The sequence below is a fragment of the Priestia sp. YIM B13551 genome, from assembly GCF_042787905.1.
Classification (GTDB): domain Bacteria; phylum Bacillota; class Bacilli; order Bacillales; family Bacillaceae_H; genus Priestia.
In genome coordinates this window covers 616,751-673,467 of record NZ_JBHZOX010000002.1, presented here as the reverse complement: position 1 = coordinate 673,467, position 56,717 = coordinate 616,751, and the positions used below count along the sequence as shown (strand labels likewise).

General features: G+C 35.5%; 66 protein-coding genes and 1 pseudogene (1 of these 67 cut by a window edge). 52 read left to right on the top strand and 15 right to left on the bottom strand.

The features are described 5' to 3' along the window. Positions 1–136 precede the first annotated feature (136 nt). Positions 137–1,060: an AraC family transcriptional regulator gene (locus ACFX4N_RS12900; RefSeq protein ID WP_116299170.1), complete on the bottom strand. Its 924-nt coding sequence runs from the start codon at positions 1,058–1,060 to the stop codon at positions 137–139. A gap of 204 nt (positions 1,061–1,264) precedes the next feature. On the opposite strand from ACFX4N_RS12900, the gene ACFX4N_RS12895 reads away from it, so the two are divergent. The 8 genes from ACFX4N_RS12895 (at position 1,265) to ACFX4N_RS12860 (ending at position 8,998) form a co-directional block, all read left to right on the top strand. Beyond that, the gene (locus ACFX4N_RS12895; protein WP_116299169.1) at positions 1,265–2,248 is read left to right on the top strand and encodes an aldo/keto reductase; all 984 of its coding nucleotides are present in this window, start codon (positions 1,265–1,267) and stop codon (positions 2,246–2,248) included. 45 nt (positions 2,249–2,293) lie between these two features. Continuing rightward, on the top strand, positions 2,294–3,145 hold the full coding sequence (locus ACFX4N_RS12890; RefSeq protein ID WP_274589082.1) for an aldo/keto reductase: 852 nt from the start codon (positions 2,294–2,296) through the stop codon (positions 3,143–3,145). Between the two features lie 610 nt (positions 3,146–3,755). Then, entirely contained in the window at positions 3,756–4,154 is a 399-nt protein-coding gene (locus tag ACFX4N_RS12885; protein WP_013058359.1) for a DoxX family protein, read from the top strand. Positions 4,155–4,296: 142 nt separating this feature from the next. Continuing rightward, a complete protein-coding gene (locus ACFX4N_RS12880; RefSeq protein WP_013058358.1) occupies positions 4,297–5,235 on the top strand; it encodes a ring-cleaving dioxygenase in 939 nt (312 codons plus the stop codon). A 155-nt stretch (positions 5,236–5,390) separates the two neighbouring features. Beyond that, the gene (locus tag ACFX4N_RS12875) at positions 5,391–5,957 is read left to right on the top strand and encodes an NADPH-dependent FMN reductase (protein WP_029323469.1); all 567 of its coding nucleotides are present in this window, start codon (positions 5,391–5,393) and stop codon (positions 5,955–5,957) included. Between the two features lie 174 nt (positions 5,958–6,131). Beyond that, complete coding sequence (ycaC, locus tag ACFX4N_RS12870) at positions 6,132–6,776, top strand: isochorismate family cysteine hydrolase YcaC (protein WP_057234398.1); 645 nt, start codon at positions 6,132–6,134, stop codon at positions 6,774–6,776. 257 nt (positions 6,777–7,033) lie between these two features. Beyond that, positions 7,034–8,125: a low temperature requirement protein A gene (locus ACFX4N_RS12865; RefSeq protein ID WP_274589084.1), complete on the top strand. Its 1,092-nt coding sequence runs from the start codon at positions 7,034–7,036 to the stop codon at positions 8,123–8,125. Positions 8,126–8,161: 36 nt separating this feature from the next. Continuing rightward, a complete protein-coding gene (locus ACFX4N_RS12860; RefSeq protein ID WP_013058354.1) occupies positions 8,162–8,998 on the top strand; it encodes an alpha/beta fold hydrolase in 837 nt (278 codons plus the stop codon). A gap of 201 nt (positions 8,999–9,199) precedes the next feature. On the opposite strand, the gene ACFX4N_RS12855 is transcribed toward ACFX4N_RS12860, so the two are convergent. Both ACFX4N_RS12855 and ACFX4N_RS12850 read right to left on the bottom strand, forming a co-directional pair. Beyond that, the gene (locus ACFX4N_RS12855) at positions 9,200–10,099 is read right to left on the bottom strand and encodes an alpha/beta hydrolase family protein (RefSeq protein ID WP_140456995.1); all 900 of its coding nucleotides are present in this window, start codon (positions 10,097–10,099) and stop codon (positions 9,200–9,202) included. 150 nt (positions 10,100–10,249) lie between these two features. After that, positions 10,250–10,693, bottom strand: a complete 444-nt coding sequence (locus tag ACFX4N_RS12850; RefSeq protein ID WP_029323463.1) for an Lrp/AsnC family transcriptional regulator — start codon at positions 10,691–10,693, stop codon at positions 10,250–10,252. Between the two features lie 137 nt (positions 10,694–10,830). On the opposite strand from ACFX4N_RS12850, the gene ACFX4N_RS12845 reads away from it, so the two are divergent. After that, positions 10,831–11,415 carry a DJ-1/PfpI family protein gene (locus tag ACFX4N_RS12845; RefSeq protein WP_377261536.1) on the top strand — a complete coding sequence of 195 codons (585 nt, stop codon included), beginning with the start codon at positions 10,831–10,833 and terminating at the stop codon, positions 11,413–11,415. A gap of 144 nt (positions 11,416–11,559) precedes the next feature. Here ACFX4N_RS12845 and ACFX4N_RS12840 read toward each other — a convergent pair whose 3' ends face one another. Then, positions 11,560–12,435, bottom strand: a complete 876-nt coding sequence (locus tag ACFX4N_RS12840; RefSeq protein WP_377261533.1) for a LysR family transcriptional regulator — start codon at positions 12,433–12,435, stop codon at positions 11,560–11,562. A gap of 106 nt (positions 12,436–12,541) precedes the next feature. On the opposite strand from ACFX4N_RS12840, the gene ACFX4N_RS12835 reads away from it, so the two are divergent. The 4 genes from ACFX4N_RS12835 (at position 12,542) to ACFX4N_RS12820 (ending at position 15,077) form a co-directional block, all read left to right on the top strand. Continuing rightward, entirely contained in the window at positions 12,542–12,952 is a 411-nt protein-coding gene (locus ACFX4N_RS12835) for a tautomerase family protein (protein ID WP_013058349.1), read from the top strand. A 1-nt stretch (position 12,953) separates the two neighbouring features. Beyond that, positions 12,954–13,265, top strand: a complete 312-nt coding sequence (locus ACFX4N_RS12830; RefSeq protein ID WP_013058348.1) for a carboxymuconolactone decarboxylase family protein — start codon at positions 12,954–12,956, stop codon at positions 13,263–13,265. Between the two features lie 1,190 nt (positions 13,266–14,455). Further along, positions 14,456–14,668 carry a hypothetical protein gene (locus ACFX4N_RS12825; RefSeq protein WP_013058347.1) on the top strand — a complete coding sequence of 71 codons (213 nt, stop codon included), beginning with the start codon at positions 14,456–14,458 and terminating at the stop codon, positions 14,666–14,668. Positions 14,669–14,948: 280 nt separating this feature from the next. Beyond that, positions 14,949–15,077 (top strand): hypothetical protein, encoded by a 129-nt coding sequence (locus tag ACFX4N_RS12820; RefSeq protein WP_255255965.1) that lies wholly within the window; start codon positions 14,949–14,951, stop codon positions 15,075–15,077. 55 nt (positions 15,078–15,132) lie between these two features. Here ACFX4N_RS12820 and ACFX4N_RS12815 read toward each other — a convergent pair whose 3' ends face one another. Next, positions 15,133–15,768: a class I SAM-dependent methyltransferase gene (locus ACFX4N_RS12815; protein WP_318615075.1), complete on the bottom strand. Its 636-nt coding sequence runs from the start codon at positions 15,766–15,768 to the stop codon at positions 15,133–15,135. A 108-nt stretch (positions 15,769–15,876) separates the two neighbouring features. Here ACFX4N_RS12815 and yeiL point away from each other — a divergent pair, with 108 nt between their 5' ends. After that, a complete protein-coding gene (yeiL, locus tag ACFX4N_RS12810) occupies positions 15,877–16,539 on the top strand; it encodes a transcriptional regulator YeiL (protein ID WP_377261529.1) in 663 nt (220 codons plus the stop codon). A 145-nt stretch (positions 16,540–16,684) separates the two neighbouring features. On the opposite strand, the gene ACFX4N_RS12805 is transcribed toward yeiL, so the two are convergent. After that, positions 16,685–17,269: an NAD(P)H-dependent oxidoreductase gene (locus ACFX4N_RS12805; RefSeq protein ID WP_013058344.1), complete on the bottom strand. Its 585-nt coding sequence runs from the start codon at positions 17,267–17,269 to the stop codon at positions 16,685–16,687. A 146-nt stretch (positions 17,270–17,415) separates the two neighbouring features. Between ACFX4N_RS12805 and ACFX4N_RS12800 the strand changes: the two genes are divergently transcribed. The 13 genes from ACFX4N_RS12800 to ACFX4N_RS12740 all read left to right on the top strand — a co-directional run bounded on the left by ACFX4N_RS12800 (position 17,416) and on the right by ACFX4N_RS12740 (position 27,538). After that, positions 17,416–17,760: a winged helix-turn-helix transcriptional regulator gene (locus ACFX4N_RS12800; RefSeq protein WP_013058343.1), complete on the top strand. Its 345-nt coding sequence runs from the start codon at positions 17,416–17,418 to the stop codon at positions 17,758–17,760. A 555-nt stretch (positions 17,761–18,315) separates the two neighbouring features. Further along, entirely contained in the window at positions 18,316–18,891 is a 576-nt protein-coding gene (locus ACFX4N_RS12795) for a TetR/AcrR family transcriptional regulator (RefSeq protein ID WP_013058342.1), read from the top strand. Positions 18,892–19,001: 110 nt separating this feature from the next. Next, positions 19,002–19,850, top strand: a complete 849-nt coding sequence (locus tag ACFX4N_RS12790) for an alpha/beta fold hydrolase (protein ID WP_098196813.1) — start codon at positions 19,002–19,004, stop codon at positions 19,848–19,850. 27 nt (positions 19,851–19,877) lie between these two features. Further along, positions 19,878–20,216, top strand: coding sequence for a TetR family transcriptional regulator C-terminal domain-containing protein (locus tag ACFX4N_RS12785; protein WP_244659675.1), 339 nt, complete (start codon positions 19,878–19,880; stop codon positions 20,214–20,216). 68 nt (positions 20,217–20,284) lie between these two features. Continuing rightward, positions 20,285–21,034: an SDR family NAD(P)-dependent oxidoreductase gene (locus ACFX4N_RS12780; RefSeq protein ID WP_013058339.1), complete on the top strand. Its 750-nt coding sequence runs from the start codon at positions 20,285–20,287 to the stop codon at positions 21,032–21,034. Positions 21,035–21,383: 349 nt separating this feature from the next. Next, positions 21,384–22,397, top strand: a complete 1,014-nt coding sequence (locus ACFX4N_RS12775; protein ID WP_013058338.1) for an NADP-dependent oxidoreductase — start codon at positions 21,384–21,386, stop codon at positions 22,395–22,397. 27 nt (positions 22,398–22,424) lie between these two features. Next, entirely contained in the window at positions 22,425–23,213 is a 789-nt protein-coding gene (locus tag ACFX4N_RS12770; RefSeq protein ID WP_377261525.1) for an SDR family oxidoreductase, read from the top strand. 761 nt (positions 23,214–23,974) lie between these two features. Beyond that, entirely contained in the window at positions 23,975–24,295 is a 321-nt protein-coding gene (locus tag ACFX4N_RS12765; protein WP_028414817.1) for a PadR family transcriptional regulator, read from the top strand. Positions 24,296–24,365: 70 nt separating this feature from the next. Beyond that, complete coding sequence (locus tag ACFX4N_RS12760; RefSeq protein ID WP_013058327.1) at positions 24,366–24,719, top strand: DUF1048 domain-containing protein; 354 nt, start codon at positions 24,366–24,368, stop codon at positions 24,717–24,719. A 204-nt stretch (positions 24,720–24,923) separates the two neighbouring features. Further along, positions 24,924–25,685: an ABC transporter ATP-binding protein gene (locus ACFX4N_RS12755; RefSeq protein ID WP_057273732.1), complete on the top strand. Its 762-nt coding sequence runs from the start codon at positions 24,924–24,926 to the stop codon at positions 25,683–25,685. After that, on the top strand, positions 25,686–26,435 hold the full coding sequence (locus tag ACFX4N_RS12750) for an ABC transporter permease (protein ID WP_013058325.1): 750 nt from the start codon (positions 25,686–25,688) through the stop codon (positions 26,433–26,435). 334 nt (positions 26,436–26,769) lie between these two features. Continuing rightward, the gene (locus tag ACFX4N_RS12745; protein ID WP_377261522.1) at positions 26,770–27,318 is read left to right on the top strand and encodes a L,D-transpeptidase; all 549 of its coding nucleotides are present in this window, start codon (positions 26,770–26,772) and stop codon (positions 27,316–27,318) included. Positions 27,319–27,355: 37 nt separating this feature from the next. Then, positions 27,356–27,538: a hypothetical protein gene (locus tag ACFX4N_RS12740; protein ID WP_055992726.1), complete on the top strand. Its 183-nt coding sequence runs from the start codon at positions 27,356–27,358 to the stop codon at positions 27,536–27,538. A gap of 21 nt (positions 27,539–27,559) precedes the next feature. Here ACFX4N_RS12740 and ACFX4N_RS12735 read toward each other — a convergent pair whose 3' ends face one another. The 3 genes from ACFX4N_RS12735 to ACFX4N_RS12725 all read right to left on the bottom strand — a co-directional run bounded on the left by ACFX4N_RS12735 (position 27,560) and on the right by ACFX4N_RS12725 (position 30,621). Continuing rightward, the gene (locus ACFX4N_RS12735; RefSeq protein ID WP_013058315.1) at positions 27,560–28,048 is read right to left on the bottom strand and encodes a CBO0543 family protein; all 489 of its coding nucleotides are present in this window, start codon (positions 28,046–28,048) and stop codon (positions 27,560–27,562) included. Between the two features lie 555 nt (positions 28,049–28,603). Beyond that, positions 28,604–29,404 (bottom strand): glutamate racemase, encoded by an 801-nt coding sequence (gene murI / locus ACFX4N_RS12730; protein WP_377261519.1) that lies wholly within the window; start codon positions 29,402–29,404, stop codon positions 28,604–28,606. Positions 29,405–29,535: 131 nt separating this feature from the next. Then, positions 29,536–30,621, bottom strand: a complete 1,086-nt coding sequence (locus ACFX4N_RS12725) for an NAD(P)H-dependent flavin oxidoreductase (RefSeq protein ID WP_097812755.1) — start codon at positions 30,619–30,621, stop codon at positions 29,536–29,538. A gap of 251 nt (positions 30,622–30,872) precedes the next feature. On the opposite strand from ACFX4N_RS12725, the gene ACFX4N_RS12720 reads away from it, so the two are divergent. The 9 genes from ACFX4N_RS12720 to ACFX4N_RS12680 all read left to right on the top strand — a co-directional run bounded on the left by ACFX4N_RS12720 (position 30,873) and on the right by ACFX4N_RS12680 (position 38,652). Continuing rightward, positions 30,873–31,751 carry a LysR family transcriptional regulator gene (locus ACFX4N_RS12720; protein ID WP_013058312.1) on the top strand — a complete coding sequence of 293 codons (879 nt, stop codon included), beginning with the start codon at positions 30,873–30,875 and terminating at the stop codon, positions 31,749–31,751. A gap of 390 nt (positions 31,752–32,141) precedes the next feature. Continuing rightward, positions 32,142–33,335 (top strand): YbfB/YjiJ family MFS transporter, encoded by a 1,194-nt coding sequence (locus ACFX4N_RS12715; RefSeq protein ID WP_029323416.1) that lies wholly within the window; start codon positions 32,142–32,144, stop codon positions 33,333–33,335. Between the two features lie 440 nt (positions 33,336–33,775). Beyond that, positions 33,776–34,630 carry an alpha/beta fold hydrolase gene (locus ACFX4N_RS12710; RefSeq protein ID WP_192100167.1) on the top strand — a complete coding sequence of 285 codons (855 nt, stop codon included), beginning with the start codon at positions 33,776–33,778 and terminating at the stop codon, positions 34,628–34,630. 129 nt (positions 34,631–34,759) lie between these two features. Beyond that, the gene (locus ACFX4N_RS12705; protein WP_029323412.1) at positions 34,760–35,137 is read left to right on the top strand and encodes a RidA family protein; all 378 of its coding nucleotides are present in this window, start codon (positions 34,760–34,762) and stop codon (positions 35,135–35,137) included. Between the two features lie 100 nt (positions 35,138–35,237). Next, the gene (locus tag ACFX4N_RS12700; protein WP_029323410.1) at positions 35,238–35,864 is read left to right on the top strand and encodes an MOSC domain-containing protein; all 627 of its coding nucleotides are present in this window, start codon (positions 35,238–35,240) and stop codon (positions 35,862–35,864) included. Between the two features lie 39 nt (positions 35,865–35,903). Continuing rightward, on the top strand, positions 35,904–36,407 hold the full coding sequence (locus ACFX4N_RS12695) for a DinB family protein (RefSeq protein WP_013058307.1): 504 nt from the start codon (positions 35,904–35,906) through the stop codon (positions 36,405–36,407). 591 nt (positions 36,408–36,998) lie between these two features. After that, positions 36,999–37,133, top strand: coding sequence for a hypothetical protein (locus tag ACFX4N_RS12690; RefSeq protein WP_318256962.1), 135 nt, complete (start codon positions 36,999–37,001; stop codon positions 37,131–37,133). Between the two features lie 278 nt (positions 37,134–37,411). Beyond that, the gene (locus ACFX4N_RS12685; protein ID WP_377261515.1) at positions 37,412–38,233 is read left to right on the top strand and encodes a class I SAM-dependent methyltransferase; all 822 of its coding nucleotides are present in this window, start codon (positions 37,412–37,414) and stop codon (positions 38,231–38,233) included. Then, complete coding sequence (locus tag ACFX4N_RS12680) at positions 38,233–38,652, top strand: NUDIX hydrolase (RefSeq protein ID WP_377261512.1); 420 nt, start codon at positions 38,233–38,235, stop codon at positions 38,650–38,652. The genes ACFX4N_RS12685 and ACFX4N_RS12680 overlap by 1 nt, the downstream gene beginning before the upstream one ends. An 814-nt stretch (positions 38,653–39,466) precedes the next feature. Here ACFX4N_RS12680 and ACFX4N_RS12675 read toward each other — a convergent pair. After that, the gene (locus tag ACFX4N_RS12675) at positions 39,467–40,300 is read right to left on the bottom strand and encodes a helix-turn-helix transcriptional regulator (RefSeq protein WP_057273723.1); all 834 of its coding nucleotides are present in this window, start codon (positions 40,298–40,300) and stop codon (positions 39,467–39,469) included. A 104-nt stretch (positions 40,301–40,404) separates the two neighbouring features. Between ACFX4N_RS12675 and ACFX4N_RS12670 the strand changes: the two are divergent. From ACFX4N_RS12670 to ACFX4N_RS12660, 3 genes and pseudogenes are all read left to right on the top strand, one after another. Continuing rightward, a pseudogene (locus tag ACFX4N_RS12670) lies at positions 40,405–41,630 on the top strand (MFS transporter). Next, positions 41,630–42,037: a carboxymuconolactone decarboxylase family protein gene (locus ACFX4N_RS12665; RefSeq protein WP_013058301.1), complete on the top strand. Its 408-nt coding sequence runs from the start codon at positions 41,630–41,632 to the stop codon at positions 42,035–42,037. Before ACFX4N_RS12670 ends, ACFX4N_RS12665 begins: the two are co-directional and overlap by 1 nt. Continuing rightward, a complete protein-coding gene (locus tag ACFX4N_RS12660; protein ID WP_274589089.1) occupies positions 42,027–42,818 on the top strand; it encodes an amidohydrolase family protein in 792 nt (263 codons plus the stop codon). Before ACFX4N_RS12665 ends, ACFX4N_RS12660 begins: the two co-directional genes overlap by 11 nt. 256 nt (positions 42,819–43,074) lie before the next feature. Here the strand turns inward: ACFX4N_RS12660 and ACFX4N_RS12655 are convergent, their stop codons facing one another. Further along, a complete protein-coding gene (locus ACFX4N_RS12655) occupies positions 43,075–43,983 on the bottom strand; it encodes a DMT family transporter (RefSeq protein WP_274589090.1) in 909 nt (302 codons plus the stop codon). Positions 43,984–44,466: 483 nt separating this feature from the next. On the opposite strand from ACFX4N_RS12655, the gene ACFX4N_RS12650 reads away from it, so the two are divergent. From ACFX4N_RS12650 to ACFX4N_RS12615, 8 genes are all read left to right on the top strand, one after another. After that, positions 44,467–44,772 (top strand): hypothetical protein, encoded by a 306-nt coding sequence (locus tag ACFX4N_RS12650; protein ID WP_064471965.1) that lies wholly within the window; start codon positions 44,467–44,469, stop codon positions 44,770–44,772. Between the two features lie 183 nt (positions 44,773–44,955). After that, positions 44,956–45,417, top strand: coding sequence for a hypothetical protein (locus ACFX4N_RS12645; RefSeq protein WP_057273718.1), 462 nt, complete (start codon positions 44,956–44,958; stop codon positions 45,415–45,417). Between the two features lie 199 nt (positions 45,418–45,616). After that, positions 45,617–46,111 carry a MepB family protein gene (locus ACFX4N_RS12640; protein WP_192100171.1) on the top strand — a complete coding sequence of 165 codons (495 nt, stop codon included), beginning with the start codon at positions 45,617–45,619 and terminating at the stop codon, positions 46,109–46,111. Positions 46,112–46,462: 351 nt separating this feature from the next. Next, positions 46,463–47,056 (top strand): YdeI/OmpD-associated family protein, encoded by a 594-nt coding sequence (locus tag ACFX4N_RS12635; protein ID WP_274589091.1) that lies wholly within the window; start codon positions 46,463–46,465, stop codon positions 47,054–47,056. 141 nt (positions 47,057–47,197) lie between these two features. After that, positions 47,198–47,569: an iron chaperone gene (locus ACFX4N_RS12630; RefSeq protein WP_029323400.1), complete on the top strand. Its 372-nt coding sequence runs from the start codon at positions 47,198–47,200 to the stop codon at positions 47,567–47,569. Positions 47,570–47,609: 40 nt separating this feature from the next. Next, positions 47,610–48,317 carry a DNA alkylation repair protein gene (locus ACFX4N_RS12625; RefSeq protein ID WP_055992720.1) on the top strand — a complete coding sequence of 236 codons (708 nt, stop codon included), beginning with the start codon at positions 47,610–47,612 and terminating at the stop codon, positions 48,315–48,317. 163 nt (positions 48,318–48,480) lie between these two features. Next, positions 48,481–48,774, top strand: coding sequence for an RNA polymerase alpha subunit C-terminal domain-containing protein (locus ACFX4N_RS12620; protein WP_041816598.1), 294 nt, complete (start codon positions 48,481–48,483; stop codon positions 48,772–48,774). 123 nt (positions 48,775–48,897) lie between these two features. After that, the gene (locus tag ACFX4N_RS12615) at positions 48,898–49,383 is read left to right on the top strand and encodes a tetratricopeptide repeat protein (protein WP_061859389.1); all 486 of its coding nucleotides are present in this window, start codon (positions 48,898–48,900) and stop codon (positions 49,381–49,383) included. A 265-nt stretch (positions 49,384–49,648) separates the two neighbouring features. Here the strand turns inward: ACFX4N_RS12615 and ACFX4N_RS12610 are convergent, their stop codons facing one another. After that, on the bottom strand, positions 49,649–49,837 hold the full coding sequence (locus tag ACFX4N_RS12610) for a hypothetical protein (protein WP_013058291.1): 189 nt from the start codon (positions 49,835–49,837) through the stop codon (positions 49,649–49,651). 511 nt (positions 49,838–50,348) lie between these two features. Between ACFX4N_RS12610 and ACFX4N_RS12605 the strand changes: the two genes are divergently transcribed. Both ACFX4N_RS12605 and ACFX4N_RS12600 read left to right on the top strand, forming a co-directional pair. Then, positions 50,349–50,576 (top strand): hypothetical protein, encoded by a 228-nt coding sequence (locus ACFX4N_RS12605; protein WP_013058290.1) that lies wholly within the window; start codon positions 50,349–50,351, stop codon positions 50,574–50,576. A gap of 236 nt (positions 50,577–50,812) precedes the next feature. Then, entirely contained in the window at positions 50,813–51,661 is an 849-nt protein-coding gene (locus ACFX4N_RS12600; protein ID WP_013058289.1) for a sialate O-acetylesterase, read from the top strand. Positions 51,662–52,028: 367 nt separating this feature from the next. Here the strand turns inward: ACFX4N_RS12600 and ACFX4N_RS12595 are convergent, their stop codons facing one another. Then, positions 52,029–52,412 (bottom strand): MerR family transcriptional regulator, encoded by a 384-nt coding sequence (locus ACFX4N_RS12595; RefSeq protein ID WP_053487584.1) that lies wholly within the window; start codon positions 52,410–52,412, stop codon positions 52,029–52,031. Between the two features lie 108 nt (positions 52,413–52,520). Here ACFX4N_RS12595 and ACFX4N_RS12590 point away from each other — a divergent pair, with 108 nt between their 5' ends. Continuing rightward, positions 52,521–52,910 carry a carboxymuconolactone decarboxylase family protein gene (locus ACFX4N_RS12590; protein ID WP_063672336.1) on the top strand — a complete coding sequence of 130 codons (390 nt, stop codon included), beginning with the start codon at positions 52,521–52,523 and terminating at the stop codon, positions 52,908–52,910. A 265-nt stretch (positions 52,911–53,175) separates the two neighbouring features. Here the strand turns inward: ACFX4N_RS12590 and ACFX4N_RS12585 are convergent, their stop codons facing one another. After that, positions 53,176–53,835 carry a Crp/Fnr family transcriptional regulator gene (locus tag ACFX4N_RS12585; RefSeq protein WP_029323387.1) on the bottom strand — a complete coding sequence of 220 codons (660 nt, stop codon included), beginning with the start codon at positions 53,833–53,835 and terminating at the stop codon, positions 53,176–53,178. Between the two features lie 93 nt (positions 53,836–53,928). After that, entirely contained in the window at positions 53,929–54,561 is a 633-nt protein-coding gene (locus ACFX4N_RS12580) for a Crp/Fnr family transcriptional regulator (RefSeq protein ID WP_013058284.1), read from the bottom strand. A gap of 375 nt (positions 54,562–54,936) precedes the next feature. On the opposite strand from ACFX4N_RS12580, the gene ACFX4N_RS12575 reads away from it, so the two are divergent. Continuing rightward, on the top strand, positions 54,937–56,415 hold the full coding sequence (locus tag ACFX4N_RS12575; protein WP_063672332.1) for a 4-hydroxyphenylacetate 3-hydroxylase family protein: 1,479 nt from the start codon (positions 54,937–54,939) through the stop codon (positions 56,413–56,415). 87 nt (positions 56,416–56,502) lie between these two features. Then, positions 56,503–56,717, top strand: the beginning of a protein-coding gene (locus tag ACFX4N_RS12570; protein ID WP_013058282.1) for an FAD synthetase family protein. It continues 331 nt past the right edge of the window; the window shows 215 of its 546 coding nt (coding positions 1–215); it begins with the start codon at positions 56,503–56,505; the stop codon falls past the right edge of the window.

Here is a 56,717-nt window from a genome sequence, read left to right as displayed (position 1 = left end):
ACTGTGTATACACAACCTTTAGGCAAACTTATGTTTAAGAATATAAAGTCATCATATTCCGGGTTCAAAAAAAGAGCTTTACTATTCAATAATGTGTAGTAAGGCTCTTTTTTCCTTTTTCTGAACTCGAAGAATGTTAAAAGTATGCATTTATTCGTTCTCTTTCATTCTCCCTTAATTGCTTTATGTCTTCCCTAGGTGGCAGTCCAAACATGCGAGAATATTCACGACTGAATTGCGATGGACTTTCATATCCTACTCGAAATGCTACATCAGCTGCATCTGCTGATTCCGATAGTAATAGGTTCCGGGCTTTTTGTAGTCTTATTTGCTTTTGAAACTGAATAGGGCTCATTGCAGTTACCTCTTTAAAATGTCGATGAAACGAAGAAACGCTCATGTTCGCTATTTCCGCAAGGTCTTCAATACGAAATGACGAATCATAGTTCTTCATAATATGTTCGACAACATCACCTATTTGTGAAGAAGAACTTCCCTCAATTGTCATTTGTTTTAAGGCTGCCCCGTGCGGACCTTGTAAAACTCTATAAAGAATTTCCTTCTTAAATAGTGGCGCAAGGACAGGAATATCTTTAGGGTTATCTAACAAGCGAACGAGCCTAATCACTGCGTCTAACATGAATGAGTCTATTGGGCTGACGTACATACCTCTCTTTGCCTTTTCCTTCTGATCAACTTCAAGTTGAGAATGACGTAAAACCTCTAAGATTTCACTAGGCTTAAATTCAAGTTTAAAAGCCAAATAGGGATGAGTAGGAGAAGCTTCCACGACTTGGGCGGTAACCGGTAAGTTAACAGATGCAATAAGATAATCAGCAGGGCTATATGTAAAGCGTTCCTTCCCCAACAATACCTCTTTTGCGCCCTGAACGATAATGCATAAAGAAGGATTGTAAACGCCATGTTTTGGTCCGACGGCATTAGAGAGACGAGTGAAAAATAAAGCTGGAATAGCAGTTGAGTGATTACCGTCTTGCCCTGAATAACGTTCAATAAGTTTAGCAAGCTCATCCTGCCGTTTATAAAGTTGTTCAGACATAGGGTATGATTCTCCTTTTTCTTTTCTTCGTGATAGCGCCATTATAATACATGTTTCTTCATTGCGTAAGTGGAGTTGAGAGAATTAGGCAATCATTTGAGAGGAATGGGATACCAGATGGTTTCTCAGCTGGTGCATAATAGGGGGGAGTTAAATAATATACACATTTAAAACGACAATCATGCAAAGAAGGGAAGATCAATCATGCAAAAACGTTCATTAGGCAAAAGTGGATTAGAAGTTTCCTCTATAGGGCTTGGTTGTATGGGAATGAGTCATGGGTACGGTCCGGCACCAGACAGAAAAGAGATGATTTCTCTGATTCATGCAGCGGTTGACCGAGGTGTAAATTTCTTTGATACTGCGGAAGTTTATGGTCCATATGTGAATGAAGAGCTGGTAGGAGAAGCGCTGGCTCCGTTCAAGGAAGAGGTTATGATTGCTACTAAATTTGGTATTAAAGTCGTGGATGGTAAACAGGTGGTTGAAAGCAGGCCGGAGCAGATTAGGCAATCAGTCGAAGGATCGCTTAAACGTCTTAACGTCGAAGCTATTGATCTATATTATCAGCATCGAGTTGATCCCGATGTACCAATTGAGGAGGTAGCTGGAACAGTAAAAGATCTGATCCAAGAGGGGAAAGTGAAACATTGGGGGCTTTCTGAGGCAGGTGTGAAGACAATTCGTCGCGCACACGCAGTGCACCCACTTGCAGCTATCCAAAGTGAATACTCAATGATGTGGAGAAGTCCTGAGGAAGAATTACTTCCTGCACTTGAGGAGCTTGGAATTGGCTTCGTAACGTTCAGCCCCTTAGGAAAAGGCTTCCTTACCGGAACGATTGATAAAAATGCAACATTCGGTAAAGCTGACTTCCGTAGTATGGTTCCCCGCTTCACACCTGAGAATCTTGAAGCAAATCAAACTTTAATTGATCTGCTAAATAAGATTGCAGCAGGAAAGAACGCAACACCAGCTCAAATATCACTTGCATGGGTACTTGCCCAAAAGTCATGGATTGTTCCGATTCCAGGCACACGTAAATTAAATCGTCTGGAAGAAAACCTTGGTGCAGCTGACGTTGAGCTGACGACACGAGAACTAAGTGATTTGAAAGAAGCACTCTCTAAAATTGAGGTTTCCGGAGAACGCTATCCGGAAGAATATGCAAACAGAGTAGGAAAATAACAGATGAGAGGTTAACGATTGAGAGAAAAGAAAGGGGATTTTTATATGCAAAAAGTAATATTAAACAATGGCATTGAGATGCCTATATTAGGCTTTGGTGTATTTCAGATGAATGATGAAAATGAATGTGAGCAAGCTGTTTATGACGCCCTTATGGCAGGCTATCGTTTGATTGATACGGCTGCGTCTTATCAAAATGAGAAGGAAGTCGGCCGAGCAATCAAACGAAGCGGCGTGCCAAGAGAAGACCTATTTATTACGACCAAACTCTGGGTTCAAGATACTGGTTATGAGAAGACAAAGAGCGCATTTACAAAGTCGCTGGAAAGACTGCAACTGGACTATATTGATTTGTATTTAATTCATCAGCCATTCGGTGATATATATGGCTCTTGGCGTGCGATGGAAGAATTGTATCGTGAGGGTAAGATCAAAGCAATCGGAGTTAGTAACTTCTATCCGGACCGTTTGGTTGATTTGATTACTCATAATGAAATAGTGCCTGCTGTAAACCAAGTTGAAACACATCCTTTCTGCCAGCAAGTAGAAAGTGCGCAGCTTATGAAGGAAAACAACGTTCAGATTGAATCTTGGGCACCTTTTGCAGAAGGGAAAAATGACATTTTTCAAAATGAATTATTACTGTCAATTGCTGAGAAATATAATAAATCTGTCGCTCAAGTGATTTTACGCTGGCTGACACAAAGAGGAGTCGTTGTGATTCCGAAATCTGTTCGCAAAGAAAGAATCGTCGAGAACTTTAATATCTTTGACTTTGAGTTAAGCACAGAGGATATGGAGAAGATTGCGAAGTTGGATACGAAAGAGAGCTTATTCTTTTCGCATAGAGATCCTGAAATGGTAAAGTGGCTTTCTAACCGTAAACTTGATATTTAATATTCTCATTTAACATAATGAGATGAAGTGAGAATGAGAGCGTAAGCATTACTGATTTTTTAGAAGGATTAAACTGAATGAAAATATTGAAATAGAAAAGAGAACATGATTCAGCTTCTTTTATAAGCTGCCTCCCCTGACTATCCGGAGGCAGCTTTTTTACTTAACATAAAACAAACAAATTTTTATCTTATTTTTATGTTTTTTCTAATTTATTTTCGTCAGAAGTTGACGGGGAATAAGCTTACAGACAGCGAAATATTAGAATTCAGTATGCTGTTTTTAGCTGCTGGTAACGAAACGACTACAAATTTTAAAATTTGGGGCATAACCCTCTACAAGGCTGCTGCCACTGATTCTCATGACTTTATATCCTTATTTCCTCTTTTAATATGATTAATAACGTTTAGCTTATATATTTCTTCTCCCATGCTCATATCCGCTCAAAATCATGAATATGTTTTTAATACGTCGTTAAGCGTTTCAACTAGCTACGAAAAAATATAAAAATTTATATTGACAGTGGAATCATAAGGTTTTATAATTATCCTTAATTCAAGATATTTTAATTCAAGATTTTAAAGTGATGAAAAAATAGGAGGAATAAAAAATGGTGAGCATTGGTTTATTGTTAATACGTTTAGTCATTGGATTATCTTTTATGGCACATGGAACTCAGAAATTATTTGGATGGTTTGGCGGCCACGGGCTAAAAGGAACAGGAGGCTGGTTTGAATCCATCGGAATGAAGCCGGGTGTTAGAATGGCGTTAATGGCTGGATTATCAGAGCTAGTAGGCGGGGCTTTATTTGCTGCAGGACTTCTTACGCCGCTTGGAGCGCTTTTAATTGCAGGAACAATGGTCATGGCGATTGTAAAAGTACACGGTCCAAATGGATACTGGGCAACACAAAACGGATATGAATATAATCTTACGCTGCTAGTTGTAGCAGTCGGTGTAGCAATTGCAGGACCAGGTTATTATGCACTAGATACTTTTATTTTCTAAAAGAGAAAATGGGTTGGAATAAGAAAGATGCTTTTATTTTTTGATTAATATCTCGAATTCGAGATATTCACGATAAATAGTTGTAATTTTAAGAGGGATAACGAAACATATGGCGAAAAATGTATCGAAGGAGATGGTAGTAATGAGTAAAAAAACAGCGGGTATTCATCATATCACGGCGATTGTAGGTCATCCTCAAGAAAATGTTGACTTTTATGCAGGTGTGTTAGGATTACGTTTGGTCAAACAAACGGTGAACTTTGATGATCCAGGAACGTATCATCTTTACTTTGGAAATGAAGGCGGAAAACCTGGAACGATTATCACATTCTTTCCGTGGGCAAATGCACGACAAGGAAAAATAGGTGACGGGCAAGTTGGGGTAACTTCCTATGTGGTTCCAAAAGGTGCGATGGACTTTTGGGAACAACGATTAGCTAAGTTTGGGATTCCAGCTGCAAAGATGGAGCGATTTGGAGAGCAGTATTTAGAGTTTGATGATCCTCATGGTTTACATCTAGAAATTGTTGAAAGAGAAGAAGGAGAAAAAAATACGTGGCAAGCTGGTGAAATTAAACCTGATGTTGCTATTAAAGGATTCGGAGGCGCTACGTTATTATCCGTTCGACCTGATGAAACAGCTCAATTATTAGAAAACGTAATGGGTCTACAAAAAGTAGGGCAAGAAGGAGATTTTATACGTTTTCAATCATCAGCTGACATTGGAAATGTCATCGATTTAAAATTAACAACCATTGGACGCGGGCAAATGGGTGTTGGAACAGTTCACCATATTGCATGGCGAGCAAAAGATGATGAAGATCAGTTGGAATGGCAGAAATACGTAGCCGATAGCGGATACGGAGTGACGGCTGTTCGAGATCGGAATTACTTTAATGCGATTTACTTTAAAGAACACGGAGAAATTCTATTTGAAATTGCAACAGACCCTCCAGGCTTTGCACATGATGAATCACATGAAACAATGGGAGAAAAGCTCATGCTGCCTGAACAGTACGAAACCCATCGAGATCAAATTGAAAGAGCTTTGATTCCTTTTGAAGTGAGAGAATTAGACTGAATTTCACTGAAAAAATTCTTTTAGTAATAGTAAAACGCTAGTTCAACCCTACATTAGGTACAAAGAAGGAATTAATTTATCTATATATAAAACTAATATCTATATTTGAAACACCGTGGTAATATGAAATTAATTCCAAGTAAGGAGGTGAATAGATGACAAAAACTATTGGTCTTATTTGTGGAAGTTTACGAAAGAATTCGTATAACCGAATGATCGCTGAGTCATTGACTACATTAGATGACTCAGCTCAATATCGCTGGATTGAAATAAGCAGCCTGCCTTTTTTTAATGAAGACTTAGAAGCTGACGGATCACCAGAATCTGTCGCATCTTTTAGAGCTGCGATTCAAGATGTTGACGGTGTTATCATTGTAAGTCCAGAGTACAACTCCGGAATTCCAGGAGTGTTAAAAAATGCCTTAGACTGGGCATCAAGACCTCGGACTTCTTCTGTTTTAAACAGAAAACCGGTTGGTCTCATTGGAGCAACTCCAGGAGGCTTCGGTACGGCTTTTGCTCAAATGCAAACGAGAGAAGTACTGGAAGCTATGCAAGTCAACGTTTTACCATTTCAAAAAATGCTGATTTCGCAAGTTCATGAAAAAATTGATGCTCAACAAAAAGTACTAACCGATGAATCAACAAAACGTTATCTTCAGCGCTACCTACAGCAGTTCATTCATTGGATTGATCAAGCACCTGTTCCTGTTCTAGATTAAGAGAGAGAACACACCTCACGAACCTTCACCTCAGAAATAGTTTTTCTTTCTATACATGTTTTACCTCACAGATCATAAATGAAATCCAAAAAACCGTTCAAATTATAGACCGCTTGTAAGGAATGGAAAAGGTACATGTATCCTTACTTGCCTTAATTTAAGGAGGATTATAAAATGTCTGATCTTTACTCTCGCCTTTCAAAAGATGATGCTGCCGTGCTTTTAGTTGACCACCAAACGGGGCTTATTTCCGGTCTTGTACGTGACTATGGTGTTGATGAATTTAAAAACAACGTATTAGCTCTTGGTGATACGGCTAAATTCTTTGATTTACCGGTTATTTTAACAACAAGCTTTGAAAATGGACCCAACGGTCCGCTCATGCAAGAACTCGTTGATTTGTTTCCTGATGCGCCAAAAATAGCTCGTCCTGGACAAATTAACGCGTGGGACAACGAAGACTTTGTTAAAGCCATTAAAGCAACTGGAAAAAAACAGCTGATCATCGCAGGTGTAGTGACAGATGTCTGCGTTGCTTTTCCTGCACTTTCGGCCATTAAAGCAGGCTACGAAGTGTTTGTTGTGACAGATGCTTCAGGGACGTTCAATAAGCAAGTAGCGGATGCAGCATTAACGCGTATGGCTCACGGGGGCGCACAGCTTATGAACTGGTTTAGCGTAGCGTGCGAGCTTCAGCGTGACTGGCGCAACGACGTTGAAGGTTTTGGTAATTTAATTTCTAGTCATCTTCCTGGTTATCAAAACTTAATGGGCAGCTATAGAGGAGCTCAGCGCGATTTCAGCAAGCAGAGTGTCTAATGTAGCAGAGACTACATTTTGCTAAAGGTCGTTCTCTTTACATATAAGACATGAAAGTAGAATGGCATCTGTGGATCATTTATGTGACGGAGAAAACGTAACGACATAAGAGAAATTGTTAGATAGGTGAGCCGACTGATGAACAGCTGGCTCACCTATCTTTTACTACGCTACCTGTCATGAAGTATGCATCTCTTGTATATAAAACAAAGTACATTAACGACAGCCTGATAAATGATAGGAAGGGATGCGGAGTAGTGGAAGAAAAAAAAGTTACGTGGCTGGAGCTTTTTTATGATTTGTTATTTGTGGCAGCCGTTGCGACTGCTACGCATGTTTTGCTTCACGTTGAACAAGGGTATATTCATGGAGAGTACTTGTTAAAGTTTGTACTGATCTTTATTCCGATATGGTGGGCGTGGACGGGACAAACAATGTTTATCAATCGGTTTGGACAGGATTTTTTGCATCAGCGCATCTTTATGATTCTTCAAATGCTGTTTGTTCTTATCATGATCTCAAGCTTGTCCGTAGATTTTGATCAATATTACGTCTCTTTTCTGATTGGCTATATTGGACTAAGAGCGTTAACCTCGATTCAATATCTTATTGTTCAAAAATTTGAACAGAGTGAGAGAAAAAAAGTTGCTGTGTTTTTAGGCGTATGCTTTGGAATTGGCATTTTCATCTCGCTTCTTTCGCTCTTTTTTGATTCATGGGTCCGCTACGCCGTGTTATATACAGGAATTGCAGTGGATATGATTTTACCTATTTTAGGACATAAACGGTTAGCGAAATTACCGACCAACACCGCTCATTTGTTAGAACGCTTTGCGTTACTAACATTAATCCTGTTTGGAGAATCCGTTGTCAGCATTCTTGCTGTGATACAGCCACAAAAAGGGGACTGGAATACCATTTTATTTTCGGTTATTTCATTTGTCCTGATCATCGCCATGTGGTGGCAGTACTTTGAGAACGTAGAAAAGAAAGTGAACAAGTCTATCCAAAGAGCGGGACAAACGATTATTTACGGACACTTACTTATTCTCATGTCTCTAAGCATGATTGCAGCATCGATTAAGCTCATGTTTTTACACGAAGTTCAGTACACATTCAGCTTATATTTTGTATTCGGCTCCGTGCTGCTCTACTTCATGGCAACCACTCTTGTTTTTCACCAGTATAGATTTGAAGAACATCGTTTGAAAGTGTATCATTTAGGCTTGTTTTTAGGAATTTTAGCTGTGTTTTTTATTATTAACTTACTTTTAGTCGTCCCGAGCACCCTCATCATAGGAGAGTTAGCCGTCTTTTTTATTATCTACGCTAGGTTTACGACCACTTAACCAAATAAAGAACGACTATATAATGGAGGTAGCAAAATGGCAAAAATTAATGTAGGAACAGAAAATGAAGCACCTATTGAACTATACTATGAGGACCATGGGACAGGAAAGCCGGTTGTCTTAATTCACGGCTGGCCACTAAGCGGACGGTCTTGGGAATATCAGGTTCCAGCTCTTGTTGAGGCTGGATACAGAGTCATAACGTATGACCGCCGAGGATTCGGAAAGTCTTCTCAGCCATGGGACGGCTACGATTATGAAACATTCGCTGCTGATTTACATCAGTTGCTAGAACATTTGGATTTAACAAATGTGACACTAGTCGGGTTTTCAATGGGCGGCGGAGAAGTAGCTCGTTATGTAGGAACTTACGGAACAGATAGAGTAGAAAAAGCCGTATTTGCAGGAGCTGTACCACCATTTCTTTATAAGTCAGAGGATCATCCTGAAGGAGCATTAGATGATGCAGGAATCCAAGAATTTGAAAACGGCGTAAAAAATGATCGTTTAGCTTTTCTTGATAATTTTACAAAAACATTTTTTGGGATGGAAGACGGAAATGACTTAGTCAGCGAACCATTTCGACTTTACAACCGGGATATTGCAGCAGCTGCATCACCTAAAGGGACACTAGACTGTATAGCTGCTTTCAGCAAAACGGACTTCAGAGACGATTTAGCCAAATTTACAATACCTGCTCTTATTATTCATGGTGATTCAGATGAGATTGTTCCATTTGAATATAGCGGAAAGCGAACGCATGAAGCCATTCCTGGTTCTAAGTTAGCCTTAATAAAAGGCGGTCCGCACGGCTTAAATGCAACGCATGCACACGAATTTAACGAAGCGCTGCTGTCATTTTTAAGAGACTGAATGTAAGTGATTATTTTGTAGGTGAAAATCTGACGTATGAATAGGAAAAAAAGAAGTTACCAATATGGTTACTTCTTTTTTGTTTTTACGTGGTTAGGTATAGTAAGTGAAATTACTTAACATCACTTTTTTTATTGATATAAGATTTAAAAATGCTTTTAGTAGCTTTAGAAGTCTCAAAAATATATAGAATACTAATAGTTAAAAAGAACGTAATAAAAAGTCCAATATAGTGTTTTGCAGGTCCTCATGAAACTCTTTGCGATTAAAGCCTTCCGGATCCTGAGAAGGGAGGAAGGTAGGAGATTTCATAAAGTCGGGAAATGGGCTGAGAAATGAAAAGTGCCCTCCATTTTTTGCAACTATATGCTGAACTTTTTCCGCATCAGAAACCCCATTTAATACAAATTCCCCGTGAAAAGAAGGAGTAATCGTATCCTTTTCGCCTGTAATCATTAAAATAGGTATATTCACGTCTTCAAGAGCTCCTCTTTCTCTGAACCATCCGGTGGCTGGCGCTAAAAGAATAAGTGATTGAACCCGCTTATCATGATCAACAGATAAACAATAAGGCTTTTGATCAGGAGATTCAGAAGGAAAAGAAGTGGGAACTCCACCTGCTACAGCAAGAGCCGTATATCCTCCCATTGAATGGCCAATAAGAGAAATATTATTTGATTTAATGGATGGAGAAAAGGAACTTTCTTTCAAAAACCAATCAATTACAGTACGTATATGGGTAGGCCGATTTTTTAGATTACCTATTGTTCCAGATAGCGTATTATTCTCTCGATTATTAAACGGATGCTGAGGTATTCCTACAATAAAACCATGACGTGCTAAAAACTGAGCAATTGTTCGATAAGCAAAAGGTGTGCTTCCATCTCCATGAGAAATAATGACCAAAGGAAATAATCCATCTGAAAGCGGAGCATCTTGCGCAACGCTTATCGTGTAAGGTCCGATCTTTTCAACTGTTTCTTCTTTATATGTAGGATACATAATAAGCAGAGGAAAGACGTGTTCATTTTCTTGATCTTCTATATCTACGAATTGACATCCGGCATAAAATGACTGTCTTTCATCTTTTTTTATTTGCACGTATATCCTCCTCCTTGCTTTTAAAAATCCCTATTACAGCAGGCTCATATATGAAATTTGATTCAGTTAGCTCTCTTGAAAAATCAATTTGGATACTGTTAACTGCTAAATATATGAACATTTTAAGCCGTAGAAATTACTGTTTAAAAGTTATCCACTGCTAGTATCTTGAGATAATTTAAGTTCCATATTCGTATGTGATGATAAAACGATGTTTGTTGAAGGTGTACCAAACTCCATAGCTTTATCAATAAATTCTTCTAAAGTATGTACGGACTCTGTACATACTTTTGCTATGTAACTTATTTTTCCTGCCACACGATAACATTCCATTACATCGGGATGAACGCTACAAAACGCGGCAAGATCCTTACATTTTGTCGTTTCAAATAAAACAAACGCAGTTATGTTTCTATTCAATTTTTCTGCATCAACAATTGTTTTATAGCCTTTTATAATCCCGTTTTCCTCTAACCTTCTCACTCGTTCAATGGTAGAAGGAGAAGATAAGTAAACTTTTTGAGCTAATTCTTTCATTGAAATCTTAGCATTTGCCTGCAGTTCATGAAGTATTTTTCTATCTATTACGTCCATTTTATCGTCAACCTTTTTTTATTAATTATTATCAAGTAATTACCTAATTTAGTAAAGCTATCTTTAGAAATAACCTAATTATTTGTATATAACATTGCATAAATATTTCATAAAATTTACTGAAAGGAGATGATTCTATGAAGAAAATATTATTACTTTTAGCAAATGGATTTGAAGCTGTAGAAGCAAGCGTTTTTACAGATGTGTTTGGGTGGAATAAATTTGAGGGAGACGGCACGACTGAACTAATAACAGCGGGCTTACATCCAAAACTAACATGTACATGGAACTTTACTGTAATCCCGGAAATGCTAGTATCAGATATTAATGTAAAAGAATTTGATGCGCTTGCTATACCCGGTGGTTTTGAAGAAGCAAATTTTTATGAAGATGCTTACGATGAAAGATTTTTGCAGGTTATTCGAGAATTTCACGAGGCAGGAAAACCTATTGCGAGTGTCTGTGTTGCCGCTCTTTCACTTGGAAAAAGTGGAATTCTTGAAGGTAAAAAAGCTACTACCTATAATCACCCTACAAGTATAAGAAGGGCACAGTTAAGAGAATTTGGTGTACTTGTTCAAGATGATTATATTGCTGTAGACCACAATATAATTACTTCCTCAAACCCTAGCACCGGGTTTGATGTGGCTTTTTTACTATTAGAGAAATTAACTTCTTTAGAAAATGTTCAACAGGTGAAAAACTTAATGGGATTTAACTAATCAACAAATATTGTTTTGATAGCGAATGAGTACTATATTAATCTGTAAAAGGGACAAAGATCTCTATAATTACAAAAAAATCCTTTGCCCTGGAAGCAAAGGATTTTTGTATAAATGAATTCATTACGTTAAATAAGTTTCCGTCTACGATAATGAAGATTTAATTACCTCTATAACATTCTTTTTTGTCTGGCTTAAATAAGTTCTTTTTTCAGTAGAAATTAATAAGCCTATAGGCATTTGAGGGTCAAAGCCCTTTACTTCAAACGAGATATTACTTGGTTTCACACTAGTTCCTCTAGGGATAATTCCTACTGCATGTCCAAACATCATTTCTAGAATGAGATGCAGGGCACTGCAGCTGTAAACGGTTTTAAAGGCTAAATCATTCTCTACTAAAAAGTGGTTAACGGATTGATAGTAATAACAGCTATTTTCTCCGATTAAAATGGGATAGTGGATAATATCGGCTATTTCAACTGTTTCCTGTTGCAGTAGTGGATGGTTAGACGTATTAACAATAAATTGAATTTGTTCTTTACCAAGCGGAGTAAAAGTCACGCCGGAAAGGTTCGTATTCTGTCCGCAAACAGCAAAGTCCAGTTTATCTTGACGTAATAGTTCTGATAAAAGTGCCGTGTTTCCAATAGTAAAATCGCAGTGTATGTAAGGTTTTTCCTCATTTAAATAGCTTAATATAGCTGGCATCAACCTTTGAGCAATCGATTCTGATAACCCTATTTTGATGGTTCCTTTTTCCTCTTTGCTTATACGCTGCGCTTGAGATATGGAATACTCCCAGTGCTTCAACAAGCTATCTACTTCTTCTACAAATAACGTACCTTCCTTTGTTAAGGTTGCTTCCCAGCCTCGTTCAAATAAGAGAAATCCAAGATCTTTTTCTAATTTTTTTATATGAGTGGTGACGGTAGACTGGGCATAGTTTAATTTTTTTGCTGCAAGTGAAAACGTTCCTTCTGCCACAATTGTTTTAAACGTCGTTAATTCTTTAATTTCCACTTTCTAACCTCATCTCTATCGGTTTTTTCGATAATTACTAGACTTATTTTCAATTATACAAATGAAGAGTATGAAAGTACACTAAATATAGAAAGGAAGATGATCGATGCCATTTGTGAACGTGTATTACCCAGAACATCAGTTAAACGATAAGGAACTAAAAGAAGTAAGCAGTCATATTCATCAGTCTTTAATCCAACACTTTTACATCCCAAAAGACGATTATTTTCAACTGTTTTTACCGTATCCATCTCAGCATTTTTTCTATGATTCACAGTATCTCTTAGAAAGGGGAGAAAAAAGAACAGATAACATGATTTATATCTCCATTACGTGCGGGCAAGGAAGAACGGTCGAGCAGAAAAAGAAGCTATACCAATCCATCGCAGAGGGACTTTCCACTCACTTGAATATTTCTACAAACAATATCTTTATTACATTAAACGAGACACCCCTTGAAAACTGGTCATTTGGGCAAGGAATCGCACAAATGATGAATCAAAAGGAGGAAAAATAGAATGAATAATCGCATTGAGTCTAAGCTGCTAGAAGAAATGAGAAATCTTGCTCCTGACTTTGTGAAATATGGAGAACATATCTTATTTGGGGAAGTGTGGAGAGATCCGACTTTAACACCAAAAGAAAGAAGTTTAAGTACACTTTCTGCTTTAATTAGTATTGGCAACACAGAACAAATGCCTTTTCATCTGCAGCTGGCAAAAAAGAATGGAGTGACTGAAAAAGAAATCATCGCATTAATAACCCATATGGCTTTTTACGTGGGATGGCCAAAAGCAGCTGCAGCACTGAATATTGTAGCGAAGCAATGACAAAAAAAGTGCAAGAATCATGTTTGAAAATAAGGTAGGGCGGTTAATTAGTGGCGGCACAGAAAGTGGAAAGACTACTTCCTATGATTCTTAGGTTTTTGTATTATTTAGGTTTTTATGTTAAGTTATGGACATCCTTCTGTTAGTTTAGAAAGGAGTGAATTCATATCTTAAAAATAGCAATCGCTTCAATCATTGCAGGTGTTTTATTTAGCTTTTGTGCAAAATTAGCAATGTATACAAGATGGTTAAAACGGCTTGCAAAGGCTAATGAAGATACTCATAGGCCCATTAACTTTGTTCTTCAGGGGGCTTTATTTACCATTATTATGTTCATCATGTTTTTAATTGTAAAACCTTTTACATAGGAATAATGCTATAGCTGGAGTGATCAATTATTAATCTTTCATATTTAGGAATAGGTTTTGTAGCTATTGTTCTATCTACATTTTTATAGTGAAAATAGATAAAATTTATTTTGTTTTTTAGCAATCTACAGTGGCTCGATTACAAAATGCAAACAAAGGGGGGAATAGAATTATTTAATGAGAATTTGCTGAAACGATTGGATGAATAAGGAAGATAGGTGGATCAAGCACTTACTACTTACTTCTTCTAGAAAAATTCATAGAAGGCCATATCAACAAAAATGGTGGGGATTCTCAAAATAAGAACATAAAAAAAGCTATTTCAATCGTATTGGCATCGGAGTGAAATAGCTTTTTCTACTTTACATTCAAGAGTTTGTTAGTTCATATGAACATCCTTACATGTGAAGTATATCACAAACTATTTTTGTTGTGAAGATGAAAATTAAAATTTGTATGACAAATTTTATTGCGTTGAGAGATTTTGAATGGGTTATTTAGCTTGACCCTTACGCAGAGGCTATTTTAGAACAGCTGAGCATCTCAATAAAAATCAATGTTACCTCTTAATACCTCAGAGAAACCTGCTTCTTTCAAAGGAGCCTTTTCAATTTCTATAGATAAAAAAATATTTTATCAGGTATATTGTTAGGAGGAGTTTTAAGTGGTAAGTTTGTGTTCACTGTATTTGATATAATAAGCATTTTTGGATGGCTACTCATGTACAGGGCAGGAAATATAGATAACAGTAGCTCTGCCGATAAACAACCTTTTTAAAGAAAGACATCTTACCGATAAAAATTATAAAAAGGAGAGACGTAAATGAAATTTGATGTATCTGAATTAGTTGAAGCAAAACGTCAAATTGATTCAACTTTACACAAACTCAGACAGACAGTAAAAACGTTTGAAGCTAAAGAAAATGCTGATAGATATAAATCTCAAATTACCTTAGCTAAAAGAAGAATACAAGCATTCGAAATTTCGGTAGCTCTTATTGAAAGAGAAATAAAGGACTTTAATAACAAAAGCTAGGTATCAGCTTTTAAAAAGTGCGTATTTGACGCTGCCATTTATTTTATGAATCACAAAACGTCGGAAAATGCTATATAGTAGTAAAAAACATGTTTTAATTCATCTTCAATATTCGCTCAGAGCGGGATACATATGAATGAACCTTATACAATAAGAAAAGAAACCTTGCCAATACTAAGGTTTCTTTTTAGTAAATATAAAATATGTTCTAGGAACTGTATGAACAAAGAATTTTCAGTGAATTACGATAAAATATGTAATGAGAAGGAGGCGATGAAGAATGGAACTAGCTTTTTCACTGACTAAGTTAGCTATGAGAGGACTGTTAAGTGTTATTTTTTACGTTCCAGAAGCTTTTTCTTTTGCAGCAAGAAAAATCTCGGGAAATTCAAAGAAGGTGCCATCTTAAACAATCGAAAAAACCCATCTCTTTTATCACAAGAGATGGATTTTTTTATCTATATTTATCTTATTTTACCTACATAAACTAAACCATTAGAACGATTACCATTCATAGTCGCATATTCTACTTTTCTGTATTCTACTTCTTCAAATTGATTCGTCCACTCTTTTATGCGCTCTTCACTATGATGACGCAAAATGGCTCCATCAGCTAATTCAAATACTCCATAGGTATGATATTTAGCAAAACCTTTTTCGTAACGGTCTTTGTTTCTCTTATCATGATTGAGTGAAAAATCATTAATGTATATGATTCCTCCTGGTTTCAGCACGCGTTTAATCTCGTTTAAAATAGCGTTCTGTTCCTCATCTTTATGCACACATGTTAAAACCGCAAAAAGTAAAACAGCATCTAAAGAATGATTAGGAAAAGGGAGCTTCCCACTTTGAATAACTTGAAAATCAATTTCCGAGTCGTTTGACTTAGCTCTCTTAATCATCTCTTCCGAAAAATCTACACCATGTAAATTTTTATAACCGTAACCTCTTAGTTCAGATAAGGTTCTCCCATAACCACAACCATAATCCAATATGACAGCATCACGGTCAACATGTGTGAGAAATAATTCAGGTTGAAAAGGCGTAGTAAATTCCTTTTTATTAGCTACTTCATTCCAATATTCGTCTTGTTTAATCATGTGTATGAGACAACTCCTTATTGATATATCAACTTTTATTGCATCATAGCATGTAAATGTATAAAATAATGTGAGATATCTCATATTTTTATAACAATAGGAGAAAAAATGAAATTTTTAAACGAGCCTATGCACAGTTACTATATCGAAAAGTATTCGATTCAATCACTTTTTTCCTTTCCGATTACTCCATTTATTCAAGTCTGCCAATTTGAACGTGGTGAGTTTATTTACAAGGAAGGTTCCTACCCTCAATATATTTATTATCTTGTTGAAGGTAAGGCAAAACTCTATGTTACACACGAAAATGGAAAAGTGTCTTTGATTAATTTTTTACAGGCTCCAACATTCATGGGGGAAGTAGAGCTATTAAATTCGCAACGATATTCTAAAGCTATCCAAACTGTCACAAAAACCATTTGTTTGGCTATTCCGATTAATGCCTGTAAAAATAAGCTCTTAACAGATGTTACATTTCTCAGGCATTTATGCAGTTTTTTAAGTGAGAAAGCAACTAGAACTTCAGCAAAGTATACCCAAAATCAGGCATATCCGCTTGAGAACCGCCTCGCTGCTTTTATAATGTTGTCGGCTGATGGTAACTTTTATAAAGAGAAACATACTGAAGTATGCGAGTACTTGGGCGTATCATATCGTCATCTGCTCCATGTACTAGCACAACTATGTAAAACAGATATTGTTGAAAAGCAGTCACCAGGCTATATCATTCGAGACAGAGAACGTCTTGAAAAACTAGCGAAATTAAATTAAAGATACTCATAATAACCTTACATTTTTAGTTGCCATAATGGATGTTCTAGGAACCTAAAGAGCTAAATATTACAATTTTTAAAGCCCATTAAATAAAAGAGTGCCATCAAAAAATACTGCCTAATTAGGCAGTATTTTTATCTTTTTATGAGAAATGACGATTAAAGGTATCTTCAACTTTATTTAACATACCTTTATATCCTTCTTCATCAAGGTATCCAATACTTCCAAACAGTAAGTGTTCTACAGTCTCAATTCCAGTGAAATCAAATATTCCAATGTCAGATGTTATTTTCAGACCAGCTGTCATTCCAATCTCATCGTAAACTTCATTAGGAGTACCATGAGTATTAATGATCAAGCCTTTTTTACCTTTCAAAAGCTTAATGATTCCTTCTTCACCAGGAGCATAAGCAAACCCGTATGCAAATACTCGATCTACATATCCTTTAAGAATGGCTGGAAGACCTGTCCACCAAATAGGATAAATAAATGTTATAGCGTCTGCTTCAGAGATAAATTCTTGTTCTGTTTTAATATCATTAGGAGTTTGTCCTGCTTTCATAGCTTCAGTATCTTCTGGTTTCAATACAGGTTGAAAATCCAATGCATATAAATCACGTACAACAACTTCGTGACCGTTTTTCTTTAATGTATTAACTGTTGTATCCAAGATTGCATGGTTTAAGCTTTCTGGATTTGGATGTGCATAAACAATAAGGTGTTTCATTTCAAATAACCTCCAAGTATTTATTTACTTTCATTTGATTATTAGGGGTAATCTAATATTATAGTCTTAGACGTTTTTTTAAAAGTAGTCATTTTTTTATAACATAGTCACAAAAATAGAACCATAAAGAAGGAGAGGTATTGATTATGGCACGAAGTTGGTTCACCCAACCTCCAGAAGAGCATAAAGAAGTTTGTCCAGTTACACAAACTCAAGACATAATTGCAGGAAAATGGAAAATCATCATTTTATGGCATTTAAGCACAAAAACCAGGAGATTTAATGAACTTCAAAGGCTGCTACCTAATATTTCAAAAGGAATCCTAACACGTCAGCTAAGAGAATTAGAAGAAGACCAAATGGTACACAGAGAAGTATATAAAGAAGTTCCTCCAAAAGTAGAATACTCTTTAACACCCTTAGGTAAAAGTTTCCTTCCTATCCTGCATAGTATGGGTGAATGGAGCAAAAAATATTTAAAGAGTAAATAAAATAATAATTACTTTAAAACATTGTCATAGATTTAAATATTTTATCCGTAAAAGTATACTTTTACGGACGATGTATTTGATTCTGTTTCAAAACGTTAAAGGAATAAAGTCAAGGGTTTCCTTTTAATTCTTCTTGTCTTAATTTTTCTCTTCTTCTTTCAGGTTCTTATACAACTAAAGGGGCAGTTTGATTGAGTAAGGGATCAGATGTTTTTTCTACTTGCTATTTCTTGTTTATTTGGTATGAGTGCATCTGTAGAAGAGTTTGATCCATTAATTGAAACAGTGGGAGAAGACAATCCTGAAGAAACTAAACGAATAGAAGAAATGTTTGGCGGTACCCCTAAGTGAAAGTTAATGGATAATATTGTGATATGTAGCAGATTTTTTAGAAATTATTGGTTAGTTATAATTCTTTACTAATCGTTCTAAATAAGGTATTATTTAATCATGGTTTGAAATTCATATGTTTATTTTAGAACGTTCATTCTATAATAGATTGTGACGTTTGTATTTGTTAGTATCAATTCATGGATTCTTTTAAGGAGAAATAAAATGGCTAGAAGTAAAGAGTTTGATGAAAAAGCAGTATTAAGAAAAGCAATGGAGCTTTTCTGGGAACAGGGTTATGAAAAAACATCCATGCAAGACTTGGTGGATCATATGGGAATACACCGCAGAAGTATATACGACACATTTGGTGACAAACGTTCATTGTTTTTAGCTTCCCTTAATCTCTATGAAGAGCTCATCGTCAATGAGATGGAAAGCATAATTATGAACACTTCATCTATTAAACAGACGATACGTGAGGTTTTTATTTTCATACTTAATGCCATTGAACAATACCCAAAAGGTTGCCTATCAGTAAATGCAGCCGTTGAATTATCTTTGTTGGACAAAGAAGTTGGATGCATAGTTACAAAAATGTTTAACCGTACTGAAGATATGTTTAATAACCTTATAAAACAGGGCCAAACTAGTGGAGAGCTATCAAAAGAAATCGATTCCCATAATACATCTCGTTTCTTACACAACAATTTGGTAGGGATAAGAGTACTAATAAAAACTAATTACAATAAAAAAGAATTAGAAGGCATCATTAATCTAGCACTTTCAGTGCTGGACTAGCTTTCTTTTTTTACCTTTTTTAGAACGGTCATTCTAAAATTATTATGAAACAAACCATCATAATGCATACTGATAAAATTTCTTTTTAATTTCTAAGGAGGAACACAAAAATGACAAACTTTAAAATACCAACAGAATCAGAATTTATTGAAGCAGATGGAATTCGTTACGCATATAGAAAATTTGGTACACAAGATGGTATACCAGTAGTATTTCTTGTTCATTTTAGAGGAACGATGGAAAACTGGGATCCAAACATGCTTGAACCTATTGCAAATACACGCCCGGTAATCTTATTTGACAATAAAGGGGTTGGTGAGACCGATGGGCAAACACCTACTACGATAGCTGAAATGGCACAGGATGCAGGAACATTTATTAAAGCACTAGGATTAACTCAAGTCGATATTCTTGGTTTTTCAATTGGCGGAATGGTTGCACAAGAATTAGCGTTACAGGAAGGCAATTTGGTTAGACGAATCATCATGGCAGGTACTTCACCTGAATCTGGCATTAATCCAAATCCAGAGATTTTTGAAAGAATGAATCGTCACGGCGGCACAGAAGAAGATGGAATAAATGATTTTATGTTCTTTTTCTACGAGCAAACCGAAACAAGTAAATCTGCAGGAATGGCTTCACTACAAAGAATTTTTAATCAGAAAAAAGTAAACAGTTCAGAACAAGTAAAAGAGGCACAATTACAAGCCATTGCAAAATGGGCTAAACAAAAATCTAATCATGATTATGAATGGTTACAAAATATCAAACACCCTGTACTTGTTACTAACGGGGTTAATGATGTGATGGTTCCGACTAAAAACAGTTATATCTTAGCAGAGAAATTACCCAAAGCACAGCTGATTATATATCCTGATTCTGGTCACGGCCATCTATTCCAATTTCCAGAACTATTTGCAGAAAACGTAAATTCATTTCTTGATTCTAACTCTTACTAAAAAGGAGTATTCAGATGAGCAGATTATTTGAAAAATCGTATACGAAAATTAGTTGGAATGGTTATTTATCCAAATGAGAAACAGCCAAAAGGATGTTTAATAGTAAACACAGCAGTTGAATTATCGTTGCTCAATCAAGAAGTAGATGAAAAAGTTACGGAGACTTTTATAAAGACCGAAACCTTATTATTTGATCTACTGAAACGTGGTCAAGAACAAGGAGAAATTCCTGAACACTATGATATCAAAGAACTTTCTAAATTTATTCATAATTCCCTAGTCGGAATACGAGTATTAGCAAAAACAACAGATGATAAGAAAGAATTAGAAACCATTATTGATTTGACTTTGTCAACATTGGACTAAGACATAACTTGTTATTTAAATAAACTAATTAACACCAATTTGAATATATTTTTAAGGAGAGAATGAATATGAAGTACACAGTTATTACAGGAGCAAGCTCAGGTATAGGATATGAAACTGCCCTGGAATTTGCTGCTCGTGGCAAAAACTTAATTATTGTAGCTAGAAGATTAGATAAATTAGAAGGGCTTAAATCAGCCATTCAGAATATAAATCCTGATTTGGATGTTATTATTCGTACAAGTGATTTATCTGTCAGAGATCAGGTATATACACTGTACAACAGTTTAAAGGAGTATCAAATTGAGACGTGGATTAATAATGCTGGGATTGGTGAATCCTCTTCTGTAACAGACCAGAATTTAGATAAGGTAGAAACCATGTTACATCTTAATATAGAGTCATTGACAATCCTTTCTACACTATTTGCGCGAGACTATTATCATATAGAGGGAACTCAATTAATTAACGTATCTTCAGCACTCGGATATGCAATTTATGTTGGTAGTATTACTTATTCTGCATCTAAATATTTTGTTAGTGCATTCACAGAAGGGCTTGCAAAAGAACTCGAACAGAAGGGTGCGAAAATGAAGGTGAAGATTTTAGCACCAGCAATGACAGAAACAGAATTCGCGAAATCTGCAAGCGATATGAAAGAATTTGATTATGAAGCAAATGTCCCTATGTATCACACAGCTAAGCAAATGGCTGGTTTTATGATGGAACTTTATAACAACGATAAAGTCGTAGGTATCGTAGATGAAAGCTACAATTTCAATTTAAGAGATCAAATCTATCCAATACTAGGCGTTTAATGCATCAACAAAGTTTAGATCTATATATAACTAAAAAATGAAAATAACCCGTTAAGGTTATAAACAGTTTCTTTACAGTATCGATTCAAAAAATTTAACCATTTAAGAATGAACGTTCTAAAAAACACAGTGCCAAATGGATAAAAAGATAATGTTGTAAGTATTTAAGGTTTAGGTGGTGGATTGATCCTAAAATAAGATTTCCTCCACCTAAACGATTGGAATAATATAAGATCTTTATAAAAAGAATTGTATTGAGGGCAAAAAAATGAAGTGGACAGTGAAAATAATAAAAATAAGGTAAAGAAACTTAATAAATGCAACTCAACGGAAGGGTGCTGATAAAAAGATGAAAACACTCATGAAAGCAGCTCAGATAACTAAGTACTCAAAAAATATCCATGCCCAAGTCAATGACATTCCAATCCCAGCAATCAATGACAATGAAGTCTTGGTAAAAGTCAAAGCTGCGGCGGTCAATCCGCTTGAAATGTTGATTATCACAGGTAGCGTAAAACTGATTCAGGATTATAAATTCCCATTAACGCTTGGTAATGAATTGACAGGAGTTATTGAAAAGGTTGGAAAAAACGTGACAGAATTTCAGGTAGGAGATGACATCTATACACGTCTCCCACTAGAAAAAATTGGTGCTTTTGCGGAATACGCCGCAATTGATGCTACCGCAATTGCACCCATGCCAAAAAACTTGTCCTATGTGGAAGCAGCAGCTGTACCATTGGCTGGACTCACAGCATATCAAGGTCTACATGAAGAACTTGAGGCACAGTTTGGTCAATCTGTTTTTATTCCAGGTGGATCGGGCAGCTTTGGTCAAATAGCTGTCCCAATAGCAAAGACAACAGGTCTAAATGTCATTGTTAGTGGAAACTCAGAAGCACGCAAACGCACGTTGGAAATGGGTGCAGACCAATATTTGGTTTATGCAACAGAAAACTATGTTGACTTGTTGTCGAATGTAGATTATGTAATTGATACACTGGGTCCTAAAGAATTTGACAATGAATTGAGTATCATCAAACCTGGCGGAAGATTGCTCTCTCTTCGTACAGGACCAAATAAACGTTTCGGAAAAGACAGAGATTTTCCATTTTGGAAACAAAAGCTGTTTTCCATTGCAGGCGCAAAGTATGACCACAAAGCCAAGAAACACGGCGTGGAATACCATTTTATCTTCGTTCGTTCTGACGGCGCACAACTCAAAGAGATTACCAAAATCATTGAAGAGAACAACATTGTTCCACCAATTCATCCAACACTATTTACCATAGACAATGTAAATGAAGCGCTAGAACTCGTCGCAAATGGACGGCCAAAAGGGAAAGTAATTATTAATTTTTAGGACTATACAGGAGGGGAAAACAACAATATGAAATTGGCAAATCGAACTATTTTAGTGACGGGCGGAACATCGGGTATAGGCTTGGCATTCGCGAAAAAGTTTCTTGAAATGGGGAACACGGTAATTGTCACTAGTCGATCCACGCAAAACATTGACCAAGCAATCAAAGAAAACCCTAATTTAATCGGCATTGCTGCGGATGTCAGTCAAGTGAAGTCGGTTGACCAGTTGGTGCATCAAATCAAACAACAGTATTCAAAACTAGACGTTCTGTTTAACTCAGCTGGTATTATGCGCTACTATGATTTATTTGCTGAAGAAGTCACAGGGGGACAACTAACCGCAGAAATTGAGACGAACTTAAACGGCACAATCTATGTGACAAAAGCATTCCTTCCTCTTCTTGCTAAACAAGAAGAAGCCATGATTGTGAATGTCAGCTCCGTACTAGCAAATATTTCGGTTGCAAGTAGTCCAATTTATTCTGCAACAAAAGCTGGAATACACATGTACACAGATGCGCTACGTGAACAAATTCGAGCCAAAAATGAGAGGATTCATGTCATGGAACTCTGCCCCCCACTCATTTCTGAAACGAATTTAGAGGATAAAATGTCACATGACAAGTCAACCAAATTCATTGATTTGCCATTGGGCAGGCTTGTTGATGCTGGTATCAAAGGCATGGAAAAAAATAAAATTCGCTTGAATCCAGGTTTCAGTAAAATCATGCGTTTTATGAGCAAGATTGCACCAGATTTTGTGACTCATCAATGGGGCAAAACAATGATGAAAAGAATGAATAACGAGAATTAGTGTGGATAACAATTGCAAATAATACCGCCGTGTTTATTTTATCCTATATCTTCTTCAATAGTAGACAAATCGTAATATCATCTGTTCAGGTATTTAGAATATAAAGGTTTATGATATGTGAAACGAAATTAAAAATTATTATGCGCTATTTGTTATTATAGCCAACCTATACGCTTTTTTTATTGGACATTATACTGAACTTGTAAGACCACTTAAAAACGAGCTTTTAAATATCCCTATATTCCCCTCTTTTATTATTTGTTGCTCATCAATTTAATAAATGGTTTCAAAAGGAGTAGTCAATGTGAATTCTCCTCATAACTCAGTTTTAAAAAGATATTTAAAATTTATTTTCTATTTTAGTTTTGTGTTCTTCTTATACTTCTACTTCACATACAGTTTTCAACACTACCTGACTAAATATTTGTTTCTTAACTGTTTACTGACAGGGATCTCTTTTTTAATTCGAAATTCAAGGGGTTATACGGAAAAACTGTAAAAGCATCTGTAAAGGAAAAAACTTATTAAAAGGACTTATGGATTCTTTTAATAAGTTTTTTTGGGTCTTAGTATTATCCCTGAATATATCTATACATTTGAAAATATTTTAAAAAATAGTTGAAATGCCCGGTACTAAGTATTACAATCTACATATACTAAGTATTACTTAATAGCTTAATTTTTAAAAGTATTAAGTAAAAATTGGCTTGGTACTAAGTAATACAGAATATAAGTCAAACGATATAGAGGAGGTTCTGAAGATCGAAAATTTAACTGAAATGCTGAAAGGTTCGCTAGAAGGCTGTGTGTTAGAAATTATCAGCCGTCATGAAACCTATGGCTATGAAATTACACGCCGTCTGAACGAGCTTGGATTTATCGAGGTCGTGGAAGGAACGGTCTACACTATTCTCGTACGATTAGAAAAGAAAAAACTTGTGAATATAGAAAAAAAACCATCAGATATGGGCCCACCCCGCAAATTTTATTCGCTTAATGAGGCGGGCTACAAGGAGCTTGAGCTGTTTTGGAAGAGGTGGGATTTTGTATCATCAAAAATCAACGTCTTGAAGTCAAACTAGCTTCATAAGATAGACCGTCGGATAGTTTTAAAGCATCTTATGAAGTTTTATAAAAAGGAGGAAAAATGACATGCTGGAAATATTCAAAAAAATGATTGGTGATAAAAAAGAGTATAAAATGATGATGGCACGGGTTGAAGCCTTGCCAGAGGACTATCAGTTTGTATTTAAAAAAATTCAAAACTACATGTGGAATTTCTCATCGGGCAACGGAATGGATATGCTACACATGCAGTATGAATTAATTGATTTATTCGAAGCAGGTGCTGCAGAAGGTAGACAGGTGCTCGAAATTACTGGAGACGATGTGGCTTCCTTTGCTGACGAATTAGTGGCAAATGCTAAAACTTATATGGTTAAGTATCGTGAAGATTTGAATCAGAGTATTAAGGAACGATTAGGAAAAAATAAATTTAATCAATAACATCGACTGAATAGCTAGTTGCAAGTATAGATTTTTGCTTTTGCTATTCAGTCATTTTTTAAACTCAGTACTAAGTAATACAGAATATAAGTCAGACTGAATAGTAAGGTATTAAAAATTTAGCTCTACGAGACGCTCAGCTTAGTTAAATCATGACAGTTCTAGCAAGCCAGCTTGTGGAGCTTTTAAAAGGAGGAAAAACGTATGAGAAATACAGTGATTTTTGTAAAAGAGTTAAAAAAGGCCTTTAAAGACAAAGAAGTATTAAAAGGGGTGAACGTTGAGGTGCAGCGCGGTGAAATTTTTGCACTGCTGGGCTCAAATGGAGCAGGGAAGACGACGACAGTTAACATTCTTTCAACACTGATGAAGGCTGATAGCGGCGAAGTAAGTATTTGCGGATTTGACGTCCAACGTCAACCGGCTGATGTCCGCCAGAACATCAGCCTAACGGGGCAGTTCGCAGCTTTAGACGGCATGCTCACTGGGAAGGAAAACCTGATAATGATTGCCAAATTGCGAGGGGTATCTAATCCTAATGAAGTAGCTGACAATCTCCTTGCAAGATTCAGCTTGACCGATGCAGCCAATCGCCGGGCGGATCAATATTCCGGTGGAATGAAGCGCCGTCTTGATATAGCTATGAGTCTGCTTGGCGCCCCAGCCGTTATTTTTCTCGACGAACCGACGACCGGACTTGATCCGGAAGCCCGGATTGAAGTCTGGAACACCGTCAAAGAGCTTGCTGGCGGTGGTACGACCATCTTGCTCACGACTCAGTATCTGGAGGAAGCTGAACAACTGGCAGATCGGATAGCCATCCTACATGGCGGAAAAATCATCAAAACCGGTACCCTTACGGAACTTAAAGAGATGTTCCCCCCAGCAAAAGTGGAATACATTGAAAAACAGCCAACATTGGAGGAAATCTTCCTCGCGATCATCGGTAAAAAGGAGGAAATGTAAATGAAAAACAAAACAGGTGTATTACTAGGACGTTTGATGCGCACTATTATGCGCAGCCCGGATACAATTATCACGGTTGCGATTACGCCGATTATGATGATGCTACTGTTTGTCTACGTATTTGGGGGTGCCATAAATACAGGAACAGCCAACTATGTCAATTATTTATTACCAGGAATCTTGCTGATGGCTATCGCATCCGGCGTCGCTTACACTTCCGTGCGGCTATTTAATGATGTAAAAAGTGGACTGATGGCCCGTTTTATTACTATGCCTATTAAACGGTCTTCGGTATTATGGGCTCACGTGTTGACATCTTTTGTTTCCAATGCGCTTACTATCGTAATAGTTATCCTCATCGCGCTCTTGATGGGTTTCCGCTCCAGCGCTGATATCCTAGATTGGTTCGCGGTAGCCGGGATACTCGGGCTGTTTACGCTAGCCCTGACATGGTTGGCCATTATTCCAGGACTGACAGCGAAATCTATGGAAGGAGCCACAGGCTACTCGTACCCACTAATCTTCCTACCTTTTATTAGTTCCGCCTTTGTTCCCACTGAAACGATGCCTAAAGCTGTTCGTGCATTCGCTGAAAACCAGCCCGTGACTTCAATCGTGAATACAATTCGTGCACTCTTGTATGAAGGATCAGTTGGCAACGATATCTGGAGTGCCCTTGCCTGGTGCCTAGGTATCATGGTCATCGCTTACTTTTTCGCTAGTAAAGAATTCAAACGCAAATTAGGGTGAATTTTATAAACTGAGCAAGCTATCCAAGGTATATGGAATCATCGAAATTTTAATGTAAAGTATTGATAGCATTGTTCCCATCGAGGAGAAATCAACCAGCAATGAAAAGACCTCTCTTATATGAGTGGTCTTTTTTATGTGTATTTTAAAACGCTGAAATTTGCAAGTTATACGCAAAATAAAAGTTAATTTCGTCAGGGAGCGTTTCTCTGCATGTTAAAATCGTCGATTTATTAGGTTTTTATTTATAAATGATTTTGGCGAAAATGCATCTTTCTAATTGGGAGGTGCTTTTTTCGTTTCCTATAAAAATATAAAAAAGAGGAGAGTTTTTATGAAGAACATTTTTATGAAATTAATGACCGTTCTTACATTATTAATGGTCGCATTATGTGGAGTAAATCAGGAGAAAACAGAAGCAGCAAGTAAACCAGCAAATCAAGATTTAATCATCATTAACAAGTACTATAACAAGCTTGCGTATTTTCATAATGGTTATATTGAAATCGTTGATCCAGTAGAAACGGGGAAAACATGGGTCAAAACACCTGTTGGCTTTTTTAAAGTGGTGAACAAGATTAAAAACCGCCCTTACTATACAGGGCATATTTCTGCGGGCAATCCTCGCAATCCATTAGGAAAACGTTGGTTAGGGATAAATGCAAACGGTACGTATGGCATTCACGGCAATAACAATGAAAGCAGCATTGGAAAATACGTGAGTCAAGGTTGCGTGAGAATGCATAATGCAGACATCGAAAAGCTTTATGATAAAGTTCAAGTTGGAACACCGGTTGCGATTACGTATTCCTATAAGAACTTCGTTGATCTTACAAGCGTATATGGATATAAATTCAAAGGCTACAAGATGAAAAACAATTAATATCTGAGCAGCATTCCCAAGTTCTTCTCATGCTCATGTGAGTGAAGTATCTATTTGGGGTAACTTAACAGGATGGGAAAATGAAGGTCTGTTCGGTGCATTAACTGGTTGGGAAACATCCGGTAATCCATTCGAGACTGAACAATTAGATTTGTTCATCTTTGAAGAAGCAGAACCAGTTGAGTTTCCACCTATAAAACAAGAGGGAGACACAAGATGATTTTTTTAGTAGGAGCATAGGTTAACCCTCTTGTTTCTTTTGTATAATGTTAATAATTGCAATTACTAAACGACTAAATAAAGCTCTTACATTAAGGCTAATAAGGCTGTAATACCATTTCCAGCCTTTTTGCCACTTAATTAGTTTCGTATATTTTTCTGCCCATAACTCAACTAAAAATAGTGAACTGATGGTAAGTACAATTTTATATACAATTTTAAAAGGATTATCATTTTTTGTTAAATGATAAAGCCATAAAGAAACAGTTGGTAAACATAAGAAATCAAATAAAACATTCGATTTAAACTCTTTAGGTATAAAGCGTATAGGGTATTGAAGTATTCGACGGTTAACTAGAAACCTGTCAACGATAGCATTTGTATATCCATTCATAAACAAGACCAACAGTGAGTCTTTGACAGGGGTTTTCTTTAAAACGAAGGGTAAGCTACCTAAAAATATGACGGTTATACACTTTAGAAATCGTCTTTCTAATTTTTTACTTTTCATATAGTTTCATCTCCTTTCTTAGTCGTAAAATTAGTATTAGCTGTTCTATGATTTACGATGCAACAGTTTTTCCTTTGTCATGCAAATGTAACCAAATAAACCATGACAATTTTTATCAAATGGTTACATTCGTTCGGTATCAAAAAACTGAATAGGAGTGTTGTCCATTGAAGAAAAAGCTAGTACCTATCATAATGGCTTTGGGAGTTTTTATCCCGAATCAGGCATTTGCTGCAACGGGAGATAGCATTATCAAGACAGGCTAATTCCTTCCTTTATGTATTTATTGTTTCATACCTTATCTTTTCGTAAATATTTAGAATATGCAATAACATTTATACTAACTTAAAAATTCTTTAATTCATTTAAGTAAATGGTTAATTATTTTTGTTATAGATACTTTAGTATTTATATCTGTTGTCGAAAAAGTTCATATTTTTCTACAAAACATATAAATGAAAAAATGAAATTTAGAGTTAGTTTATTATGTTATCGATATGTTGAAAAGTGAAACTAAACGCAATACCCATTACAGGAACGCAAAAGAAAGCACCTTTACTTAAGGTGCTTTCTTTTTGGTTTATTTAATGCATTTTGCAGTATATTTAATGCATTTTCCATCTTTATCACATAGTTCTTATCGTTACTAGAACATTGAAACGAAATATCATTAGTTCCATTGGTACTTAGTAAACTTTTTTCTTCTAGGAGACTAGACAGTCTTTCTACAGTACCTTTACTGCCATCAATAAGTTGAATATGAGAGGGAAGCAAATCTTTTAATACAGGCTTGTAATAAGGGAAATGAGTGCAACCTAGTACAACCGTACCATATTGATTTAAATCAAATCCTTCTAGCTTTGTTCTAAAATACGTACTTAATTTGTCCCAATTAAAGTTTAGATCTTCACAGAATTCAACTAATTCTGGAAGAGGTAATGGGTCAACGATTGAATCCTTATCAATTCTAGTAATTAACTTTTTATATTTCAATTCTTTTAATGTTAAGTCTGTAGCAAAAACAAGCACTCTTTTATCCATTGAACTACTTAATTCAATAGCAGGCTTTGCAGCAGGCTCCATTCCGATTATTGGGATATCGTACGTAGACCTTAATTCGTTAATAGAGATGCTAGTAGCTGTATTACAAGCGATAACAAGTGCTTTAACCTCTTGTTTAAGAATATCTTCCACTGCAGTTTGGACATGTTTATTCACTTCTTCTTTTGTCTTGGTTCCATACGGAACATTGCGTGTATCAGCATAATATAAAAAATCTTCTTTTGGAAAATGTTTTATTGCTTCATTTAATACCGATATTCCTCCAATGCCAGAGTCAAAAAAACCAATTCTCATGTTTTTCACCTTACAATTCAAATATTTTTTCACATCATTTATTATACCTTTAGAGTAAATGATTAAATAGGAAAAGCCCAATTCTATAGATTCAAACGATAATTACTATAGAAAGAGGCTCATTTATTAATTTAACTATAGTTGAGTGTTTTTAGAATATTTTCTGCTTGTTGCATAGTAGCTTTCACTAGATCAGCTGCTGTTCTATCTCTTTCTAATAGCCTCGTACTTTGGCCACACCATAAAGACATATACTCTTTATCACCTAGCTTAGCTGCAGCTTTTCGAATATCTCCCGTAATGGTATTTTGTGTAGGAAAACATAACGGTTGAATCTTAGAAGTTTCGAACTCCTTAATAAAAGTATTGGCTATTCCTCGTGCGGGACGACCTGAAAAATGTCTAGTGAGAACCGTGCTTTCTTCATTACTTTCGTGAAGAGCCTCTTTATAACAAGGATGTGCTCCAGATTCTTGTGTCGCTAAAAAAGCAGTTCCCATTTGTACACCACTCGCGCCCAAAGCTAAAGCTGCGATTAATCCTCTTCCATCCATAATTCCACCGGTGGCAATGACGGGAACATCCACTTGATCCACTATTTGAGGTACAAGTGAGAACAGCCCAATATTAGCTCCGTAAGGATGCTCATTTACATCAAATGTTCCTCGATGACCACCTGCTTCACTTCCTTGAGCTATAATCACATCCGTCCCCTGTTCTTGTGCAGTTAGGGCTTCTTTGACTGTTGTAACCATTGTCATAACTTTTATGTCATTTTCTTTTGCTATTTTCATCGCATAAGGTGGAAGAACACCAAAAGCTGTGCTTACGATAGGTACTTGTTCTTCTACCAATACTTTAAACTGCTCTTTAAATAAATTTTTAGTTTTGACTTCTTGTTCAACACGCTTAATAGATAAAACGCCTCGCATCGTATCTAATAATTGCTGAACCTCTTCTAACCCACCCGTATTATCTGCCATTTCAGTAGCAAAAAGATTAACAGCAAAGGGCCTTTTAGTATATTTTCGAATCTCTCTCACAGCTTGTCGGATATCCTCTGGATGCATATAAGCAGCACCTAATGTTCCAAGCCCACCTGCCTCACATACGTTTACAATGAGATCTACTGTTGTAATTTTATCTCCCGCCATACCAGCCTGTATAATGGGTACCTTAATATCTAACATTTCACAAACACGATTATCTAAATTCATTTTTCTCCCCCAGGTTATGAAGTAGACTACACGAGTTGTATTAAGAATTAAATAAATGATGTGGTCTGGTAGTTAATTCATTTTTATTAAGAGCACATGTGAGACTCATAAAAATATAATTGGACTTTATAATCCTCATAAAAGATGCTCCATATTTATCATATATGTTTTTATCCATATGGTATAATTCGAAATAAAGATATTTGCCATCGTTTTAACAGATGACAAAGAGAAATTAGGTGTGAAGAAACATGGATATTCAATCTTTGCGTATTTTTAAGGCAGTTGCCGAGTATGGGAGTATCTCAAAAGCTGCAAAAGAGCTAAATTATGCACAGTCTAATATTACGACTCGGATGCAACAGTTAGAAAACAGCCTGCAAACGGTCTTATTTTATCGACATAACAAAGGGGTTACACTAACAGCAAAAGGAGAAGTATTAATAACTTATGCTGATAAAATTTTTCGTCTTTTAGATGAAACAAAAGAAGTAATGAGGGACCAAGAAGAGCCTCAAGGTCCCTTAAGTATCGGTTCAATGGAGACAACGGCTGCCGTTCATTTGCCTAGGTTTCTCTCTAGGTATCACTCTGCCTATCCTCAAGTAGATTTAAACTTAAAAACGGGGCCTACAAGTCAGCATATTGAAGCAGTGTTAAATTATAAATTAGACGGTGCATTTGTCTCTGGACCTCTATCTCATCCTGACCTTATTACAAAGAAAGTTTTCAGTGAAGAATTAGTATTGGTAGGAAATTCGTTACTTTCTCAATCTTTAAAATCTCATAAAGTTGATGATTTGACACTGTTAGTTTTACACAAAGGTTGTTTTTATCGTGAGAAGTTAAAGCATTGGTTACATGAAGAAGGAGTGATACCTTCTAAAGTTATGGAGTTTGGTTCCTTGGATGCGCTTATGGGATGTATAGCAGCTGGCCTGGGAGTTACTTTACTACCTCTGTCTATTGTACAAAGATACAGCTATCTAGAAGAGGTTACTCATTATTCTATTCCAGAAAAATTTTCGCTAGTCGACACGCTTTTTATTTATCGTACTGATGTCACTTTCTCTACGCCTCTTATTAAATTTGCAGAAATGTTTCAAGAGGAGAGGATTAGTCCTCTATAATATCCTAGAGGAGGAGAAGGGACTTTCATCCTCGTTATATGGATAAAGGTTTCCACACAACTATAGCGTGGATTCATAATTAGAAAATGTGTACGTATATGGAATAAACCCCGCCATAGTAATTGGATTTATCACATTTTATTTAATAAAAAGCCCTTTGCTTAATAAGAGTAAAGGGCTTTTACACATGTGTAAATATAGTAGTGCAGAGAGCTCTATAGACTTAAAAAATTATGAACGTGCTAGCAGACTCATTGAGAAGCCAGAGATACAAACTTCGATGGATTTTGATATCTGTTTTAAAGATACCTGTTATCTATTTTATGTATTTTATTATATATCAAAATAGAGATATGCTGAAGTAGTAACATTTTTTAAGGAGATGAGATCTTGATTAAAATTTTAGTTGGTGGAATATTATCGTTAGTTATTGCAATGGGCATTGCAAGGTTTTCCTATACGCCTATTCTACCTCTTATGCAAAGTGACATGTCATTTTCAAATAAAGTTGCCGGGTATCTTGCTACAAGCAACTATGCAGGATATCTAATTGGAGCTGTTTTAGTAGGAATCCTACCTTTAAAAAAACGTAGAAAAGCAGTCTTAAGATTAAGTCTAATTTTCAGTGTAATTACGACTGCAGGCATGGGATTATTTCAAATGTATTCAGCATGGTATACTTGTCGTTTTATATCCGGCTTTTCTAGTGCATTTGTACTTGTTTTATCTTCAAGTATTGTATTAGACAAACTTGCTGAAAAGGAAAAAACAAATTGGTCTGGGCTTTTCTATGGAGGAGTTGGAGTAGGGATTTTTCTTACTGGAATCACTATCCCTATTTTAAATCATTATTTTAAATGGGAAGGAGCATGGATTGGGCTCTCTATTCTAAGTATTATACTAACTTTCCTAGTATGGATTTGGTTGAAAGATGAGACCTCTAGTTCTACTCAGAATAAGAAGAAGGAGATACCTGCTCATGGCCCTCCAACGAAATGGATTCCTTGGTTGATTATAGCCTATGGCCTAGAGGGTCTAGGGTATATTGTAACTGGTACCTTTATTATATCTATTGCAGGACAAATACCAAATTTTAATGGCGATGCAACCTTTATATGGATGATTGTCGGTTTAGCTGCGATTCCATCTTGTATTATCTGGTCTTCACTTGCCAAAAAAATGGGGTTTGTGAAATGCTTAGTTGTTACCATGCTATTACAAGCCTTTGGCATTGTAGTTCCGGTATTATTAATGACTAAAATAGGTTTAATTGTAAGTGCACTATTGTTTGGAGCAACATTTATGGGAATTACAACACTTGCTACAACATTAGCAAGCCGAATTACTCCAAAGAATAGTAGCCGTATCATCGGTTACCTCACAGCTATTTATGCTGCTGGTCAAATGATAGGGCCCTTGCTTGCTGGCCACTTTGCATCTGCTAGTCATAATTACAACTCTGCTTTAATTGGAGCTGCAATTGTTGTATTAATTGGTGCTCTCTTTTTATTATCCGGGATTCGATTTGATAATAAGCCTGTTAAGATTGTAATTACAGAAAATATACAGAATGAAGAAATTTAACTTTTATGTGTCTAATAAGTATTGAAAGCATATAGTTGAGAAGGAAGTAGTAGAAAGAGAAAGAACAATATAAAACATTACTTTATTCATATATCTTTGTTTGCGTCATTTTGATAACTAAAGGTGTGATAAATAAAAGCTATCGTATCATTTTTTAAGGAAAAACTTGATATGATAGCTTCTTCAACCAAAAGACGTGAAGCAATTGAATATTCATATTGCCTCCTAACTTAAGTGGATATCTTTTTTAGAGATACCCCATATCTCAGTATTGAATTATACATGTAAGCAAATCTATTATAAAGTATAGGTATTGATTAAGAAATATTTGGAGAAAACAGTCGATAACTTTAGCTGAAAATAAAGTCTTTATTGATGATAGTTGTTTAGAAGAGGGTTTAGTCACTTTAACATTTGGTAATTAGGAGAGGAGAGTTTGTATGGTAACATATCATACTTTAGAAGTGAAAGGTCTGAATATATTTTATAGGAAGGCAGGGAAGCCAGATAAACCAACCATCTTATTGCTACATGGATTTCCATCTGCAAGCCACATGTTCCGAGATCTTATTCCGGTTCTAGAAAAAGATTATTATGTAATTGCCCCTGATTATCCTGGCTTTGGAAATACAACTTCGCCTGATCGAAAAGAATTCGACTATACATTTGATCATATTACTGAGGTAATTGAAGCTTTCGTTAATAAATTAGAACTTGATAAGTATGCTCTATACGTTTTTGATTATGGTGCTCCTATTGGTTTTCGTTTAGCTATGCATAACCCAGAGCGTGTAACAGCAATTATTAGCCAAAACGGAAACATTTATCGAGAAGGTTTGGGATCAAAATGGGCGACCAGAGAAGAATACTGGGAAAATCCCACGCCGGAAAAAAGACAAAGTTATCGAACGGCTTTTGCATCAGAAACCATTAAGCATCAGTATATCGATGGGACGCGGGAAAATACAGTTTCCCCAGATGGTTATACGCTTGACATTACCTATATCAAACGATCGGGAAATGATGAAAAACAGTTAGATTTAATATTTGATTATCAAACCAATGTAAAGATGTATCCTGAATTTCAACAATATCTCCGTAAGTATCAGCCGCCCTTATTAGCAGTATGGGGTAAAAATGATGTTTCCTTTATTCCAGAAGGGGCTAAAGCTTTCAAAAAAGATTTACCTGATGCAGAGGTCCACTTAGTAGACAGTGGCCACTTTGCTCTAGAAACACACGCAAATGAAATTGGAGAATTAATGTTAGATTTTTTAAAACGTAATCATATTTAAATAGAAAAAAACGATGAATCTCTCTAAACGCTACATCGTAATTTATAAAAATACGGAACATAGAGGTTTATAATTTATTTATAAATCCCTATATTACAATAAGGTAAATATCTAAAGGAGGTATTATATATGACAAGAAAATGTATTAATGCTGATGGCGCTGTTGCTGTTGGGCCGTACTCTCATGCAGTTGAAGCAGGGGAGTTCCTATTTTTATCCGGGCAAACTCCTATCGATCCACAGACTCAAAAGCTCTCGGAGGGTAATATTGTAGAACAAACAAAACAATGTTTTGAAAATCTTTTTAAAGTATTGGAAGCATCAGGTCTAACCTCTGAAAATGTGGAAAAGGTAAATGTTTTTTTAACCAATATGAATGATTTTGCAGCAATGAACGAAGTTTATGCAACACAGTTTTCTGCTCCTTATCCTGCTCGTACAACTATAGGTGTAGCCTCTCTCCCTCTAGGCGCACAAATTGAAATAGAAATGATAGCTAGAAGGTAATACCTAACGGTGAATATTATGTAACTAAATATCTCTCATCAACAGATAAGCTACAGGCTAGTGTACAAGTAAACACTGAAGGTGAGGTCATTACAAATTGATGCCTAGAATTATTAATTTAGCTATTGGAACGCCAAAGGAATATAACTGGAACCACGAAGCTAAGCTATCTGGAATAGGAAAGACTTCTACCAAGGTTGCTGAGTTAAAAAAGGTAGGGTTCGTGGGAGACGACGTTGGAAATAAAGAAAAGCATGGAGGCGTTGATAGGGCGGTATGTTTATATCCATTTGAACACTATTCTTATTGGGAAAAAATCTTACGAAAGAAAATGGTTTTACCAGCCTTTGGAGAAAATATTACAGCAATGGGCATGACTGAAAAACAAGTTTGTATAGGCGATGTATATCAAATAGGAGATGCAATTGTGCAAGTGACGCAAGGAAGGGTACCTTGTGATACAATATCGAAATATAATGAGGAAAAACACCTTTTAAAGAAAGTCGTTGAAACCTCTCTAACAGGTTACTTTTTTCGAGTATTGGAAGAAGGAGCTATTAAAAACAATTCAGAAATAAACGTTATTGATAGGCATCCTAGAAGAATATCAGTGGCTTTTGCTACAAAAATTCTTTTTCATCAACACCAAGATAAAGAATCAATCGAAAAGATACTGAGAGTTGATGATTTATCAGAGGAATGGAGAAATAGATTTTTAAAACTCTAATGATGTTTTTTTATTATATATCTAAGAGGTGTGATTGTTATGGAAAAGTTAGAGTATGAATGGGTAAAACAAACAAGACAGATTTTACTAGATCAGTGTAAAGAATTAAATGAAGATGACTTTACGAAAGAGTTTGAATTTGGGTTTCAAAGTATTAGAGACTCTTTAGTTCATGTGGCAGGTTGCTATCATGCTTGGCTAGGTTCTTTTGTTCTTTCAGAAACTTCATCACCACTACTTACAAAAGAAGTCCTTAACACTATGCAGGTAGACGATATTAAACGTTATTTTGAACAAGCTGATAGATACGTAGAAAAAGTATTCGAGCAATTCACAGATAAATTTGATGAATCTATCGAAAAAGAGCTTGCTTGGAGAGCAAACAGTGGTCTTATAAGAAAAACACCACGTCAATTGCTTGTCCATTCAATTACTCACGAATCACATCATAAAGGACAAATTGTAGCTATGTTACGTCTACTTGGGCATACGCCTAAAAATACGGACATATTAGGGCTATCTGCAAAAGAACTTACCAAATAATAAATTAAAAAATCTTGCCTAAAAGAGCACATTTTTATAACAATATATGTGCTCTTTGTTATGTATATCATATGCATCGCTAGTTTACATAAAGTCTCTTTCTGGTAGACATCACAAAAAATAACCCTTGCGGCAGTAGGGTTCAGCTAAGGATTCTCTTTCTGGAGTAGGCAGCTTTTTATACCATCCTCCATATAATAACGATTTGTCTTGAGGGGATTAGGGGACAAGTGCATAAAAAGAGGACCTTTTATACAATTGCTAAATGGTTCAAGTATTTGAATAATATTTTATGTTAACTACGAATGTACATCATATACAGCTTAAAATCAGAAAAAAACTACCCAATCATCAGAGACACGTAGCTTGTCTGTCTTGCGTACCATTATTTTTAGGGCGATGCTTTTTTGAAAACATTGTTAACAGTTTGCCCTTGCTAATTTATACATTGTTTATTTATCTACGAAATGTAAAATCAGCGAAAATAAATAAGCGTTTATCCTTAGATTAAAACAGCAGGTGACGATATCAGTACAGCTAACACTAATTATTTTAACATTGGCCTTAAGTGTAGGATGTGTCTTGTTTGTAATGAACATATTTAAAGTCGGATTTGTAGAAGTAACGAGTTCAAGTAATACTTTATCGAAAGTGTCGATTTCTCTGATGGGGGCTTATCTACTGATGCTTTTTACAGCATTCTTTTGTATGATTAACAACCTTTAAAAATAGGAGAAATAAAAAGACAGCTATTTAATTTAAATAGTGGCTGTCTTTTTTGTATATACGAACTGAATAGATACCAGGGTAAGGTCATTCATTTAAGTAATATTTTGTAACTTTCCCTCTCAAAGGAGGTTCGTTTTTTTATTAAAGGTAACTACCGACAAGTTACATAATGTTAATTAACTTTGTATATCTTATCCATCAATGGTTTACAAATTCTATAAAATAAATAATACTTATATTGGAAGTTTCATAAGACATAGAAGGGGAATTTGTTTATGAACAAAGTTATGGATTATTACTCAGCATTTGATGAATGGGGACGCCTAGATAGGGAACCCTTAGAGTTTCAAATAAACTGGCATTATATCCAAAAGTATCTACCGGAAAACGGCAGTATATTAGATAATGGGGCTGGTCCTGGTAAATATGCAATGAAACTAGCTGAGAAAGGATTTCAGGTAACGCTAACTGATCTCACTCCTAAATTAGTAAAGGTAGCTGAAAATAAAGCAAAAGAACTTGAGCTTTTTAATCAATTTAATGGATTTCATATTATGGATGCAAAAGATTTAAATTTATTAGAAGACAAAGAATTCGATGCTTCCTTGATGATGGGGCCAATGTATCATCTACAGAATGAACAAGATCGTGACGCTGCTGTTAAAGAACTGTACCGCGTGACAAAAGATGAGGGAGTTGTATTTGTTGCCTTTATGTCCCGAATTAGGCACACTATCTCTTCACTGTTAAATCCAGAGGCGTGGAAACCCAATGATACAATGGACAATATCGAAGAGTTTATTGCTACTGGCAGCTTTAATCATGAGGATAAAGGAAGGTTTACAGGAGTTTATTACTTTGATCTACAAGAAATTAATCCCTTTATGGAATCTAATGGATTTGAAACCTTAAGTCTAATTGGATCATCTAGTATTGGTTCTCTTTTATCTAAAGAACAATGGGATTTTTGGACAAATAGAGGACAATCCGAAGTTGATCGATTAATAGAATTATTAAAGAAAACAGCAACCGATCCTTATACTTTAGGTGTTTCATCACATTTACTTTATATTGGTAGAAAAAAGGATGTGGTCTAATGACTAAGTGGAGAGGCGCTGCTGCAATCTGTATAAACGATAAAAACGAACTATTAATGGTAGCCCAGGAGAAACCAAATGAGCCAGAACTATGGTCAGTACCTTCAGGTGGCATAGAAGGCTCTGAGACATATGAAGAATGCTGTATAAGAGAAGTGTGGGAAGAAACAGGATACAAGATTTCGGTCATTGATAAAATATGTGAACGTGATACAGTAACATATGATGTAAATATCCATATTAAGTATTTCGAAGTAAAGTTGTTAGGTGGAAAAAGGAAAATTCAAGATCCTGATGAGTTAATATTAGATATTTGCTGGAAGCCTTTATCGGAGATTAGTAACTTAAAAATGTTATTTGAGGACGAACGTCAAATACTGATAGATTACATACAGGAAAGAAAAGGGCAACAGATATAACTATTTAAATATATACAATGAAAAGAACTTAAACTTTAAGATCTTTTCCTGACACCGATAAAATCAGTTACATTAAGTAAATAATAAAGTATCTCGTTAAAATTTTTGGTTTTATTATTTACTCTTACATGTGTGGTTGATCATAGCTGATTTTAATAGTTGATAAAAGTGAAATATATACATGTGCATATATAAAATATAGTATTAAGTTATAATTTGTCCAGTCAAAAGGTAAGCAAAATAAAAGGCAACCACATTTTTGTCATAGGAGTGAGTTTGCTCTTAGCAGAGCCCGTACGTAATCGATGTATGAGATAAGCTATTTTCACCATGTTTTTCGCATAATAGTGATTTTTTATGGGGGATATGATATGAATAAAAGGTGCACTTTTTATTCATTTATTTTGCGAATGCCCTTGCAAAGAACGTTTATACATCAAGGATGTATAAAAAGCTACATAAAGCAGAAATCGTAGCCTGACTAGAATCCTTGCCTACCAAGGGTTCTTTTTTGTGATGTATACCGGAAAGAGTGTTTATGTAAACTAGCAATGTATATGGTATACAGTCCAAAAACAGAAAAAACTCCCCCAGAGCGTTAAGGGAGTTTTCCTGCTACATTTATTTATCCAAAGGGTTGAAACCTTATCAGTTTCTTGAGTAGTTTGCTCAAGACGAAAGCATAGTATGTATTTTTTATTATAAAGATTCCTAGAATTTATCTTATGTCAACTCAAAAATAAAAAGCCTATGTACTCATCAGCAGTACGTAGGCTTCTAGTAATTAACACTATGAATATATACAGTAATACTATTACCTCAGTAACTGTTCCATCTTTTCTTCTGTTTCGTTTTCCTGGCGAGGCTGATAAATGGTTACTTTTAATTCAGGTGCATCATACACTTGGAGCGTAATATGGTCCATAATCATTTTTCCTGCCACAGGGTGAATAATAGTCTTTTTTCCACACGGCGTTCCTAAAACTTCATGATTAGACCACCACTCATAAAACTGAGGGCTTTTGTCGCTAAGCTCACTGATCATAGTTTTAAACCACTCATCTCCTACGAAACGTGTGTAAGCTAAACGAAATTGAGCAATTAATCGTTGAGCATGATCTTCCCAATTTTGAAAAAGGTTTTGATATTCTTTGGAAGTAAAGCAGCGCCACACTGCATTGCGATTTCGTTCGTCCATTTCATGAAAGTCCCCAAATACCATCACAGCAGCTTTATTCCAGTCTACGATATTAAGTTTTTCGTCTGTTACATAGGCAGGGCAATGACCTAATTGGCTTAATAGATTTTTTACAACGCGATCTATATTTTCTCTTTCATTCTGTACGGTTGCAGATGGAAGCGGCTGATTGCCTAATAAAAATAAATGCTCCATTTCCTCTTTGTTTAATTTGAAAATACGGGATATGGCTTCTAATACTTCAGAAGATACTTGTATATCTCGTCCTTGTTCCAGCCACGTATACCAAGTTATTCCGACTCCTGCTAGTTGAGACACTTCTTCTCTGCGTAATCCTTTAGCTCTTCTCCTCGGTCCAATAGGCAAATTAAAATCTTTTGGAGACAATCGTTCTCGTCTTATCTTTAGAAAATCCCCTAGTTCTTTTCTTCTTTCTTTATCGCTTACCATGATTTTACTCCTTTTTGTAGGTAGTACTTTTACTACTAGTATAACTAGACTCCTATTACCATTATAATCCTTATTTTATGATCTAGGTAAGGGAGGTGAAACAGATGATAGTAAAAGATAGCGAAAAGACGTCTGATATATCAAAAGGATTAGTTCTTTTAATGGCTACGGTTTGCGGGTTTACAGTGGCTAACGTCTACTTGAACCAAACTCTTTTAGTAAGCATGTCCGCTACTTTTCACATTTCTGCAGCCAGCATAGGCATTATAGCTACCTTAGCTCAAATTGGATATGCACTAGGAAATCTCCTTTTAGTACCGTTAGGAGACATCTTCGAACGAAAAAAATTGATTTTGTTTTTATTATTCGCTATATGTATCGTTCTCGCTTTAAACGCTTTATCTATTAACAAAACGTGGATGATGGTTACAAGCTTAGCATTAGGAATCGTAACGGTTGTTCCTCAAATTATTGTTCCATTGGCTGCGAATATCGCTTCAGATCATAATAGAGGAAAAGTTTTAGGAAATGTCGCCATTGGATTAGTTTGTGGTATTTTAGGCGCTCGGCTTGTTAGTGGTTTTATTGATGTTCATTTTGGATGGCGAATGGTGTATTGGACGTCTGCTGTGGCTACACTTTTTATGATTTTTTTAGTTTACGTCTATTTTCCAAGAAGTAAAGGAGGAAATGCCACCAGTTATAAACACTTGCTCATGTCGTTAGGTCCGCTATTTATAAAAGAAAGAGCCCTGCAAAAAGCATGTGTAAGTCAGGGGATGATGTTTGCTTCTTTTAGCGCATTTTGGACCACGCTTGTCTTTTTATTACATACACATCCCTATTCGTATGGAAGTGACATGGTGGGGTAATAGGGTTAGTCGGAATAGCGGGAGCGTTTGCTACGCCGATTATCGGACGTTTAATTGATACAAAAGGGGAAAAGTTTGCAAGTCTTTTGTGTATGTCCATATCTTTACTTGCTTTTATAGGTCTTATACGGGGAGGATACTGGTTACCTGGATTAATTTTAGGAGCTCTCCTTATAACGGTAGGGACTCAAGCGAATCAAGTTGCCTGTCAGTTTACTATTTTTCAATTAGGAGAAGAAAAGAGAAGTCGATTAAATGGGTTATATATGGTTTCCACATTTTTAGGAGGGTCCCTAGGATCTTATGTGGGTTTACTTGCATGGACTAAATGGCAGTGGAATGGGGTGTGTGCAATAGCCATACTGATGATAGCCATTAGTTGTTGTTCTTTAATTCCAATGAACATTCCTAGAAAAATGATAGGAAATTTAATGAATAAGAAAGGAAGTAATATGTAATGGGAACACATACAGATAACTTTCATCGAGGATTAGATATATTAGCTAAGATTGATCCAGAGAATTACGAGGATATAATGGTGGGCTTTGAACAGTCAGCCCTCCCTGATTTAGGAACGTTAGCTGTAGAGTTTAATTACGGACAAATTTTCTCGAGACCAGGCTTAGACTTAAAGTCACGCCTTCTTGCTGCAGTGGCTGGCCTAACTGCATTAGGTAATACGGAACAGCTGAGATTTTATATAAACGGGGCTTTGAATATTGGGTGGACACAGGAAGAAATTTTAGAGGCAATGTTACAAATGGTCATTTATGCTGGATTTCCTGTAGCTTTAAATACAATTTTGACAGTTGCTAATGAAGTCTTTTACGAAAGAAATGAAAAGGAGAAACAAAATGATTATTGATAGTCATGCACATGTGGTTTTACCAATAGAGAAACATATTAAAATGATGGATGAAAGTGGAATAGATAAAACCGTATTGTTTTCTACTCTTGTTCATCCAGAAAAAAGCAGCAACGTTAAAGAATTTACAACCGAAATGAACAAATTAAATCAAATTCTAAATAATGAGGTGAATCCCGTACAAGCACGCTTAAATGCGCTAGAAGAAGTAAGCGGTGCGCTTAAGCAATATCCAAATAGGTTTGTAGGGTTTGGTTCAGTTCCTCTTTCTTATTCTCCGGGTGATGTCACCTTAAACGACTGGGTAGAGAAACTTGTCAAAGGGCAAAAGATGAAAGGTCTCGGAGAATTTACTCTTGGTCCAGGTCAAATTCCATTGTTAGAACCTATATTTAAAGCAGCAAGTGACTATACGTCTTTGCCTATCTGGGTACATACTTTTCATCCTTTGAACTTAAAGGATATTCAGGAGTTATTTCTTCTTACTCAAAAATATGAAAATGTGCCGGTTATATACGGGCATATGGGCGGAATTCATTGGCTACAAACGATAGAAATGATAAAAAACACTAAAAATGCTTACTTAGATATATCTGCATTTTATACAACATACGCCTTGTCTTTGGCTATAAAAGAGATACCCGAAAGAACGTTATTTAGTTCAGATTTTCCGTATGGAGATCCATATTTAAATCTACAGGCCGTTAAGCGTCATACATCTAGCGGAGAAGTTGCAGACAGAGTGTTAGGTGGGAATATCTCGAATCTGCTTCATATATAAATTCAGCGTTTTTTGTTTGATGTTGTGTTGCATGGGATAACTAGCAGTGAATTTTAAAATTTTTTTCTGCCTTGAAATAAAAAAGGCAGCCAAATAGAGGGCTGCCTTTTTAAAAAAATTGAACAACTAGAATTACGTTTTATCATTACATATGATGAATTCCATTTGAAATATATCATATTCTGTAGTCCTTCAGTTTCTTAATTTCCCTCTCTCGTAGATAACTTTAAAGACTCACATTATAAAATCTACTTACTCAATTTTGTTTATTGCTAACAAGAGTGACATGCGGAGTTTTACCTTTTGATTTCCTAGATGAAAGATAAACGCCAGCAAAGATAATAAGTAGTCCAACGACTACGTTTGGAGTAATTGTCTCTCCCAGTAGTAAATAACCCCATATCATGGCCGAGGCAGGAATCAGGTAAGTAACCGTCGCCGCTAATTCAGGGCCACCATTTTTATTGATATAAAAGTAGATTAACTGACCCAATCCTGAGCCAAAACAGCCGAGACCCACAATTGCAAGAATCGGAAGTGGATGAATCAACAAATCTAATTTGAATGGTTCGGTAATCAGCATCCCAACTAAACCGATGATAGCACCTGTTAGTAAGGTGAAAGTTGTTATAGTTAGTACGCTCACCTCAGACAGAAACCGTTTTGTTAACTGCCCAGCAAGCCCATAGCAGATACAAGCAACAAGCATTGTTCCAATCCCAACAAACCCTTTCCCGAAAATCTGACCAAATTGAAAATTCATAAGGACGAGTATCCCGAAAAAACCGATAAGAATACCGATCCACTGACGTCCGGTAAGTCGATAAGAAAAAAGAATAAATCCGATAAGACCTGTCCAGATCGGAGTGGTCGCATTCAGAATAGAGGCAGTTGTACTGTTTATCTCAGTTTCGCTTAAGGAAATTAATCCCCACGCCAAACCACAGTTAAATATACCAACAACAATCAATGCCTTCCAGGGTAGTTTCTCTTTAACTTTTCTACGCTTCCACCATAGAAACGGGAGCAAGATGATAGCACCTGCTAGACAACGAAAAAATACAATTCCCCATATTCCAGCTGAGGGAAGCAGCCACTTCATAAATACAAAAGATAAACCCCAAATTAAACTAAGCCCAATTAAGGCTCCATACAATCGAAACATAATACACCTCCTTACTTCATTTATTATGGCAAATTTTGTTGATTATTTCATTCCGAAATTTTGCTTTGTAGAACATTTTCTCATAATTTTTATTATCTCAATACTCATAGGAATAATTCGGAAAACTTTAGAGTTTTTATTGAAAACGGAACATTTGTTCTTGTATAATATAGAGAACGAATGTTCTTTTTTGATGGTTTCTTTAGATCGATTAAGAGCTGCTGCCAAACAGAGTCATTAGATGTATCGACATGAAGGTATTCCTTGCTTTATTTTTTTCTATTAAATGCAAACGTTGAAGAAGAGGAGAAAATGAGCTTGTTGGAGGATATTGTAATAAGCGCAAACAAGCCTATGCGCTTGCCAAAACGATTGATTAAATTTGGCTTTCTCTTTAGAAGCCCCAACTATACTATCATCTTAAAGGGAAAAGATAACCAATATATAAATTATATAAAATTAGTTTTCTAAGGAGAAATAACATTGAACTCTACACTCAATAATTCAGAAGATATAAAAAGGGAAGAAGGACAAAAGCAGCTGCTTGAAAAAAGTCTTCAAGCTCATAGAAATAAAAAATGGATAATCAACTTTACTTGTACTATATCTTTTCTTTTAGCAGTATTATGTTTTTGCTTTCAAGTGCCAGACGCTATAATTATTGCTATTATCTTACTGTTCATATGTGTAACTTTCCAAACCGCACATAAAATGTTAGATAGAAAAATAGAGCTGCGCTTGAAACGTATAAAGCAGGATCATAGAAAGATCATATTCAAGATAAAATAAATCCTAACTTCCTGCCTATAATTTTCTAAAGTTTAGACAATCTTGCCGCGAACCAATAACGCGTCATCTTTTTGCTTGTTAGTTTAAAGCTAGGGATTTTTGAATAGATGTAATCCAAGAATGAATGCTTTTTTACTTGTTATTGAACTCACTCGATGCTTTAGTTTAAAAAAGGAGGGCTTTATGAATTACTCTAAACTGCTTCAATATCAAGGCTGTATTTATTTAAACTCTATATTTGAACCTGAGGATAACGCGTTAATAGTGGATATTGAACGTTGCAAAATTAGTGGAAATGTAGCTGAAGAGATAACAGGAGAAAGCACTTCTTCCTCGTATGCCTCTATTGATGTGGATTACGCACTTCCTATAATTCGACTTACATTTGATTGGTACATTGCATACTCTGTTAGAAACGAAAGTTTTACCGTAATAGATGAGTATGAAATGTATACAGGAAGCGCTTTTGCAGTTTATTCAAAGTCCAGATATCTAGATTTTATTGAAGTTGGTACCATAGCTGACGATATACATCCTGGCCCGTTTAAACACTATGGAATACATGCTTTAAATCATATAATTGATGTGGTTTCAACTGAACCTCCAAGTATTTCAGTAATACAAAGAGATCAAGAACAAGAGTAAAAAAATGTAGTTAATATGTAGCATATTCACTACATTAAGAGGGTAGCAACGCTTAGGGGATCAAGAGGTGTTATAAGGTGAGGATAGCTTTGCTATACCATTTTGGAATATTTAAGATATTTAGACACGCTTTAGAGGAAAGAAATACAAATTACTTATTATTAATTGAAGAGGGCTATAAGCATAAGAGGTAAAAACAATGGAATTTTATGAGGCGTTAACCTATGTAAATGAGAACTTTTATAAACCCAATCAATTCGTTATAAAAGCTATTCGAGAAGAAGCTCAGAATTCAGATTATGGCGCTGGTATCTTTCAGTTAAATTCAAAATCTATAAGATTTAGGGTGGCGAAAACTACACCTAATAAGGTAGGGCAGTTTGTATCCTTTTGGGAAAAAGATGCGGCTCATAAAAACCAAGCCTTTTCGTATGGAAAAGCTACCGATCTATTAGTTATTAATACCTTCACTAGTACAAATAGATTTGGACAATTCATTTTTCCAAAAGAAGTTCTTTTAAAACAAAAAATCCTTAAAACGGCTACCACAAAAGGTAAAATGGCAATTAGAGTGTATCCGATATGGGATAAACCAACTAGCAAACAAGCTATGGAAACACAAAAATGGCAATTAGAATATTTTATTGAACCGAATTATTTGTCCTACCAAAAATTCTTAAAACTGTACTCCTAGAGTGGTATCGATTGAAGCCTTACATACAAGTATACCTTACCTATGATAAGAGAGGCCAATACATAACAGAGACAGGATTTATTCAGTTTGTTGATGCTCTTGGTAATTTATTCATCTTCATGGATCACATATTTAAATTAAAGAATAAAATGCGGTTAAGTGAACTAATCGATGTTCGCTTTGTATAGTGAGCAAACATACTTGAAATGTTTATAATTTTAATAACTATCACGTCAATTGAAGAAGGGCATTTCCTACATTTGAAGAATAGTAACACCATTAAATGAATTGAAGGTTGACTGTATCATTGCTAGAGCGACAGATTAAAAAATTGAATAGGAGTGTTCCTTGATGACAAATAGTAAAATGAATCCTAAGGTTGATGGATTTTTAACTAAAGCTAAAAAGTGGAAAGAAGAATATGAGACGTTGAGAAAGATTGTTCTTGACTGTGAGTTGACCGAAGATTTTAAATGGATGAACCCTTGTTACACGTTTGAGAAAAAAAACGTTGTTTTAATGCATGGATTTAAAGAATATTGTGCACTGCTGTTTCCTAAAGGTTCTCTGTTACAAGATTCTCATGGTATTCTAATCCAACAAACGGAGAATGTACAAGGGGCGCGACAAATTCGGTTTACCAATGTGCAAGAAATAGTTGAAAAGGAAGCCATCTTAAAAGCTTATATTTATGAGGCCATTGAGGTGGAAAAAGCCGGATTGAAAGTCAAAGCTAAAAAGCCTGAAGAACTCATTATTCCTGAAGAGCTACAGCACAAATTTGATGAAATACCTGCTTTAAAAACGGCTTTTACTACATTGACTCCAGGACGGCAAAGAGCATATATTCTTTATTTTTCTGGGGCCAAACAATCTAAGACTCGGGAATCAAGGATTGAAAAATGCATTCCGAACATTCTTACTGGAAAAGGATTAAATGATTAGTACATTTTATTTAAAACATGGCTAAGATAAATTGTTAATGTATTTGAGTTAAAAATGAAGTAGAGCTAAGTGAACTGACTGATATTCCATTTGTATAAAAGTAGAGTAGATTAAAAAAAATTTATTTGAGGAGAAGATTCTATGGAAGTTTTTGCAGAATATTTAGCGCGTATAGATAGCCCTGACCACCGTGACCGAACAGAGGAGGTTTTGGCTTGGATTGCTAATACTTTCCCAAATTTGGAACCACAAATTAAATGGAATACGCCAATGTTTACCGATCATGGAACATTCATCGTCGGCTTTGCCTCAGCGAAACATCATTTGAGCGTTTCACCTGAAGAAACAGGCATTGCGCACTTTAATCATGACATTGCTCAGGCTGGATACAGCGCTACCAAAGGCCTGTTTCGAATTTTATGGACTGAGCCAGTAAACTATGAATTACTTAAAAACATAATCGAGTTTAATATTTTAGATAAGAAAGACTGTGCAACTTTTTGGCGAAAATAAAAAGCAGATTATGAACGGAGAAGAAGGAGGATACAGAACGGTGGACTTTGAAATGGTTATGAAAGAACTTGAAGCGCTTGGTACGGAACGAATTAAAAAGACTTACATAAACAATGGTGCACGCGATCCGCTTTTTGGAGTGGCAACAGGAAAAATGAAGCCGATTGCAAAGAAAATCAAGAAAAATCAGGCTTTGGCTGAGCAGCTTTACGCTTCTGGCAATTACGATGCTATGTATTTTTCTGGTATCATTGCAGACCCAACAGAGATGACTGCGGAGGATTTTGAGCGTTGGATTGATAAAGCGTATTTCTACATGCTGTCCGATTATGTAGTTGCAGTAACTTTGTCAGAAACCGATTTTGCGCAAGTTGTTGCTGATAGGTGGGTGGCAAGCGATGAAGAACTTAAAATGTCGGCAGGTTGGAGTTGTTACTGCTGGCTTTTGGGTAATCGTCCTGACGATGAATTTAGCACAAGTAAGATTGCCGATATGCTTAATCAAGTGGAAAATACGATTCACGATTCTCCAGATCGAACGAAATCGGCTATGAATAATTTTATCTATACAGTCGGTATTTCATATTTGCCACTTCATGAGAAGGCGCTTGAAACTGCAAAGGCAGTAGGTCCAGTCGAAGTTAAGAAGGATAAGAAAAAAAGTAGTATTCTTCTTGCCTCCGAAAACATTCAAAAGGATATAGATAGAGGACGGCTTGGTTTCAAACGCAAACATGTAAGGTGTTAGCATGATGTGTAATGGAGCTACACTATCTGAAACGAGACTAACAAGCATTTAATAATAATTAGTTTACTATACGTAGGATGTTTTGTTTCTTCATAAACCATCCATTGAAGAAGTGGCAGGGGATAAAAGCTAAAAAAATTCTTGAGAAAAGGAGAGATTAAAAATGAAAACCCAAAAGGGAAATCTAAGAATCTGTCATAAAGGACACAAATATTATAAAAGCAGTAACTGTCCGACCTGCCCAACCTGTGAGCAAGAAAGCAAACCTGACAATGGATTTCTTTTAATGCTATCAGCACCAGCAAGACGAGCATTAGAAAACAACGGGATAACTTCTTTGCAGCAGTTATCAAAATTTAGTGAAAAAGAGATATTACAATTTCACGGTATGGGGCCGGCTTCTTTACCTAAACTTAGAACAGCTTTGCAGGCCAATGGGTTAGCCTTTAAAAATTAAACATTAAGGATAGTTAAAGCAAGAATTAGATCTGGATAAAGTGTACGAATACGCTGAATTTCCGGATATGGAAGGATGTTAAGAGATAAATAGTGGGAAAAAGAAGGATTGGAGATTTAAGTAATGAATAACAAACTAGGTAAAGCGTTAGCGTTACGAAAGAATGGAAATCACAAAGAATCTAACGAATTGCTAAGTGAATTAGTTAAGGAATTTCCAGACGATGCTTTATATAACTATCAATGTGCTTGGAGCTTTGACATATTAGGAGAAGAAGAAAAGGCGGTGCCCTTTTACGAAAATGCCATAAAGATAGGATTACCTTCTAAGGATATGGAAGGTGCAGTATTGGGATTGGGCAGCACATATAGAGCCTTGGGGGAATATGAAAAGTCAAAAGAGACATTTTTGAAAGGCATGGAATTATTCCCAGATAATCATGTAATTAAAGTGTTTTATTCCATGACCTTATACAATTTAAAAGAACATAGTCAAGCGATGGAACTGTTACTGAAATGCTTAATAAATACGACAAATGACAATGAAATACTAAGTTATAAAAGAGCCTTAAATTTCTATTCAGATAAACTGGATCAGACTTGGAAGTAGCTTATAAAATTCACTGAATATAAGTTCTTTTCCTGAAACGAGGAGAGGACTTTTTTTGTAACAATACTGGCAGGCTTCCTGCGATAAAATGACTTTTTAAAATTATAGATTGTGAAGAAATACATTTAAACTATAGGGGGCGTTTGTTGAATAAGAGAGTCCTTACATATTATATATGTCTAATATGTAAGGAGCCCTATATGAATTACATTTGAAATAGGAGATCTTTGCTTTGGATCTTGTGCTTCTTTCTTTGTTGAAGCACTTATGTTTGAACCACTCTCTCCTTATTAAACTCTTGTTCAATTAGCTTATCCATTAGAAAATGATAAAAAACGTGATAATTCGTTTTAGTTAGTTTGTCCAGTTCCTGGTGAGTGATGATATTATGTTGGATTAGTAAACCTATAGCAGCTGATATACAATTTACTTTTAAATCTTCTTCCCCTAACATATAAATCACCTTCCCTTATTTACTAAGTAACCCATTCTATATAATAGGCATACTTAAGACACGGACTTATATAAGCTCTTTTCTCAAATTATTGCTCTCGTGCTTATAGAAAATGATAATAAAATGTTCTCAACGCTTTTTGATGCATACTGTTATCTTTATATACTTCGCTTTCTTTTCCTGCAAAAAAACAAAATGATTTAAATTTTCCCTTATTTTGGAATGTTGCATTTGTTTTTAACAGTTAGAGAAGCTTTTGAGCGCTCAGTATGTATCTGAATGTCAACATCAAGAACTTATGAACGCCATCCAAGGAAAGTGAATAATGTAATTTATTTTAATTAGTTTCTATTATTTAGCTTATGTAAATGCGAAATAAATGTGGTTTTCCTTTAAGTAAAAAAGGAAATTTTAACTATGTCATAAACTTTCCTGTAGGTAATTATTAAATTATATAGGGAAATTTACATCTCAATAAAATACTGTTATTACAAGTTAGTGAGGTAGAAGTATGAAAGAAACCAATAGTAAGAATTTAAAATCTGAAATTATAAAAAAGCACGAGATATTATTTGCAAAGAGATTGGAACTTGAGAGTGAAGCAAGCCGTTTGATGTTAGAAATTAATTTATTAGACGCACGGAATACTCTTGATAAAGTAAGTCAGCTAAACCAAAAGATAGATGATATAACCTCTGAAATGGATTATTTGAAACAAGCCCTTGAAGCCATCAATTAAGCTATATATCAAAGTGTAACTAATTCTATAAGTATAACCACGAGCAAATTAGAAAAAAGTGATCCACATGGAAGAGAAAGAACAGTAAGAAATAAATCTTACTAAAGTGTATGAATACGCTGAATCTCCAGATAAAATCTTATCAAGACCTAAATCATAAATAGTCTAATTAAACTATAGTGATAAACCTACTTAGTCTAATTAGACTATTGTAAACAAAGAAAGAAGGCGTTTCTATGAAATCTGTATTGTTAATTGGACAATCAAATATGGCAGGCAGAGGATTTATTGAGGATGTACCGCCGATTTATAATGAGCATATACATATGTTACGAAACGGTAGATGGCAAACGATGGCAGAACCACTTAATTTTGATCGTCACATATCTGGTGTTGGGCCGGCAGCCTCTTTTGCTCAAGCTTGGACAGAGGATCATCAGGGCGAGTCCATTGGGGTCATACCATGTGCCGAGGGAGGAAGCTCAATTGATGAGTGGACAATTGACGGACTATTAACCAGACACGCGATTTCTGAAGCAAAATTCGCAATGGAAACAAGTGATTTAGTGGGAATTCTGTGGCATCAAGGAGAAAGCGACAGTTACGGAGAACGTTATAAGACGTATGAAGATAAATTGCTTTCATTATTTAAACATTTGAGAGAAGAATTGAATGCACCAGATATCCCGATTATTATCGGTGAGTTGGGACATTACCTTGGAGACGTCGGATTTGGAAAAAGCGCTGTAGAATATAAACAAATAAACCAGATATTATCTAAAGTTGCCCATACTGAAAAAAATTGTTATTTTGTAACATCAAAAGGCTTAACAGCAAATCCAGATGGCATTCATATTGATGCCGTCTCCCAAAGAAAGTTTGGATTAAGATACTATGAGGCTTTTTCAAAACAAAAGCATGTTTTAGATGTTTTAGACGTTGAACATGAATGGATTGAAAAGGAAGCAAAGCGTGAACTAACTAAAAATGAATGTATATTTGTTGAAAGCATGAAGTTTGCCTTGGGACAATTAAGTTTTGAAGAGTTTTCTATTAATATCTCTACTATTAATGAAAGTAAGTAAAACAGAATTAATCCCATTTTATGAGGAGAGATCAATTGATTCCACTTTTAATCTTAGGTTTGTTAAAAGAAAAACCCGATTCATATGGATATGAACTTTTGGCAATTATGAATGAGTGGAGTTAGTATAGATTTGTTAATTATTAAAACTAAAAAAGGAGAACCCTTTAAACAGGAACTCCAAAAAGCCGGTATTCAAGACACGCAAATTTTTCAAATGCAACTAGTGGAGAAGTTGTAGACAGAGTGTTAGGTGGGAATATTTCAAATCTGCTACATATATAAATTCAGCGTTTTTTGTTTAATGTTATATTAGGTGCTATAAGAAAGACCTTGAAAGGTGTGTTTCAAGGTCTTTTTTATAGTTATTAAGATTGTTGGTTTTCCACTGTCTCTAATTTTTTATAGTGCGCAATTTTTTCTTCAATTCTATGCGCATTTAACTCTAGTTCCTCTATCTTGCCTAAGACATCTTTATAATGTTCCTCTAACAGTTCCTTTCTTGCCGTAATAGTAGACTCTCCTTTCTGTCGCAAATCAGAAAACTGCTTCATTTTAAGCATAGGCATTCCTGTAACACGTAAACGAATTAAAAACTGAATCCAAGCTAGATCAAAATCTGTATATTGCCGATATCCGGTTTGGGCTCTTTGCACATTTTTTATTAATCCAATTTTTTCGTAATAACGCAAAGTATGTGTAGAAAGACCGGTCATACTTGCTATTTGTTGAATACTGAATAAATTTTCCATATTAATTATTATAACATGAGAAATAAAATGCTTGCTTTAGAGCGCGCTCTAAAGCGTAATATCTAACTTGTAAATAAAATAACTCAGTTGTAAGGAAAGATTCAGTTGATGAATGAACGTTACGAAAATGGTTGGAAAGCGTTAATGGAGGTAGATGGAGAGGGTGGAAAACGAGTAATTGAATCATTAAAAGACATTGCTCCTGACATTGGGAAATATGTCATTGAATTTGCCTTTGGAGATATTTATACAAGAGAAGGACTTAACCTACAGCAAAAACAACTGGTTACGATAAGCTCACTCACGACACAAGGAGGGTGTGAACCACAATTAAATGTTCATATTAATGCTGCGCTTAATGTAGGTCTCACACCGCATGAAATAGTAGAAGCCATTACTCACTGTATTCCATACACTGGCTTTCCTAGAGTGTTAAATGCTATTTTTATTGCTAAACAAGTTTTTACAGAAAGAGAATTAACCGTAACTTTGAAATAAAGGTATATGTATATATGGCAAGGCGATTTTAATTGAACTTTTAAACAGAGGTACGTCTTGATTAGGATAAACCACAATAAATCGTAGTAGTACTCCGAAAAACACGATTTGTGATATAGGGTTAACCTTAGAATAAATAGACTCCTTTTTTAGTGAAAGAAGCTACCTAAAGGTAACTTCTTTTTTATTAAATTATATTTTCACATTCCCTGTATTTTCCTCCATACCTTCTATGTGCGAAGCAGCATCACAAGTGTATTTATAATCACATTAATGGCAGCATTAGCATATCTAAATCTCCTATATTTTTGTTGTTTTGATCTCTTATTTCTTTAAGTTTATTGATGTTTTTAATATAGATATTTTGATTAGACAGCTCAATCCATTTTTCTTTACTCCATTTTTGAATAATTTTATTCACGGTAATGCGGGAAGTCCCAACGTAGCGGGCAAAGGATGTTTGATTAAAGGGAAATTCCTCATTTTCTTTTACGAGCTTTAATAAATAATGAGCCATCTGTTGTTCAACGGGGAGATTAAGAAACGTAATAATTTCTGCTAGCAGTCTAAACTTATAGAGAAGAGAATTTGTAAAGAGAATGACTGCTTTCGGTTCCTCCTCGTATATTTTTAACATTGCTTCATTAGTAAAATAATATAAAACGGATGGAGTTGTGGTTACAGCAGTTGTTAAATAAGGCTCTTTATTAATACCGTTTTCCCCTAATAACATGCCTTCAGGTACATAGTTAACCGTACGTTCTGCTCCTTTCTCAGTTAAGAGAGTAATCTTTACACTGCCTTTATCTAAATAATAAAATCCTTTACCAACTTCTCCTTGATAATAGATCGTGGTGTTTTCTTCTAATTTTATCATCTGTCCATACTTTAAAAAGGGACGCCATATGTATCGAAGGTTTACCATTCAATCACCTTTCTATAAAAGTGTATTTTAAACGTATAGAAACATTTCATACATGAAGCATTATTCTTTACTTTAATAACGTGACCAAAGCGTTTATGAATGAAAGAGATAATTTTTTAACAGATCCGGGTTCTTAATTAAAAATCTTTTATTTTTACTATCTATTAGTTTTTTTTCTTTCCATTTTTTTAACGTTTTATAAACCGTAATCCTTGTTAAACCGGTACACGTTGCTAAGTCCTTTTGTGTTAAAGGAATTTCATAGTTTTTAAAGTCATGATAGATGTTTAAGAGCACAGCGGCGATTTGCTGTTCGGTAGTTAATGTATGTAAATTAATTTGTTCAGCTAGGATATGCATTTTTTGAATAATACTCTTTGTAATAAGGTTTAGTATGGGCGGGTGGAGAGTTATAAGTGTTTTGAAATCGTCATAACTAAAATAATATAGTACGGAATCTTTTACTGTAGTAGCAGTAGTAAAATGAGCTTGTTGGTCCATTGCTTGAACTCCCAATAATTGACCTGGCAATACAATGTTTAACACGCGTTCTTTCCCTAATGGGGTAGAGGTATGGACTTTAATTAATCCACTGTCCAAGTAATAAAATCCTTCTCCTATGTCTCCTTGTTCATATACCACATTTTTTTGTTTCATATATTGCCTTTTTCCGTACATTAAGTAGTTTTTGAAATTATTTTCGTGATTGAAGAGAATAGCCATCATACTCACTCCTTAACCAAAATATAAGATACGCCTAAAAAATTGAAAAGACAATTGTAAGATCAAGTAACACACTATAGGGTAGGGCATTTTATTTACTTTGCTATAAAAACAAAAATAAGTAAGCGCTTACAACAATGTGCGCTTTATTTCTTCTCTTTTTTAATAAGCCAATATTTTTATAAAAACGTTACGCTTTCTACAATATCTTAAAGCGAAAAATGCGTAAATGCAATAATATAAATTTCTTATTTGAGCTACTCCGTCTATTCCAAAAATAAAAAACTCCAAAAAAATGTTAACGAGACTACACCCCTGAAAAAAATCAAATACTATAATTCAATTAATTACTATTAAACCTTAAGGGGATGAACAAATATGGGGATTCGTACAGGTGCTCAATATATTGATGCATTAAAATCACGCCAGCCAGAAATTTGGTTAGGGGGCAGAAAAATTACAAATGTATTTGAAGAAAAGGTGTTTCAACAGCCTATTTTAGAAATTGCGAAGTTGTACGATATGCAGCATGACCCGGCTTACCAAGAGAAAATCACTCATATTTGCGAAGAAACAGGAGAGAGAATATCAAATGCCTTCTTAATTCCTAAAAGTTACGAAGATTTAGTAGCTCGCCGAGAAGTGTTTGAAGCATTTGCAAAAGCTACCTTTGGACTGATGGGAAGAACACCGGATTTCTTAAATGTTGTAGTCACTTCTTTATTTCATAATGCTAGTTTTCTAGATTATTACAATGAACAGTGGGGCAAAAATATAAGAGATTATTACCGTTATATTCGTGATAATGACTTGTTTTTAACTCATGCTATTATCAACCCGCAGAACGACCGAAGCAAAGCCTCACATGAACAACAAGATCTCTTCACTCATTTAGGTGCTGTAAAAGAAACACCAGATGGACTTGTTGTAAAAGGAGCTAAAATGCTAGCTACACTTTCACCTATTACCGATGAAGTTATTGTTTATTCGTTCCCAGGATTTAAACCTGGAGATGAACGTTATGCACTTGCTTTTGCGCTGCCAATCGATACACCGGGACTTCGAATTCTTTGCCGGGAAGCTATGCAAGACGGAACAAGATCAGTGTTTGATCATCCGCTAGCCTCTCGATTTGAAGAGATGGATGCGGTATTGATTTTTAATGATGTGCTGATTCCTTGGAACCGAGTGTTTTTATATAACAATATTGAAGCTGCAAATCTTCTTTATCCTAAAACAGGAATCGCCCAGCAACCGGCACATCAATCTGGCGTAAGAGGATTAGTTAAACTCCAATTTGCAACGGAAGTAGCTTGTAAAGTAGCGGATGCAATCGGTGTAGATGGATATCTAAACGTTCAAGAGAGCTTAGGAGAATTGGTACAGTCAGTAGAATCTATTAGAGCTTTGCTTCGAACATCAGAGTATGAGTATACGATTAATGAAAAAGGAGAAGCTCTTCCAAATGAAACGGCTTTAGAAACAATTCGTGGATTGCTTCCTAAAATGTATCCTCGTGCTATTGAAGTCATGCAAACAATTGGTGCAGGCGGCTTGCTTATGTCTCCTACAGGAGCGGATTTTGCAAATCTTGAATTAAGAGAGGATTTAAATCGTTATTATGGAGGCCGAGAAGGAGTACCTGCTGTAGACCGTGTTCACTTATTTAAATTAGCGTGGGATCTATGTGGAGAAGCATTTGGCCAAAGGTTACTTCAATACGAGCGATACTATACAGGAGATCCAATCCGTAAAAGAGCTATTTTCTACAATAGCTATAAGCGCAGCCATTCGTTTGCCATGGTAGATGCTGCATTAAATACAGAAGCTAAAAAGAAAGAAGTAACAAACAGCTGATACCCATAATCCTTTTATATAAAAATAAACTTTGTTAATAGATACAGAGCCTAGGTTGATTACGTTCTTAATAAGGGAGGTGTAAAGATGCAAAGGTATGAGGACGGAATACTAACTTTACCAGCATCAGTAATAGCTATAGGTGCATTTGATGGCGTGCATCAAGGACATCAAGCAGTAATTAAGCGAGCTGTAAATCGAAGCAAAGCGTTAAAGGTACCTAGCGTTGTTTATACATTTGATCCTCCTCCTCGCTTTCATTTTCAAAGTGATCAAGTGTTAACGCCTATTGACCAAAAGGT

Bases quoted from the DNA above. Each gene is read 5' to 3' on its own strand.
- ACFX4N_RS12750 (WP_013058325.1), top strand. From the start codon at position 25,686: ATGAAAAACAAAACAGGTGTATTACTAGGACGTTTGATGCGCACTATT.
- ACFX4N_RS12610 (WP_013058291.1), bottom strand. From the start codon at position 49,837: ATGTTAGGGGAAGAAGATTTAAAAGTAAATTGTATATCAGCTGCTATA.
- ACFX4N_RS12700 (WP_029323410.1), top strand. From the start codon at position 35,238: ATGCCTAGAATTATTAATTTAGCTATTGGAACGCCAAAGGAATATAAC.
- ACFX4N_RS12605 (WP_013058290.1), top strand. From the start codon at position 50,349: ATGAAAGAAACCAATAGTAAGAATTTAAAATCTGAAATTATAAAAAAG.
- ACFX4N_RS12775 (WP_013058338.1), top strand. From the start codon at position 21,384: ATGAAAACACTCATGAAAGCAGCTCAGATAACTAAGTACTCAAAAAAT.
- ACFX4N_RS12705 (WP_029323412.1), top strand. From the start codon at position 34,760: ATGACAAGAAAATGTATTAATGCTGATGGCGCTGTTGCTGTTGGGCCG.
- ACFX4N_RS12835 (WP_013058349.1), top strand. From the start codon at position 12,542: ATGCCATTTGTGAACGTGTATTACCCAGAACATCAGTTAAACGATAAG.
- ACFX4N_RS12760 (WP_013058327.1), top strand. From the start codon at position 24,366: ATGCTGGAAATATTCAAAAAAATGATTGGTGATAAAAAAGAGTATAAA.
- ACFX4N_RS12690 (WP_318256962.1), top strand. From the start codon at position 36,999: ATGAACATATTTAAAGTCGGATTTGTAGAAGTAACGAGTTCAAGTAAT.
- ACFX4N_RS12720 (WP_013058312.1), top strand. From the start codon at position 30,873: ATGGATATTCAATCTTTGCGTATTTTTAAGGCAGTTGCCGAGTATGGG.
- ACFX4N_RS12895 (WP_116299169.1), top strand. From the start codon at position 1,265: ATGCAAAAACGTTCATTAGGCAAAAGTGGATTAGAAGTTTCCTCTATA.
- ACFX4N_RS12820 (WP_255255965.1), top strand. From the start codon at position 14,949: ATGGAACTAGCTTTTTCACTGACTAAGTTAGCTATGAGAGGACTGTTA.
- yeiL (WP_377261529.1), top strand. From the start codon at position 15,877: ATGAAATTTTTAAACGAGCCTATGCACAGTTACTATATCGAAAAGTAT.
- ACFX4N_RS12635 (WP_274589091.1), top strand. From the start codon at position 46,463: ATGACAAATAGTAAAATGAATCCTAAGGTTGATGGATTTTTAACTAAA.
- ACFX4N_RS12900 (WP_116299170.1), bottom strand. From the start codon at position 1,060: ATGTCTGAACAACTTTATAAACGGCAGGATGAGCTTGCTAAACTTATT.
- ACFX4N_RS12695 (WP_013058307.1), top strand. From the start codon at position 35,904: ATGGAAAAGTTAGAGTATGAATGGGTAAAACAAACAAGACAGATTTTA.
- ACFX4N_RS12795 (WP_013058342.1), top strand. From the start codon at position 18,316: ATGGCTAGAAGTAAAGAGTTTGATGAAAAAGCAGTATTAAGAAAAGCA.
- ACFX4N_RS12665 (WP_013058301.1), top strand. From the start codon at position 41,630: ATGGGAACACATACAGATAACTTTCATCGAGGATTAGATATATTAGCT.
- ACFX4N_RS12585 (WP_029323387.1), bottom strand. From the start codon at position 53,835: ATGGTAAACCTTCGATACATATGGCGTCCCTTTTTAAAGTATGGACAG.
- ACFX4N_RS12805 (WP_013058344.1), bottom strand. From the start codon at position 17,269: ATGAAACACCTTATTGTTTATGCACATCCAAATCCAGAAAGCTTAAAC.
- ACFX4N_RS12735 (WP_013058315.1), bottom strand. From the start codon at position 28,048: ATGAAAAGTAAAAAATTAGAAAGACGATTTCTAAAGTGTATAACCGTC.
- ACFX4N_RS12815 (WP_318615075.1), bottom strand. From the start codon at position 15,768: ATGATTAAACAAGACGAATATTGGAATGAAGTAGCTAATAAAAAGGAA.
- ycaC (WP_057234398.1), top strand. From the start codon at position 6,132: ATGTCTGATCTTTACTCTCGCCTTTCAAAAGATGATGCTGCCGTGCTT.
- ACFX4N_RS12575 (WP_063672332.1), top strand. From the start codon at position 54,937: ATGGGGATTCGTACAGGTGCTCAATATATTGATGCATTAAAATCACGC.
- ACFX4N_RS12875 (WP_029323469.1), top strand. From the start codon at position 5,391: ATGACAAAAACTATTGGTCTTATTTGTGGAAGTTTACGAAAGAATTCG.
- murI (WP_377261519.1), bottom strand. From the start codon at position 29,404: ATGAGAATTGGTTTTTTTGACTCTGGCATTGGAGGAATATCGGTATTA.
- ACFX4N_RS12660 (WP_274589089.1), top strand. From the start codon at position 42,027: ATGATTATTGATAGTCATGCACATGTGGTTTTACCAATAGAGAAACAT.
- ACFX4N_RS12645 (WP_057273718.1), top strand. From the start codon at position 44,956: ATGAATTACTCTAAACTGCTTCAATATCAAGGCTGTATTTATTTAAAC.
- ACFX4N_RS12600 (WP_013058289.1), top strand. From the start codon at position 50,813: ATGAAATCTGTATTGTTAATTGGACAATCAAATATGGCAGGCAGAGGA.
- ACFX4N_RS12780 (WP_013058339.1), top strand. From the start codon at position 20,285: ATGAAGTACACAGTTATTACAGGAGCAAGCTCAGGTATAGGATATGAA.
- ACFX4N_RS12580 (WP_013058284.1), bottom strand. From the start codon at position 54,561: ATGATGGCTATTCTCTTCAATCACGAAAATAATTTCAAAAACTACTTA.
- ACFX4N_RS12620 (WP_041816598.1), top strand. From the start codon at position 48,481: ATGAAAACCCAAAAGGGAAATCTAAGAATCTGTCATAAAGGACACAAA.
- ACFX4N_RS12680 (WP_377261512.1), top strand. From the start codon at position 38,233: ATGACTAAGTGGAGAGGCGCTGCTGCAATCTGTATAAACGATAAAAAC.
- ACFX4N_RS12675 (WP_057273723.1), bottom strand. From the start codon at position 40,300: ATGGTAAGCGATAAAGAAAGAAGAAAAGAACTAGGGGATTTTCTAAAG.
- ACFX4N_RS12790 (WP_098196813.1), top strand. From the start codon at position 19,002: ATGACAAACTTTAAAATACCAACAGAATCAGAATTTATTGAAGCAGAT.
- ACFX4N_RS12640 (WP_192100171.1), top strand. From the start codon at position 45,617: ATGGAATTTTATGAGGCGTTAACCTATGTAAATGAGAACTTTTATAAA.
- ACFX4N_RS12880 (WP_013058358.1), top strand. From the start codon at position 4,297: ATGAGTAAAAAAACAGCGGGTATTCATCATATCACGGCGATTGTAGGT.
- ACFX4N_RS12725 (WP_097812755.1), bottom strand. From the start codon at position 30,621: ATGAATTTAGATAATCGTGTTTGTGAAATGTTAGATATTAAGGTACCC.
- ACFX4N_RS12800 (WP_013058343.1), top strand. From the start codon at position 17,416: ATGGCACGAAGTTGGTTCACCCAACCTCCAGAAGAGCATAAAGAAGTT.
- ACFX4N_RS12685 (WP_377261515.1), top strand. From the start codon at position 37,412: ATGAACAAAGTTATGGATTATTACTCAGCATTTGATGAATGGGGACGC.
- ACFX4N_RS12710 (WP_192100167.1), top strand. From the start codon at position 33,776: ATGGTAACATATCATACTTTAGAAGTGAAAGGTCTGAATATATTTTAT.
- ACFX4N_RS12590 (WP_063672336.1), top strand. From the start codon at position 52,521: ATGAATGAACGTTACGAAAATGGTTGGAAAGCGTTAATGGAGGTAGAT.
- ACFX4N_RS12885 (WP_013058359.1), top strand. From the start codon at position 3,756: ATGGTGAGCATTGGTTTATTGTTAATACGTTTAGTCATTGGATTATCT.
- ACFX4N_RS12825 (WP_013058347.1), top strand. From the start codon at position 14,456: ATGAAATTTGATGTATCTGAATTAGTTGAAGCAAAACGTCAAATTGAT.
- ACFX4N_RS12655 (WP_274589090.1), bottom strand. From the start codon at position 43,983: ATGTTTCGATTGTATGGAGCCTTAATTGGGCTTAGTTTAATTTGGGGT.
- ACFX4N_RS12830 (WP_013058348.1), top strand. From the start codon at position 12,954: ATGAATAATCGCATTGAGTCTAAGCTGCTAGAAGAAATGAGAAATCTT.
- ACFX4N_RS12890 (WP_274589082.1), top strand. From the start codon at position 2,294: ATGCAAAAAGTAATATTAAACAATGGCATTGAGATGCCTATATTAGGC.
- ACFX4N_RS12595 (WP_053487584.1), bottom strand. From the start codon at position 52,412: ATGGAAAATTTATTCAGTATTCAACAAATAGCAAGTATGACCGGTCTT.
- ACFX4N_RS12850 (WP_029323463.1), bottom strand. From the start codon at position 10,693: ATGGACGTAATAGATAGAAAAATACTTCATGAACTGCAGGCAAATGCT.
- ACFX4N_RS12845 (WP_377261536.1), top strand. From the start codon at position 10,831: ATGAAGAAAATATTATTACTTTTAGCAAATGGATTTGAAGCTGTAGAA.
- ACFX4N_RS12615 (WP_061859389.1), top strand. From the start codon at position 48,898: ATGAATAACAAACTAGGTAAAGCGTTAGCGTTACGAAAGAATGGAAAT.
- ACFX4N_RS12770 (WP_377261525.1), top strand. From the start codon at position 22,425: ATGAAATTGGCAAATCGAACTATTTTAGTGACGGGCGGAACATCGGGT.
- ACFX4N_RS12630 (WP_029323400.1), top strand. From the start codon at position 47,198: ATGGAAGTTTTTGCAGAATATTTAGCGCGTATAGATAGCCCTGACCAC.
- ACFX4N_RS12860 (WP_013058354.1), top strand. From the start codon at position 8,162: ATGGCAAAAATTAATGTAGGAACAGAAAATGAAGCACCTATTGAACTA.
- ACFX4N_RS12745 (WP_377261522.1), top strand. From the start codon at position 26,770: ATGAAGAACATTTTTATGAAATTAATGACCGTTCTTACATTATTAATG.
- ACFX4N_RS12755 (WP_057273732.1), top strand. From the start codon at position 24,924: ATGAGAAATACAGTGATTTTTGTAAAAGAGTTAAAAAAGGCCTTTAAA.